The sequence below is a fragment of the Listeria cossartiae subsp. cayugensis genome (genome assembly GCF_014229095.1).
Lineage (GTDB): Bacteria > Bacillota > Bacilli > Lactobacillales > Listeriaceae > Listeria > Listeria cayugensis.
On the sequence record NZ_JAARZC010000001.1, the window covers coordinates 922,747 to 980,417 of the forward strand.

At 37.4% G+C, this 57,671-nt stretch carries 55 protein-coding genes (2 of these 55 only partly in view); 39 read left to right on the top strand and 16 right to left on the bottom strand.

Features of this window, described 5'->3' with window-relative positions; genetic code table 11:
• The 3 genes from HCB49_RS04730 to HCB49_RS04740 form a co-directional block, all read left to right on the top strand.
• On the top strand, positions 1-2,088 hold the 3' portion of the coding sequence (locus HCB49_RS04730; protein WP_185604249.1) for a MucBP domain-containing protein. The gene continues 1,602 nt to the left of window position 1, outside the view; the window shows 2,088 of its 3,690 coding nt (coding positions 1,603-3,690); its start codon lies beyond the left edge, outside the window; the stop codon is at positions 2,086-2,088.
• Positions 2,089-2,385: 297 nt separating this feature from the next.
• Positions 2,386-5,088, top strand: coding sequence for a MucBP domain-containing protein (locus HCB49_RS04735; RefSeq protein WP_185604250.1), 2,703 nt, complete (start codon positions 2,386-2,388; stop codon positions 5,086-5,088).
• A 122-nt stretch (positions 5,089-5,210) separates the two neighbouring features.
• Entirely contained in the window at positions 5,211-6,569 is a 1,359-nt protein-coding gene (locus HCB49_RS04740; RefSeq protein WP_185604251.1) for a DUF1254 domain-containing protein, read from the top strand.
• Between the two features lie 46 nt (positions 6,570-6,615).
• Here HCB49_RS04740 and HCB49_RS04745 read toward each other — a convergent pair whose 3' ends face one another.
• Both HCB49_RS04745 and HCB49_RS04750 read right to left on the bottom strand, forming a co-directional pair.
• Positions 6,616-7,209 (bottom strand): YdeI/OmpD-associated family protein, encoded by a 594-nt coding sequence (locus HCB49_RS04745; RefSeq protein ID WP_185604252.1) that lies wholly within the window; start codon positions 7,207-7,209, stop codon positions 6,616-6,618.
• A 154-nt stretch (positions 7,210-7,363) separates the two neighbouring features.
• Entirely contained in the window at positions 7,364-7,771 is a 408-nt protein-coding gene (locus HCB49_RS04750) for a VOC family protein (RefSeq protein ID WP_185532655.1), read from the bottom strand.
• A 167-nt stretch (positions 7,772-7,938) separates the two neighbouring features.
• On the opposite strand from HCB49_RS04750, the gene HCB49_RS04755 reads away from it, so the two are divergent.
• Positions 7,939-8,538: a histidine phosphatase family protein gene (locus HCB49_RS04755; protein ID WP_185604253.1), complete on the top strand. Its 600-nt coding sequence runs from the start codon at positions 7,939-7,941 to the stop codon at positions 8,536-8,538.
• Positions 8,539-8,571: 33 nt separating this feature from the next.
• Here the strand turns inward: HCB49_RS04755 and HCB49_RS04760 are convergent, their stop codons facing one another.
• Entirely contained in the window at positions 8,572-8,832 is a 261-nt protein-coding gene (locus tag HCB49_RS04760; RefSeq protein ID WP_003726046.1) for a hypothetical protein, read from the bottom strand.
• A gap of 123 nt (positions 8,833-8,955) precedes the next feature.
• Between HCB49_RS04760 and dbpA the strand changes: the two genes are divergently transcribed.
• The 3 genes from dbpA to HCB49_RS04775 all read left to right on the top strand — a co-directional run bounded on the left by dbpA (position 8,956) and on the right by HCB49_RS04775 (position 11,299).
• The gene (gene dbpA / locus HCB49_RS04765) at positions 8,956-10,368 is read left to right on the top strand and encodes an ATP-dependent RNA helicase DbpA (protein WP_185604254.1); all 1,413 of its coding nucleotides are present in this window, start codon (positions 8,956-8,958) and stop codon (positions 10,366-10,368) included.
• 24 nt (positions 10,369-10,392) lie between these two features.
• Positions 10,393-10,656, top strand: a complete 264-nt coding sequence (locus HCB49_RS04770) for a DUF3116 family protein (RefSeq protein ID WP_185502115.1) — start codon at positions 10,393-10,395, stop codon at positions 10,654-10,656.
• 166 nt (positions 10,657-10,822) lie between these two features.
• Positions 10,823-11,299, top strand: coding sequence for an NUDIX hydrolase (locus HCB49_RS04775; RefSeq protein ID WP_185604255.1), 477 nt, complete (start codon positions 10,823-10,825; stop codon positions 11,297-11,299).
• A 37-nt stretch (positions 11,300-11,336) separates the two neighbouring features.
• On the opposite strand, the gene HCB49_RS04780 is transcribed toward HCB49_RS04775, so the two are convergent.
• Entirely contained in the window at positions 11,337-11,582 is a 246-nt protein-coding gene (locus HCB49_RS04780) for a hypothetical protein (protein ID WP_185604256.1), read from the bottom strand.
• Positions 11,579-12,784: an MFS transporter gene (locus HCB49_RS04785; RefSeq protein ID WP_185604257.1), complete on the bottom strand. Its 1,206-nt coding sequence runs from the start codon at positions 12,782-12,784 to the stop codon at positions 11,579-11,581. Before HCB49_RS04785 ends, HCB49_RS04780 begins: the two co-directional genes overlap by 4 nt.
• A gap of 203 nt (positions 12,785-12,987) precedes the next feature.
• On the opposite strand from HCB49_RS04785, the gene HCB49_RS04790 reads away from it, so the two are divergent.
• Complete coding sequence (locus tag HCB49_RS04790) at positions 12,988-13,647, top strand: Crp/Fnr family transcriptional regulator (protein ID WP_185391221.1); 660 nt, start codon at positions 12,988-12,990, stop codon at positions 13,645-13,647.
• 39 nt (positions 13,648-13,686) lie between these two features.
• Here HCB49_RS04790 and HCB49_RS04795 read toward each other — a convergent pair whose 3' ends face one another.
• The 3 genes from HCB49_RS04795 to HCB49_RS04805 form a co-directional block, all read right to left on the bottom strand.
• Positions 13,687-13,881 (bottom strand): hypothetical protein, encoded by a 195-nt coding sequence (locus HCB49_RS04795; protein ID WP_185391222.1) that lies wholly within the window; start codon positions 13,879-13,881, stop codon positions 13,687-13,689.
• Positions 13,882-13,947: 66 nt separating this feature from the next.
• Entirely contained in the window at positions 13,948-14,793 is an 846-nt protein-coding gene (locus tag HCB49_RS04800) for a YitT family protein (protein ID WP_185391223.1), read from the bottom strand.
• A gap of 330 nt (positions 14,794-15,123) precedes the next feature.
• Positions 15,124-15,261, bottom strand: a complete 138-nt coding sequence (locus tag HCB49_RS04805; protein ID WP_003723553.1) for a hypothetical protein — start codon at positions 15,259-15,261, stop codon at positions 15,124-15,126.
• Between the two features lie 151 nt (positions 15,262-15,412).
• Here HCB49_RS04805 and treR point away from each other — a divergent pair, with 151 nt between their 5' ends.
• On the top strand, positions 15,413-16,126 hold the full coding sequence (gene treR, locus HCB49_RS04810) for a trehalose operon repressor (RefSeq protein WP_185480020.1): 714 nt from the start codon (positions 15,413-15,415) through the stop codon (positions 16,124-16,126).
• 30 nt (positions 16,127-16,156) lie between these two features.
• Here the strand turns inward: treR and treC are convergent, their stop codons facing one another.
• Together treC and treP are read right to left on the bottom strand one after the other, a co-directional pair.
• Positions 16,157-17,803, bottom strand: a complete 1,647-nt coding sequence (gene treC / locus HCB49_RS04815) for an alpha,alpha-phosphotrehalase (RefSeq protein ID WP_185604258.1) — start codon at positions 17,801-17,803, stop codon at positions 16,157-16,159.
• 17 nt (positions 17,804-17,820) lie between these two features.
• Entirely contained in the window at positions 17,821-19,305 is a 1,485-nt protein-coding gene (gene treP / locus HCB49_RS04820; RefSeq protein ID WP_185604259.1) for a PTS system trehalose-specific EIIBC component, read from the bottom strand.
• 116 nt (positions 19,306-19,421) lie between these two features.
• On the opposite strand from treP, the gene HCB49_RS04825 reads away from it, so the two are divergent.
• Positions 19,422-19,883: an NUDIX hydrolase gene (locus tag HCB49_RS04825; RefSeq protein WP_185604260.1), complete on the top strand. Its 462-nt coding sequence runs from the start codon at positions 19,422-19,424 to the stop codon at positions 19,881-19,883.
• 35 nt (positions 19,884-19,918) lie between these two features.
• Here HCB49_RS04825 and HCB49_RS04830 read toward each other — a convergent pair whose 3' ends face one another.
• The gene (locus HCB49_RS04830) at positions 19,919-20,383 is read right to left on the bottom strand and encodes a hypothetical protein (protein ID WP_185604261.1); all 465 of its coding nucleotides are present in this window, start codon (positions 20,381-20,383) and stop codon (positions 19,919-19,921) included.
• Positions 20,384-20,571: 188 nt separating this feature from the next.
• Between HCB49_RS04830 and HCB49_RS04835 the strand changes: the two genes are divergently transcribed.
• Positions 20,572-21,486 (top strand): alpha/beta hydrolase, encoded by a 915-nt coding sequence (locus tag HCB49_RS04835; protein WP_185604262.1) that lies wholly within the window; start codon positions 20,572-20,574, stop codon positions 21,484-21,486.
• A 23-nt stretch (positions 21,487-21,509) separates the two neighbouring features.
• Here the strand turns inward: HCB49_RS04835 and HCB49_RS04840 are convergent, their stop codons facing one another.
• The 4 genes from HCB49_RS04840 to HCB49_RS04855 form a co-directional block, all read right to left on the bottom strand.
• Positions 21,510-22,757 carry a glutamate-5-semialdehyde dehydrogenase gene (locus tag HCB49_RS04840; protein WP_185604263.1) on the bottom strand — a complete coding sequence of 416 codons (1,248 nt, stop codon included), beginning with the start codon at positions 22,755-22,757 and terminating at the stop codon, positions 21,510-21,512.
• Positions 22,750-23,571 carry a glutamate 5-kinase gene (gene proB / locus HCB49_RS04845; RefSeq protein WP_185604264.1) on the bottom strand — a complete coding sequence of 274 codons (822 nt, stop codon included), beginning with the start codon at positions 23,569-23,571 and terminating at the stop codon, positions 22,750-22,752. Before proB ends, HCB49_RS04840 begins: the two co-directional genes overlap by 8 nt.
• A 148-nt stretch (positions 23,572-23,719) precedes the next feature.
• Positions 23,720-24,859 carry a PrsW family glutamic-type intramembrane protease gene (locus HCB49_RS04850; RefSeq protein WP_185480014.1) on the bottom strand — a complete coding sequence of 380 codons (1,140 nt, stop codon included), beginning with the start codon at positions 24,857-24,859 and terminating at the stop codon, positions 23,720-23,722.
• A gap of 80 nt (positions 24,860-24,939) precedes the next feature.
• Positions 24,940-25,335, bottom strand: coding sequence for a helix-turn-helix domain-containing protein (locus HCB49_RS04855; RefSeq protein WP_185604265.1), 396 nt, complete (start codon positions 25,333-25,335; stop codon positions 24,940-24,942).
• A gap of 150 nt (positions 25,336-25,485) precedes the next feature.
• Between HCB49_RS04855 and HCB49_RS04860 the strand changes: the two genes are divergently transcribed.
• The 21 genes from HCB49_RS04860 (at position 25,486) to HCB49_RS04960 (ending at position 45,058) form a co-directional block, all read left to right on the top strand.
• Entirely contained in the window at positions 25,486-25,701 is a 216-nt protein-coding gene (locus HCB49_RS04860; protein WP_003736439.1) for a helix-turn-helix domain-containing protein, read from the top strand.
• Positions 25,702-25,806: 105 nt separating this feature from the next.
• Positions 25,807-26,340: a matrixin family metalloprotease gene (locus tag HCB49_RS04865; protein ID WP_003738804.1), complete on the top strand. Its 534-nt coding sequence runs from the start codon at positions 25,807-25,809 to the stop codon at positions 26,338-26,340.
• Between the two features lie 16 nt (positions 26,341-26,356).
• A complete protein-coding gene (locus tag HCB49_RS04870) occupies positions 26,357-27,010 on the top strand; it encodes a hypothetical protein (RefSeq protein WP_185480012.1) in 654 nt (217 codons plus the stop codon).
• 266 nt (positions 27,011-27,276) lie between these two features.
• Positions 27,277-28,215, top strand: a complete 939-nt coding sequence (locus HCB49_RS04875) for a hypothetical protein (protein ID WP_185604266.1) — start codon at positions 27,277-27,279, stop codon at positions 28,213-28,215.
• A gap of 114 nt (positions 28,216-28,329) precedes the next feature.
• Positions 28,330-29,613, top strand: a complete 1,284-nt coding sequence (tig, locus tag HCB49_RS04880) for a trigger factor (RefSeq protein WP_185604267.1) — start codon at positions 28,330-28,332, stop codon at positions 29,611-29,613.
• A gap of 184 nt (positions 29,614-29,797) precedes the next feature.
• Positions 29,798-31,057, top strand: coding sequence for an ATP-dependent protease ATP-binding subunit ClpX (gene clpX / locus HCB49_RS04885; RefSeq protein WP_185480009.1), 1,260 nt, complete (start codon positions 29,798-29,800; stop codon positions 31,055-31,057).
• Positions 31,058-31,175: 118 nt separating this feature from the next.
• Complete coding sequence (gene sipX / locus HCB49_RS04890) at positions 31,176-31,742, top strand: type I signal peptidase SipX (RefSeq protein ID WP_185480008.1); 567 nt, start codon at positions 31,176-31,178, stop codon at positions 31,740-31,742.
• A gap of 32 nt (positions 31,743-31,774) precedes the next feature.
• Positions 31,775-32,344 carry a type I signal peptidase SipY gene (sipY, locus tag HCB49_RS04895; RefSeq protein WP_185604268.1) on the top strand — a complete coding sequence of 190 codons (570 nt, stop codon included), beginning with the start codon at positions 31,775-31,777 and terminating at the stop codon, positions 32,342-32,344.
• Positions 32,345-32,446: 102 nt separating this feature from the next.
• Positions 32,447-32,989 (top strand): type I signal peptidase SipZ, encoded by a 543-nt coding sequence (gene sipZ / locus HCB49_RS04900; protein WP_185391237.1) that lies wholly within the window; start codon positions 32,447-32,449, stop codon positions 32,987-32,989.
• A 9-nt stretch (positions 32,990-32,998) separates the two neighbouring features.
• A complete protein-coding gene (gene ylqF, locus HCB49_RS04905; RefSeq protein WP_185604269.1) occupies positions 32,999-33,865 on the top strand; it encodes a ribosome biogenesis GTPase YlqF in 867 nt (288 codons plus the stop codon).
• A complete protein-coding gene (rnhB, locus tag HCB49_RS04910; RefSeq protein WP_185604270.1) occupies positions 33,858-34,643 on the top strand; it encodes a ribonuclease HII in 786 nt (261 codons plus the stop codon). Before ylqF ends, rnhB begins: the two co-directional genes overlap by 8 nt.
• Positions 34,644-34,778: 135 nt before the next feature.
• Positions 34,779-35,639 (top strand): DNA-processing protein DprA, encoded by an 861-nt coding sequence (dprA, locus tag HCB49_RS04915; RefSeq protein ID WP_185480004.1) that lies wholly within the window; start codon positions 34,779-34,781, stop codon positions 35,637-35,639.
• 271 nt (positions 35,640-35,910) lie between these two features.
• Positions 35,911-37,989: a type I DNA topoisomerase gene (gene topA / locus HCB49_RS04920; RefSeq protein ID WP_185391240.1), complete on the top strand. Its 2,079-nt coding sequence runs from the start codon at positions 35,911-35,913 to the stop codon at positions 37,987-37,989.
• A 62-nt stretch (positions 37,990-38,051) separates the two neighbouring features.
• Entirely contained in the window at positions 38,052-39,356 is a 1,305-nt protein-coding gene (trmFO, locus tag HCB49_RS04925; protein ID WP_185391241.1) for an FADH(2)-oxidizing methylenetetrahydrofolate--tRNA-(uracil(54)-C(5))-methyltransferase TrmFO, read from the top strand.
• A gap of 285 nt (positions 39,357-39,641) precedes the next feature.
• The gene (gene xerC / locus HCB49_RS04930; protein WP_185480002.1) at positions 39,642-40,544 is read left to right on the top strand and encodes a tyrosine recombinase XerC; all 903 of its coding nucleotides are present in this window, start codon (positions 39,642-39,644) and stop codon (positions 40,542-40,544) included.
• A gap of 20 nt (positions 40,545-40,564) precedes the next feature.
• Positions 40,565-41,104, top strand: a complete 540-nt coding sequence (hslV, locus tag HCB49_RS04935) for an ATP-dependent protease subunit HslV (protein WP_003724001.1) — start codon at positions 40,565-40,567, stop codon at positions 41,102-41,104.
• Positions 41,105-41,117: 13 nt separating this feature from the next.
• On the top strand, positions 41,118-42,527 hold the full coding sequence (hslU, locus tag HCB49_RS04940; protein ID WP_185480001.1) for an ATP-dependent protease ATPase subunit HslU: 1,410 nt from the start codon (positions 41,118-41,120) through the stop codon (positions 42,525-42,527).
• Positions 42,528-42,547: 20 nt separating this feature from the next.
• Entirely contained in the window at positions 42,548-43,327 is a 780-nt protein-coding gene (gene codY / locus HCB49_RS04945; protein ID WP_003726695.1) for a GTP-sensing pleiotropic transcriptional regulator CodY, read from the top strand.
• A gap of 102 nt (positions 43,328-43,429) precedes the next feature.
• The gene (locus tag HCB49_RS04950; RefSeq protein ID WP_070294121.1) at positions 43,430-43,849 is read left to right on the top strand and encodes an acyl-CoA thioesterase; all 420 of its coding nucleotides are present in this window, start codon (positions 43,430-43,432) and stop codon (positions 43,847-43,849) included.
• A 22-nt stretch (positions 43,850-43,871) separates the two neighbouring features.
• Positions 43,872-44,183 carry a hypothetical protein gene (locus HCB49_RS04955; RefSeq protein ID WP_008947661.1) on the top strand — a complete coding sequence of 104 codons (312 nt, stop codon included), beginning with the start codon at positions 43,872-43,874 and terminating at the stop codon, positions 44,181-44,183.
• A 2-nt stretch (positions 44,184-44,185) separates the two neighbouring features.
• Positions 44,186-45,058, top strand: a complete 873-nt coding sequence (locus HCB49_RS04960; protein WP_185604271.1) for an aldose 1-epimerase family protein — start codon at positions 44,186-44,188, stop codon at positions 45,056-45,058.
• Between the two features lie 41 nt (positions 45,059-45,099).
• Here HCB49_RS04960 and plsY read toward each other — a convergent pair whose 3' ends face one another.
• Entirely contained in the window at positions 45,100-45,696 is a 597-nt protein-coding gene (plsY, locus tag HCB49_RS04965; RefSeq protein ID WP_008947663.1) for a glycerol-3-phosphate 1-O-acyltransferase PlsY, read from the bottom strand.
• A gap of 157 nt (positions 45,697-45,853) precedes the next feature.
• Here plsY and HCB49_RS04970 point away from each other — a divergent pair, with 157 nt between their 5' ends.
• From HCB49_RS04970 to HCB49_RS05000, 7 genes are all read left to right on the top strand, one after another.
• On the top strand, positions 45,854-46,261 hold the full coding sequence (locus HCB49_RS04970; protein ID WP_185604272.1) for a CoA-binding protein: 408 nt from the start codon (positions 45,854-45,856) through the stop codon (positions 46,259-46,261).
• A gap of 181 nt (positions 46,262-46,442) precedes the next feature.
• Positions 46,443-48,410: a DNA topoisomerase IV subunit B gene (gene parE, locus HCB49_RS04975; protein ID WP_070294119.1), complete on the top strand. Its 1,968-nt coding sequence runs from the start codon at positions 46,443-46,445 to the stop codon at positions 48,408-48,410.
• Positions 48,407-50,866, top strand: coding sequence for a DNA topoisomerase IV subunit A (gene parC / locus HCB49_RS04980; protein ID WP_185604273.1), 2,460 nt, complete (start codon positions 48,407-48,409; stop codon positions 50,864-50,866). The genes parE and parC overlap by 4 nt, the downstream gene beginning before the upstream one ends.
• Positions 50,867-50,947: 81 nt before the next feature.
• Complete coding sequence (locus tag HCB49_RS04985) at positions 50,948-51,415, top strand: S-ribosylhomocysteine lyase (RefSeq protein WP_009913867.1); 468 nt, start codon at positions 50,948-50,950, stop codon at positions 51,413-51,415.
• Positions 51,416-51,744: 329 nt separating this feature from the next.
• Positions 51,745-53,523: a LapB repeat-containing protein gene (locus HCB49_RS04990; protein WP_185604274.1), complete on the top strand. Its 1,779-nt coding sequence runs from the start codon at positions 51,745-51,747 to the stop codon at positions 53,521-53,523.
• 304 nt (positions 53,524-53,827) lie between these two features.
• The gene (locus HCB49_RS04995) at positions 53,828-55,591 is read left to right on the top strand and encodes a LapB repeat-containing protein (RefSeq protein ID WP_185604275.1); all 1,764 of its coding nucleotides are present in this window, start codon (positions 53,828-53,830) and stop codon (positions 55,589-55,591) included.
• A gap of 374 nt (positions 55,592-55,965) precedes the next feature.
• Positions 55,966-57,671, top strand: partial view of a LapB repeat-containing protein gene (locus tag HCB49_RS05000; RefSeq protein WP_185604276.1) — the 5' portion only. It continues 25 nt past the right edge of the window; 1,706 of the gene's 1,731 nt are visible here — the first part of the coding sequence; the start codon lies at positions 55,966-55,968; its stop codon lies beyond the right edge, outside the window.

Consider the following 57,671-nt stretch of genomic DNA (forward strand, 5'->3'; position numbering starts at 1 on the left):
CTTCCCAAAGTAAGAGTAGTGCGATTAGATCGTAATAGTATCAATCAAATCGAGCTAAATAATTTAGAGGCTGTAACAGAAGTGAATCTAAACTATAATAAAATAACAAGCGATAGCATAGCGGAATTTGAAAATATGCCGATACTAGCGACGCTGAATTTAAACAATAATCAAATTACCGATATAAATGTGCTTAATGACTTCTCAGAAATAACTACTTTAAACATCGAATCGAATTCTATCGGTGTTTTACCAAGTAATCTAAAAACAAAAATGCCAAAATTAACGACACTGAGTGCAATAAATCAAGTGATTACGCTAAACAAAGTAATTACTTTAGATGAAGAAGATTTAATTATTAACAATGAAATTAGTAATTTTGATAAACTAAGCCAACCAATCCCGATATCAAATTCAGGAACATATGCAAATGAAAAACTAACTTGGTCCTATGAAAGAATCAAAAGTTTAACAGAGGTTAATTTCCAATTTTCTGAGCGAGTTAATGCAACTGGCATAGACGGAAACTTTTCAGGAAAAGTCACGCAACCATTTAAAAGATCTACCGTTCCAGTAATTAATGCAGATACAGAAATTCATTACCCGCTAGGAACAGAAAAAACAGAAGCTGCTTTTTTAAGTGAGATTCATGCACAAACAAGTGATGATTTAGCTATTACAAGTGATTTTGAAACAATGGTAAACTTAAAGAGAGTGGGGATATACACTGTAACGTTAAATGCCGAGAATATAGACGGAATTAAGGCTATTCCAAAAGAAGTGACCGTGTACATTGATTCTGTACAAGGTGCTAATATAACGGTGAAACACGAAGACAAATCCGGGAATAAACTGGCAGAAGATAGCGTATTAAGTGGAAATGTCGGAGAAGCATATAACTCAAGCGCAAAAGAAATTTTTGGTTACACATTAACGGAAATGCCTACAAATGCACAAGGAGAATTTAGCTTAGAAGAACAAACAGTGACTTATATCTACGCAAAAAATCCTACTCCAGCCAAAGATATTACAGTACAATACACGGATGAAGAGGGAATCGAAATTGCAACTAGTGATACATTGTCAGGTAATATGGATGAAGATTACGTTACAACAGCGAAGACCATTATAGGCTATACTTTAATGGAAACGCCGAGTAATGCGACGGGCAAGTTTACCGAAAACGATCAAATAGTAAGATATACGTATCGTGCGATTCAAGCAGATCCAATTTTAGCTAAAGATGTCACGGTGAACTACCAAGACGAACTTGGAGCTGAAATTAGTGAATCAGAAGTATTAACTGGTGAAATTGGTGAGACTTACACAACAGCAGCTAAAACAATAGAAGGCTATACCTTAATGGAGACACCTACTAACGCTGATGGCATTTTTACTGAAACACCTCAAACTGTAACGTATGTATATCGAGTAGAGAACAATCCGGTAGCAGCAAACATAACTGTGAAACACCTTGACGAAAGTAGTAACGAGCTAGCCCCAACGGAAGTACTAAGCGGAAAAATTGGGGAAGCTTATACAACAAAAGCAAAACAACTAGAAGGCTATTCACTAGTAAAAGAGCCAAGTAATGCTAGCGGGAATTTCACAACAGAAGCTCAAACGGTTATCTATATGTATAAAAAGGATGCTATTCAGGCATCCAAGATTATTGTGAAATATGAAGATATAACAGGGAAAGAACTTGCCACAAGTAGTGTGTTAACTGGCAATATTCATGATTCCTACACAACTACACCTAAGGAAATTAAAGGCTATACCCTCGTGCTAAAACCAGCCAACGCAAGTGGTAAATTTATGGTAGAGGCTCAAACAATTAAATATATTTATCGTGCGAATAAAGACGAGGTAAAGCTAAATGTAGAAATAATTGGGGATAATTCAAATGGAGACATTCAACCACCGAATAACCACCAACCACCGAATAGCAACCAACAAACCCTACCTCGAACAGGAAATCAGCCGCTAGATATGATTTTTGGACTGGGTATTGTACTAGTATTTCTAAGTATCCTATGGCTGCGCCGAAATAAAAGCGAAAAAGATAAATCAAATAACTGCAGATAATCTTTCTTACAAAAAACTCTCCTTAGTACATGGAGAGTTTTTTGTTTGTGATTGATATCATAATTGGGATAAGAGTGCAACTATAAAAAAGTTCAAAAATATACTTTTGCCTATAATTATGTGAACTTTATGTGAACAAAAGCAGTGGAGTTCAAAAAAAACCTAATACTATGTTTAAATGTTAGGCTTACTGTTGCTATAATTATTAAATATATAGATAAAATAATTTTACATATCAAATAGTAAAATCAGCGCATCCTTCATATAATCACTACTAACATCTGAGGAGAATTAATCATGAAACAAAGGATAAGTACTATCATCATAGTCGGAATACTACTTTTTCAATCGTTAAGCGCTTATCCTTTAATGATTGATGCAGTAGAGAATGAGAATACGAAGCTAACCCTAAAACAAAGTCCCAATAAAACAACACTTCAAGCAGGAGATACATATGCAAAGGTCTTTCCAGATGCGGCACTAGCCCAAGCCATTGTCAAAGCAGCAACCGGTTCTGAAGACACGAGCAAAATAGTAACACAAGCAGATTTGAATAAAATCATCATTTTAACAGCAAACGCCAAAGGTATTGCTGATTTAACGGGAATGGATTTATTGGTTAAAGCAACAACTATCAATTTAAATAATAACCAAATAACAGACATTTCTCCACTAACTCAATTACCCAATTTAGTGAAATTATATTTAAGTGATAATCAAATTAGCACAGTTACTTTAAATGCAGAAAATCTATTACCTAGGTTAACTACGCTTAATATCCAAAATAACCCGACACTGACAGTTATCGATGTACAGGACCAGCCGAAATTGGCTAATGTACAAACTTCTAAGTATTTAGATTTGACCAATTTAACAACTGTTATTGCTAAAAATAATCCAGAATTACTTAACCTAGGATATTTTAGTGAAGAAGGTGTGTACTTTGGTAATATACCGAGTTTAATGAAAGTAGAAATGGTGAATCTTCCAAAAGTAAAAGCATTAAAATTTCACCATAGTAAAATACAAAAGGCTGTAATGGATAATTTACCAGCTGTTACATCAGTGACTCTGCAAAATAATAGCTTACAAAGTGACAGTGTCATTCAAAATATGCCAAAGTTGACGACTTTAAATTTACTAAACAACAAACTGACAGATATTGATATGCTTAAAGGGTTACCAGCAGTAACTTCTATGGATATCGCATTTAATGCCATTAGTGTTTTACCAAGCGATCTGCCAACCATTATGCCTAACCTAAAGATATTAACTGCAGGGAGCCAGTCAATAGTTTTAGAAAAAGTCGTTGTTTTAGATGATTTAGTTATTGATAATAAAATTAGTAATGTAGGGGCAGTAGTCCAACCAAATTTTATATCAGATAGTGGTGTATACGCAAATAACCAAATAACCTGGACTTATAAAGCACTCGAAAATCTTGATTCAGTTAGTTATGAATTTAATGAACCAATTAATATAACTGGCGTAAAAGGTTCTTTCACAGGAACTGTAAGACAACAAGTTAAAGCATCTACCGTACCAATCATTAGTACAGATAATGAAATTCACTATTCGCAAAGAATCGAGAAAACCGAAACTGAATTTTTAAGTGATATTCAGGCGCAAACCAATGATGGAACGCCAGTGACAAGCAATTTTGAATCCATCGTTAATTTGAAAACGGTTGGAACATATGTAGTGACAATCAGCGCAGTGAATGTCGACGGGGTTAAAGCTATTTCAAAAGAGGTGACGGTTTACGTTGATCCGGTACCAGCAGCAAATGTGACGGTTAAGTATGAAGATACAACTAAGAAAAAAATTGCGGAAAGCGTCATTTTAACTGGATATATCGGCGAAGATTATCATTCAAGCGCGAAAGAAATTGCAGGCTATACATTAACGGAAACGCCGGCAAATGCAGAAGGCGGATTTAGCTCGGAAGAACAAACGGTGACGTATGTTTATTCGAAAGACATTATCCCGGCTGCAAATATTACGGTACAGCACGTGGACGAAGCAGGCAATGAACTAGCTCCAAGTGAAATATTACTAGGGAATATCGATGATGAGTATCGTTCAAGCGCGAAAGAAATTGCCGGCTATACACTAACGGAAACGCCAGCGAATGCACAAGGTATATTTAGCGCGGAAGAACAGACAGTGACATATGTCTATTCAAAAGACCCCGTCCCAGCCGCAAATATTACAGTGCAGTATGTGGATGAAAATGGTAATGAACTAGCTTCAAGCGAAATATTATTAGGGAATATTGGTGAGGCCTATCACTCAAGTGTCAAAGAAATTCCTAGTTATACATTAACTAAAACACCTGCAAATGCACAAGGCGAATTTAGCTCAGAAGAACAAACGGTGACATATGTTTATTCAAAAAATATTATTCCAGCCGCAAATATCACGGTGCAATATGTGGATGAAGATAGTAATGAACTAACAACGAGCGATATTTTATCAGGGAATGTTGGTGAAGACTACACGACAACAGCCAAAGAAATTGCAGGATATGCACTCATTGAAACCCCAAGCAATGAAGCGGGCAAATTCAGCGAAACCAGCCAAACAGTAACTTACGTGTATCGTACGAGTAAAAACGAAGTAATTTTGGTTAAAGATATTACGGTGAAATATATCGATGAACACCAAAACGAATTAGCAATGAGCGAGGTATTAAGTGGAGAAATCGGCGAAACATATTCCACGGAACCAAAAGAAATCCAAGGCTATACGCTTATAAAAAAACCAGCTAACGCAACTGGGCAATTTATGCTAGAAGAACAAACGATCAACTATATTTATCAAGCTAAATTAGACGTAACACCGGATACTTCATCTGGGGATACATTAAGAAATAACAATAAGCTCCCTCTACCGCTAACAGGAGATTTACAGTCAAATTTGATTTTGGGATTCGGCTTACTTTTGGCACTCTTTGGTAGTATATGTCTCTATAAAAACAAACGGAAAAATAAAAATTAATACTAATTATCACAAAAAAATCTTCTCGACCCGAGGAGTTTTTTTGTTTTACGCTTAAATATCAAAAACAGGGGTATTGTACAAGTGTTCTTAAAAAAAGCTAATTGAAGGAGGATTTTTACATGAAAAAAATGCTACCTGAGAGTAAAGTAGAGGCAATCAGAAAAGAGGGATTTTTAAATCGGGCTGTTGAGGCTTACCGGTTTTTCTATCCAACTGTATCTAACGTATCAAATTTTAAGGCTTTACGTGATTTAGGAATTACCGAGAATCACGATTTTATTATTCAACTTACGACTCCTGATTTAAATGTATTGACGCAAAATTCGGATACCCCATATTGCCTTGGAACGGGAAACACCGAGAATGGTCCAGTTGTCATCGAACTACCACCGGGCGCAATCGTTGGCGTGGCGGATGATATTAATTTTAAGTTTATTACGAATATGGGATTAACAGGTGACGAACAAGGTAAAGGTGCTAAATATTTATACTTACCGCCTAATTATGAAGGTGATATTCCGGAAGGCTACATAATTCGAAATCCTTCTAGCTATCGTTTCCTTATTTGTTTGCGGGCGATGGTTCATCAAGCAAGTGACTATGAAAAAGCATTTGCGCTTCTTAAAGAAGTTAAATTTTATCCATTAAAAGAAAAAGATAATAATCCAGTAAGTACGTTCCATGATTTTTCGCATCGTAAAGCAATTTCTACGCCGTATTTTGTGGAAGGGAAATTTGATTACTGGGAAGTGATTAAGTGGGCGCTGGATAATGATAAAACCGATCCAGAATATTATCAAATGTATGGTTTACTAAAAGCGATTGGTTTAGCGCCAAATAAAGAATTTAATCCTGATCCAGATAAAAAAGCGTTACTGATTGAAGCTGCCGAAAAAGCAGATGATATGATGTTTGTGAATTCCTTTAATACAGATGATCCGGCTGCAATTACTTGGCCAGGAAAAAAATGGGAATGGGCAGTATACGGCGAAAATAACGATTTCTATGAAAAAACGTATTTAAACCTTCCTGTAAGAGAGCGCTGGTTCTATCAAGCGACACTCGAAACACATATGATGTTTATGCATAAAGTCGGATTTGGCTCTGTGTATATGCTTGGTGTGAAAGACAAAGAGGGAAACTATCTGGATGGTGGCAAAAATTATACATTAAAAGTGCCAACACCAGTACCTACGAGCATTTTCTGGTCAGTAACAGTATATGACATGGATACTCGTTCAGAAATTGTTACCGAGCAATTTATGCCGGCCTTGAACTCTATTAAAGATACATTTGAAATAGATGCTGATGGAAATACGACACTTTATTTTGGACCAAATCCACCAGAAGATGAGTCGCTACCATGGATTCAAACGGTGCCTGATGCCAATTGGTTCACTTATTTCCGTATTTATGGACCAACCGAGCCAGCCTTCGATAACAGCTGGCAACTATACGATTTTGAAGAAGTGAAATAAATAGAAGAGGCGCAACCATTCACAGGTTGCGCCTCTTTTTGTTCAATTAATCATTCAATCCTAATCCATCTAAAATCGTTGCTTCGTATTTCTCGATACGAGAAACACGTGTTTTGGATTGTTTAGGAGCCGCAAAATAAAGTAAATAAGCTTTTTGGCGACCAGGAGTTAGCCCTTCAAAAGCTGTTTTTAACGCTGGTAGTTCTTCAAATTTCACAAGTAATTCTTCTGGGATAGGCGTTTCGGCTCTTGGTTTAAGTTCTACTTCTAATCCCGCTTTTTCGACATCAATTGCATTTTGAATATAAGCTTTTAAAAACTCTTTTTGATCAAGGATTTCTTGTAAATTAGTGAAACGAATTTGTCTAGCAGCTTGAACATTTTCCGTTTGCTGTACTAAAATGTTTTCCGGATCACGGAGCAGTGCGCCTTTCATAAAGAGTAATGCGCAATAATCTTTAAAACCATGAATTAAGAATACATTGCCGCCATTGAGAGCGTAACAAGGTTTTCCCCATTTGAATTCTTCTTCTAGTTCAAACGTGATAGCTATTTCTCTTAATGCTTTGAATTCAGCTTGCCAAGTGGATGGTTTAGCTAGAAACGCATCTACTTTAGGATTTAATTCGGTTTTTGCCATAAAGAATTCCTCTTTTCTACACTTTTTCATTTAAAAATAATTCTTTGATACGTGTTATTTTAACTTAATATGAAAGGCCTTGCAAATTTGATTTGTCTACTAAAAATGGACTTAAAGAAAGAACCTGGGAAATTTCTCCCAGATTCATTTGTTTTCATGATAAATTGAGCTGCCAATCTATACCAAACTTGTCTTTAACCTCTCCAAATTTTTCCGACCAGAATGTTTTGGCAAGTGGCATAACGACAGTACCACCTTCTGCAAGCTGATGAAATTGTTTCGTTAATTTTATTTCGTCGGATGTATCGATTACGAGCGTTATATTGTCGCCAAATGTAAGTGGCCTAGATTTAGGTACGTCGGAAAACATGACTTTTACGCCGTCTATTACTAAGCTAGCGTTCAGGACTAAATTTTTTAGCGAATCTTCTATAGGTTCCTCTGCTGTCTCGATTTCCCCATATGTCAGCAAATCTGTACACTTTGTTCCAAAAATTTCTTCATAAAACGCGATAGCATCTCTGGATTGTGTTCTAAAATTCAAGTAAACATTTAACGTCATTTGAATTCCTCCTCGATTTTTATTCGCTAAAGTTTTATTGATTTAAGTGTATTTATTATAGCAGATACGAGAAAAAAGAGGAAAAGTTAAGCCGATAATTACTTGACTTGGAGCTACTCTAAGGTGATAGACTAATAATAAGCTATTAGATACAGGGGGAGATTGACATGAAAAAAACGCTATATTTAATGCGTCACGGCCAAACATTATTTAACCAACGTAAAAAAATTCAAGGTTTTTGCGATGCACCACTAACAGAGCTTGGTATTAAACAAGCTAAAATCGCTGGAAGTTATTTTCAAGAAAACAATATTGAATTCGACCAAGCCTATAGTTCCACTTCAGAGCGCGCATGCGACACGTTGGAGCTTGTTACAGACAATAGCTATACTCGGCTAAAAGGGTTGAAAGAATGGAATTTCGGCACATTTGAAGGGGAGAGCGAAGATTTAAATCCTCCACTACCATATGGCGATTTCTTCGCGACATTTGGCGGGGAACGAGAAATGGATTTTAGAGATCGCTTACTGGAAACAATGGAGGGCATCATGAGCCAAGATAGGCATGATACGGTTCTCGCTGTATCTCACGGAGCCGCTTGCGCCCAGTTTGCCCGCTACTGGGAGAAAACGAGTAAGATTGGCATAGTAACTGGACTTAAAAATTGCTGCATCTTGAAGTTTGAATATGAGAATGGAGAGTTTACTTTGGTTAATTTTATTAATCATGATTTTGAAAGTGGGGCGCATATTGAAAGCACAAAATAAAAAAAGCACTCGCATATGAGTGCTTTTTTAGCTTCATTGAAACAAATTCTTTATTTTATCCAAAAACCCACCAGTTAATTCATTCGCGGTATCTTGCAAGTTTTCCGTAAGTCCGCTTGTTTTATCTTGCAGATTTTCTGTTAAGTTCGTCGCTTCATTCTGTAAATTTTCTGTGACATTGCTTGCTTGTTCACCAAGCTCAGATGCTTTGTTTGTTGCCTCTTCTGTCAGTGTTCCTAGGTTTTCCAGGGGCAGGGACTCGGTAACTTTATTCTTCAAATCATCTAAATTCATTGTTTCCTCCTTATTTTGGGGGCTTAGAGTTCATTCTAAAGGAAGGCGCGGAGAAGTACAAACAATTCGTACCGTTATTTGTGAAAATATATGGTATGATGATAGGAGGAAATGAGGACTGACATGAATAATTTAAAATTAAGTGAAGAAATTAAAAGAGCGATTAATGAACTAGGATATACAGAAGCGACCCCTGTTCAAAAAGCAGTAATTCCAGTTGCTTTAACTGGGGAAGACATTGTTGCAAAATCACAAACTGGTAGTGGGAAAACAGCGGCATTTGCTATTCCAATTGCTGAACAAGTTGTTTGGGAAGAGAACAAGCCACAAGCGCTAATTATCGTTCCAACGAGAGAGCTTGCAATGCAAGTTAAAACAGAATGCACGAACATTGGTCGATTTAAACGCGTGAAAGCAGCAGCCATATACGGACAATCACCATTTGCCAAACAAAAATTAGAACTAAGCCAAAAAAATCATATTGTCGTTGGGACACCTGGTCGTCTACTGGATCATATCGAAAAAGGTTCGCTGAATGTTGATAAAGTAGCCCACCTAGTTTTAGATGAAGTAGACGAAATGTTAAGTATGGGCTTTATTGATCAAGTAGAAGACATTCTTAGCCGTTTACCAAAAGAGCGCCAAAACCTGTTTTTCTCTGCGACTATGCCAGAAGAAATGCAAGATTTAATCAAACGTTACCAAGACAATCCAAAGGTAATTGAAATGGCGTCAGAAAAAACAAACCCAATTTTCCATGTGGAGATGCAAACGGACAATAAAGAAAAAACATTAAAAGACGTTTTGATAACAGAAAATCCAGATAGTGCGATTATTTTTTGCAACACGAAAAATCAAGTAGATGAGCTAACGGATTTACTCGATTTAAGAGTTAGCAAAATTCATGGCGGTTTAAGACAAGAAGACCGTTTTCGCGCAATGGATGATTTCAAAAGTGGCAAGTCGCGTTTCTTAATTGCGACAGATGTGGCGGGGCGCGGGATTGATGTGGATAATGTATCACTCGTAATCAACTACGATTTGCCGATTGAAAAAGAAAATTATGTCCACCGAATCGGTCGTACTGGTCGTGCTGGAAAAAGCGGGAAGGCGATTAGTTTCGTGAAGACGAACGAAAATCCACTTTTGCGCGACATAGAAGAATTGCTGCATATCACGATTGAAAAAAAACGCAAACCGACTATCATTGAAGTAAGAGCAAATGAAGAAGCTTTCCACAAAAAACAACAAAAGCGCCCGGTAATCAAAAAAGCGCGCGGTGAAAAATTAAATAAAAACATCATGAAACTTTACTTTAACGGCGGCAAAAAGAAAAAAATTCGCGCGGTAGATTTTGTTGGTACTATTTCTAAACTAGAAGGAATTACAGCAGAAGATATTGGTATTATTACGATTGAGGATCATGTTTCTTTTGTAGAAATTTTAAATGGAAAAGGCCCAGCTGTTCTGGACATGATGCGTTCACGTAAAGTGAAAGGCAGACGCTTGAAAGTAAACGAAGCTAGAAAGCGATAATATTAAGTAAAGAAGGTTTCAAGTATGGAAAGGCCCAGTAATGAGCTTGTTCTTATGGTATTGAATGTTGTTAAAAATCCAATATATAACATAAAATCATTGACCATTCACTTTTTGCATACTGATGTTGTTGGAGATTCTACAAGGAATGAGTTGCTGTATTGCACTTATTGGCTTGAGTTTCATGGGTTTATTCAGAGAGACGAAAATAATAGCAAACAAAAATATTACAGCATAACCAAACAAGGTGATTTTTTACTTCAAAAAATTAAACATGAACTTTCATGATTTAGTCACACTTTGTTCACATTTATTCGTTATATTAAGAGTAACCTTTTTTTCAATGAAATATCTCACCTGGCAGCATCCGTCTCCCTACAAAACGCGGATGCTGCTCTTTTTTGTGCGTAGAATTATGCTATACTAAGTAAAACTGAAAATGGAAGGTGACATCGTGTACAAATACACCATTTGTTTTATACAAAGAGGAGACCAAATTTTATTATTAAATCGACAAAAAGCGCCATGGATGGGAAGTTGGAATGGTGTTGGCGGGAAAATTGAACCGGGGGAAACACTAATCAATTCCATTCAGCGTGAGATTATTGAAGAAACTGGGATTGCTCCAGCTGATTACGAAATTCGGGATATTGGCGAGATGATTTGGTTTGTAAATGAAGAATATCTGGGCGGAATGCATTTGTTTTTTGCAAAACTGCCAGACGATTATCATTATCCAACCCCGCGAGCGATGGATGAAGGGATTTTAGATTTTAAACAACGCCAATGGATTTTCGATGAAGAAAACACGGGTGTAGTGAGTTATTTATCGTATATTTTCCAGCATGTACAAAATACAACAACACGAATTAAAATCACTACAAAATATCAAGGAAAAACCTTACTACATATTAGTCATCAATCCATATAAAAAAAGCATTGCGACCACTCGCAATGCTTCCACTCTATTAAGATGTCGTAAAATAACTAGCTTCCCAACGACTAATCAAATTTTTCGCATCTTCCGTAGATAACTGTTTATGACCGATAATCTGCTCTTTCGCAATTTCGATACTTTCAAAATGATCAATTAAACGTTGCGATGGATTGTTAATATACACATCGCGCAGCTGAATTGACTGCCGTTGTTCACTTTCGCTTCCTCTAGCACCTACGATATACCCCGCAGCAGTAATAAGTAATAATTGATTCATAGTTCTTCGCTCCCTTTTAGTTGTTCTTGCGCGCCACTGGACACTTTTTTTCTGGATAAAAACATGTAGATAAAGACACAGACAAATGCGATAGCACCGGCGATAATGTAAATACCTTGGAATGAAAGCACATGATGAATTTCTCCCATAATATAAGGCCCAATACCAAGCCCTAAATCAAGCCCGATAAAGTAAGTAGATAAGCCAATCCCAATACGGTGAGGCTCGCAAACTTTCAAACAAACAGCTTGTCCATTTGACATAAACGTCCCATAACCTAACCCAATCAAGCCACCTGAAATAAGTAAAACAAGACTTGATGTTGCGGTACTAAGGACAACTAAGCCAACCGCTAAAAAGAGATAACTCGGATACATCACATATTTTTCCCCTTTAGCATCAAATAATTTTCCAGACATCGGCCGGGTGAAGGTAATAACGAGCGCATAAACAACAAAGAAAAATGTCCCAGCACTCACTAAATTGATTTCTCTTGCATAAGAAGCAAGGAATGTAAGCACGCTTGAATAAGAAATCCCCATTAAAAAGGCAATAAAAGTAATCGGAATAACTTTAGTTTCAATAAAACTTTTGACTGTCCAAGTTTGTAACGCTTTGCGATGTTCTGTAGTTAAAACGATATTTTTTACAGGCAAGTAGAAGCAAAGTAGTGCAGTTAAAAAGACAATCACCGTGGAGAAAATAATAATCGTATAAAAGTTCGTTTTGCTTAGTAAAATCATCCCAATAAACGGTCCAATTGCAGCAGCAAGGCTTGTACTAAGACCATAATAATTAATCCCTTCCCCATTTCGAGAATTAGGAATGTACGCTGTAACAATCGCATTGGTGGCTGTCGAGGTTGTCCCGTAAGCAAACCCATTCAAAAAGCGAATAACGAACATAATCGCAATTGTCGGCATGTATAAGTAAGCTAGCGTCGTTACTAAGAAAAATAAAATCCCAAACCTTAACACACGCTTACGGCCAAACAGTTCGAGCTTTTTTCCCATGTAAAGCCGTGCGAGAAGCGTTCCGATAATATAAATCCCAGACGCAAATCCCGCTTCGCCAAGTGATGCATTCAGCTCTTCTTGTGCGATAACGGCGATAATCACCATAAGCAAATAATAAACGAGATAAACGACAAAGTTAATCAATGTTATTAAGACAAAACCCTTGTTAAACAATTTTTCTTTCATAAATAAAATCCCTTCCTACATATAATTTGTAATTTATCTCAGCGACAAACTGTATTATAGGGGAAATTGGAAGAGTCTACTTTTTAATTTGGTAATTATTTCTGATATATACAAATTTGTATAACATATGTTGAAAAAATAGGGAATAGTATTTTGTATGATTAATATGCTTTAACTGGAAGGACAAAAAGGAGGTTAAGAACATGAAGCAAAATATTCTTAATAATTATGTAAGCACAAATGATTTTCCAGTTATCACAAGAGGAAAACGTAAATATTTAACCTACGAGGGACTTGAAGATTCTTATGTCTACATACTAAAAAAGGGGATTATTAAAACAAGCATTATTTCAAGGGATGGCAGGGAGTTTAATTTGAACTACATTAATAAAATGGATATCATTTCGCTATTAAAAGATGAGTATTCCCAATTTGCCAATGCGCCGTTTAATATTCGAGTGGAGTCGGATACAGCAGAACTGTACCAAGTTGACCGGGTGAGATTTTGGAAAGATGTGAACCGCGATGTGGATTTGCAAATTTATGTGAAAGATTATTACCGGACGCGGCTTTTGCAATCGATTAAAAAGATGCAGCAAATGTTGATGAATGGCAAGCTAGGCGCGATTTGTACGCAACTCTATGAACTATATACACTTTTTGGAGTGGAAATAGCGGAAGAGCAGTATTTGATTGATTTTCTAGTAAGTAATGAAGAAATTGGTCATTTTTGCGGGATAAATTCAGCGAGCAGCGTGAACCGGATTTTCCAACAACTCAAAAAAGAAGGCGTCATTACGATGCAAAACCGCTATATTATTATTAAAAAATTAGATGTTATTCAAGAAAACGTGATTTTTTAACAGAAGAAAAGCACTGCAAATGATGATTGCAGTGCTTTTCTATCCTCTTTTTTTAAATGAATATCGAATTCTAAGTGTGATAAGTCCGATGATAATTAGCAAACCGCCAACCATCAAATTCTCTAAGTCGCTAAAATCCCAAAAAATAGAAATTCCAATATTAGATAGTCCTAGAAAAACAAAAACCAAGCCAACAACAAGTAAAACCAAATAAGCCGGTTTAGAACTTTTCATAAGGACGCCTCACTTACATTAAAAATAATTTCCACATTATTGTAACATAACTTTAGCTAAACGACATTATTCACTTGTAATTTGTTTTGTAAAACCTTCACCAACCACACTTTGTACATCATTAATAATAAAGAAAGCTTTTTCATCATATTTATTGACGATTTTTGTAAGCGGTAGTAGCTGATCACGGCTAATCACGATATAAAGAATTTTTTTGTCTTGGCGCATATAGAAACCTTGACCGTTAAAAAGGGTAATACCACGTTCCAAACTCGCATCAATTTCCGTAGCAATTTCTTCATAATAGTCCGAAATAATCGTAACAGATTTCTTAGGATTATAACCTTCCAAAATGAAATCAAGTACTTTAGTCGAAATATAAAGTGAAACGACCGTCAACAACATATTTTCAAAACCGATTACAAAGACAGAAGGGATAACGACAAGTAAGTCAAAGAACAGTAGGGCATAACTCGTATTCCAACCAAGGTATTTATTAGCAATTTTCGCTAAAATCGCACTACCAGCTGTGGTTCCGCCGCCGTTCATAATTAGCCCCATGCCAACGCCCATCATTAATCCGGCAAAAATCGCAGCAATAATAGTTTGGTTTGCTACAAAAGCAAGTGGCTCGGAAAAATGTAAAAAGATCGACGTAAAACTAATAGCGACAATCGTCCAAACAATTGTCATACGATCAAGAAATTTGTAACCAATTATTAGCAAAATACCATTAAAAATAAAGGTAGTGACAGCTGGAGTCCAGCCAAGCAAATAATAAAGCATCATCGTTAGCCCTGTAACGCCGCCTTCTCCTAGATTATTCGGGATGGCAAAAATATTGACAGCGAGCGAGAAAATAAGCGCCCCCGTAACGATTTTTGCGATGTTCCAACCTGTTTTATTCTTCATATCCATTTCTCCTTTCCACACAAAAAAAGACCCAAGAACACCTCTAAAAAGGCACTCTGGAGTCTTTTTATTAAAAAAGCATTAACTGACATCGTTGTCATTAATTGTCTCACCATAAAAAATTGCTATTCATTTCAACACAATTTACAATATACCATAAAAAATAAGCAGCTTCAAGCCTTTTTTAAGTAAAAGTAATTAGCCGAAAATCGCTAAAAATGGCATTAAATTAAGTAAAAATAAACCTACAAGAACGCTAATAACAATTTTGATGACAAGTGGTTTTTCGCTTTCTGTTTTTTTCAACTTGTTTCCCTCCCTAATTCGCGCTTACTTTGCCCAGTGAACAAATTCATTTTTTAGTGGCATATAAGTGGCAGTTTTTTTCTTATAGATTTGATAAGCAAGTATAAATCCGAGAAACGCTGGAACAATAATTGCAAAAATAGTTAAAATAACTTTAGTCATAAAAAAATACCTCCTCTTAAATCAAAACACAAGTGCAAACCTTACTACTACTAGTGTACCAAATTTCAGCTAATTTTGGTAATAAAGCGGGTTAGCAAATTTCGGTTACAATTTAGGGCAAATGTGCTACAATAGCGGTGGGTGAGTAAATTTGAATAAGAAAAATAAGTTTTTCGACATATATTTAGAATTAGAGCAAGATATTACATCTGGCGTTTATCCAGCAGGCACACTACTTCCAAGTGAAAATGTTCTGGCTAAGCGTTTTTCGGTATCTCGTGAAACAATCAGAAAAGCACTGGTTTTATTGCTTGAAAACGGCTGTATTCAAAAGCTCCAAGGTAAAGGGTCCGTTGTTATTGACCGGGAACGTTATTCATTTCCAGTTTCTGGATTAACTAGTTTTAAAGAACTACAAAAATCAGAACATATGAATGCAACTACGAAAGTCATTCGCAATGAACGTACAATTTTGCCAGATCGAATTGCCGATTTTGCTGGACTTCCACATGGGTCAACGTGCTTGGCAATTTTGAGAGTGCGTTATTTAGAAGATGAGGCAACGATTTTGGACTATGATTACTTGCTAGATAAGACGGAGCCAATCGCGAATGAGGTTTTAGAAGATTCGCTTTACCAATACTTAGAAAATGAAAAAGGCTATGAAATCAGTTACGCTCAAAAAGAAATTACAGTTGAGCCTCTCAATGCCGAAGATAAAAAATACTTAGCGCTACACGGTGATACGCATGTTGTTGTCGTGAAAAGCACCGTGTTTTTAAAAGATACTACACTGTTCCAATATACAGAATCGCGCCACCGACTAGATAAATTTCGTTTTATCGATTTTGCTAGAAGACGCTAAAAAGCCCGAGAAACGAGTCTCGGGCTTTTTTTATTGAATTAAAGTCAACGTTTCATAAGGAGCTAACTCTATTTCAGAACTGATTGCTTGGCGTTCATAATTGGATAATAAGACGCTAGCATTTAAAAATTCGGTTGGTAGTTGTATTTTTTTCGGAGTGGCTCCAAAATGGTGAATAGCGAGCAGGGAAGAAGTCTCATTAGAACGTTTATAAGCAATAATAGCATCTTCTTCTGTTAGAAAGGGCGTGTAATCTCCAGTTTGAATAACGGGATGTTCTTTACGTAAAGCAATTAATTTTTGATAGAAGTAGAAAATGCTTGTTTTATCAGATAAGGCTGTTTGCACATTGATTTTGTTTGCATTGTCAGCTACTTTTATCCAAGGTGTGCCTGTTGTAAAGCCGGCATTTTCAGAGTTATCCCATTGCATTGGTGTCCGACTATTATCACGCGAACGCTCTTTAATAATCTCCATTACTTCTTGTTCGCTAAGCCCATTTTTTTGTAAAATATCAAAATGGTTGAGCGTTTCTACATCGACATAATCATCAATTGTCTCAAACTTAGGATTCATCATGCCAATTTCTTCGCCCATATAAACAAATGGCGTCCCGCGCATGAAATGAATTGTCGCTCCAAGTAGAGTGGCAGAGTGATAATAATGTTCAGGCTGATCAGTTGCAAAACGACCAAGTGCTCTCGGCTGATCGTGGTTATTCCAGAAAAGCGCATCCCAGCCATTTTCCTCCGACATCGCTACTTGCCACGTATGGAAAATGGCTTTTAAGTTAGCAAAATTCACATCATCTAAACGCCATTTTTCGCCATTAGGGTAATCTACTTTTAAGTGATGGAAATGGAACACCATTGATAATTCTTTTTCATCTGGCTTACTATAACGGATACAATTGTCAATATCAGTAGAGGACATTTCACCAACCGTAATTATCGGCTTATCACCAAAAGTTCGTTCATGCAACTCTTTCAAATAAGTGTGAATCCCTGGCCCATCCGTATAGAAACGACGGCCATCACCTTCAAAATCATCTTCCAAAAATTTAGGCTTCGCAATGACATTTAAAACATCTAAACGAAAACCTTCGACTCCTTTATCAATCCAAAAATTAACGACATCAAAAAGAGCTTCGCGTACATGTGGGTTAGCCCAGTCTAAATCTGCTTGAGTAATGTCGTATAAATGCATGTAATACTCCGAGGAATCTGGTAATTTTTCCCAGGCACTACCACCAAACTTGGATTCCCAGTTCGTTGGGGGAGAGCCATCTGCTTTTGCTTGACGGAAATAGTAAAAGTTACGGTAAAATGGATCGCCTGCTAGCGCCTTTTTAAACCAAGGGTGTTCAGTAGAAGTATGATTCAACACTAAGTCAATCATGATACCAATATCTCTTTTTTTAGCTTCATTGATAAGTGTAGTAACATCGTCCATTGTTCCAAATAGGGGATCAACAGCCGTATAGTCAGAAATATCATAACCATTATCATTTTGCGGAGAAGGATAAAATGGATTCAGCCAAATCATCTCAATTCCAAGTTCTTGTAAATAATCAAGCTTGGCAGTGATACCAGGAATATCCCCAGTACCATCGCCAGTCGTATCATAAAAAGATCTTGGATACACTTGATAAATTGTTTTTTGAGCAAAATTTGTCATAAGAGAAGCCTCACTTTTTAGTTGGTAGTTTTCGCAGATTCACGGTACTCTTTTTTGCCAAAAGTACGAATCGGTGCAGTATCTACTTTGTTTAAAATATTATATTTGCGGAATAATACAGTTAGAATGAATGGGACGACGATAGTAATTAACATACATACAGCAAAAACTGCATAGTACTTAGGGTTGATCGAAAGAATACCTGGTAAACCGCCGACACCAATTGAATTCGCCATAACACCACTTGATACAGAAACAACAGCAGCAATCGCCGAACCAATCATGGCAGCCACGAAAGGATATAAGTATTTCAAATTAATACCAAACATCGCAGGTTCTGTTACACCTAAATAACAAGAAATTGTTGCAGGAATCGAAACTTGTTCTTCTTTTTCATTACCACGGTGTAAGAAAATGATTGCTAGAACTGCGGAACCTTGAGCAATGTTAGATAAAGCAATCATTGGCCAAAGGTTGGTTCCATCGAATTGGCTCATTAACTGTAAATCGATGGCGTTTGTCATGTGATGCAGTCCCGTGACAACGAGTGGGGCATATAAGAAACCAAATAAAGCAGCGAATAACCAGCTAAGTCCGCCCGTTAAACCAGCATAAACAACATTGGAAATCGCGTCGCCAATTTTCCAACCAATAGGTCCGAGGATAACGTGAGCCGCAAGAACAGTCGGAACAAGTGCGAAGAATGGAACAAAAATCATCGAAATTGCATTTGGAATAAATTTACGCAGCCAGATTTCAAGATAGGCTAATAAGAAACCGGCCATAATGGCTGGGATAACTTGCGCTTGGTAACCAATCATTTGTACTTGAGCAAACCCAAAGTCCCAAACCGGAATGTCGCCAGCTTTTGTTTCCACCACACTATAAGCATTTAGCAGTTGCGGGGAAACTAGTGTTAAACCAAGGACAATCCCAAGAATTTGTGTGGTCCCCATTTTTTTCGCGATGGACCATGTAATCCCAACAGGTAGGAAGTGGAATACAGCCTCACCAATAAGCCACAAGAAACTATAAACACCGGCCCAAAATGGATAAACATCTACAATCGTTTTTGTCCCGTCTTCTAAAAATTTGATATCCCCAATAACATTACGGAAACCTAGAATAAGACCACCAACAACAATGGCTGGAATTAACGGCGTGAAAATTTCAGCTAGTCCAGCAAGCAAACGTTGGAGCAAACTCATATTTTTCTTAGCGTCTGCTTTGGCATCATCTTTATTTACGCCTTCCACACCACTAATTTTGGAAAATTCATTATAAAAAATAGCTACATCATTACCTATAATTACTTGAAATTGCCCAGCTTGTGTAAATGTCCCTTTTACTGCTGGAATGTCTTCAATTGCCGGAATATCGGCATTATCTGGGTCTTGCAAAACAAAACGCATTCTCGTAGCACAGTGTGTGACAGATGAAATATTTTCTTTGCCGCCAATTAATTCTAAAAGAGCGCTTGCATCTTTTTTATAGTCAACCATAAAACTTCCTCCTTTTTAACTTGTATATACAAGTTGTTCGCCATTACTATACTATAAATAACTTGAAAGCGCAACCACTTTATTTATGCTAAAATAAAAAAGTAGGAGGGATAGTATTGAAACATGTTAGAACCGCGGCAATTATCACGCATCAAAACAAAATATTACTTCACTCTAATCAAGGAGAAAACTACTGGACGCTCCCAGGTGGTGCCGTTGAAAATGAATTCACGAAAGATGGAATAAAGCGAGAAATGAAAGAAGAGTTGGGAGAGGAAGTGGTTGTCGGCGATTTAAAAATAGTTGCTGAAAATCGCTTTTTATATCGCGGGAAAGAAATAGATAGTATCGAGTTTTATTATTATGTGAACCTTTGTCCAGATAGCGAACTGTTTGAATTAGCAACATTTACAAAAACAGAAGCATTTGGTCAAAATGAGGAAAAACCGTATGAACTAAATTTTAAATGGTTTGATTTAAACAAGTTAGAGGAGATAACTATTTTGCCGTCATTTCTTGGTGTGGAATTAACACAACTTTCGAGGAAAAGCATTAAACATATCGAACAAACAACATAAAAAACCCGCGAAATGGAAGTTTCGCGGATTTTCGTTTAATTAGTTAAAGATACTAATGTAATTTCTTTTTTGCTAATGTCTAAGAAGGGTAATTTAACCCGTGTATCTAAGCAGTAAGCATTGTACAGCAATGGTTTTAAAGTCGTTGCAGAGCTTTCAACTTGGCGAACAAAGTTACCAATTTCTTGATATAAAATTTCAATATTTTTTAGGCTGCCAATTTTTGAATCAATGCGATTTTCACTTACATTCACATTGGAATTTGTTACTTTTTCATTAAATTCATCATTGATAGCGTCTTTTGTGCGTTCGATTCTTGTAAAACGAGTGTCTTCCCAATCAATCTCAATAATATGACAATCATCTAGTTGCAAGAAGTCACCAGTCCAAAGTTTTCCGTCGATTTCAACAATCATTCTCGTCTCAGGAAAAACCTCTTTGTTACGATATTTTTTTAGTAAATAATCATACATTTGTAATTGCGCTAAACAGTTATCCATGTGTGTCATCTCCTTATGGGACTATTATAACATATTGTGATTATTTGAACAATCTAAACAAGATAAATGAATAGTTGGAACTGTAACTTTTTAACTAGTTATACAAAAGTCCTAATTAAAGCTTAGAAAAGAGTGAAATAGAGGCTCTGGTGGTATACTAATAATAAGATGAAATGGGAGGGAGACACATGTATAAACAAATGAAATTAAAAGCTCTCGATGGGCTAGATTTGCATTTACATATTTGGGATGAGGTAGAAAATCCAGTTGGCATAGTTCAAATTGTTCATGGGATGGCGGAGCACGGAGCTAGATATGATTTATTTGCTAAACGTTTGAACCAAGCGGGATATATTGTTGTAGCTGATGACCATCGTGGTTTCGGAAAATCAGCTGTGGATGAAGCTACTTTAGGTCATTTAGACGGTGAAACGGGTTTTAAAAACATGATTGAAGATGAAGCCGTAGTTCGAACGTATTTAAAAGAAAATTATCCAGATTTGCCTTATTTTATTTTTGCGCACAGTATGGGAAGTTTTATTATTCGAACCTTTATGGCGAAACATCAAGTAGATGGCGTGATTCTCAGCGGCAGTGGCTTACAACCAACCGCTTTACTAAAAATGGGACAAATTGTAACGAAACAACGCGTGAAAAAAGATGATAGGAAAAGAAGTGGCTTCCTAAATAAATTAGCTTTTTGGGGTTATAATCGTCCTTTTAATGAAAATCATAATTTTAGTTGGCTAACGCGCGATGTGGCTATTTATGAAGCATATGAACAAGATCCGTTTTGTGGCCCAGTAGTTGGAACGAGCGGATTTTTCCACAATCTATTTGAGTCAATAAAAGTGAGTCAGCAAAAAGAAACCGTGGAAAATGTCCCGAAAGGCTTGCCAATTTTGCTACTCTCTGGAAGCGCTGATCCAGTGGGGCACTTCGGAAAAGATACGCCTAAAATCGCCTTAGCTTTAGAAAAAGCCGGGGTAGAGGATGTTACGTACAAAATTTATGAAAATGCGCGTCATGAACTTGTGAATGAATTATGTAAAGAAACAGTTTTTCAAGATGTAATTGATTGGTTGAATGCCAAAAGAAGGTAGCCAAATGAGGGCTACCTTCTTTTTTAATTACGGATTTGACCATCTCCGAAAATAATATATTTGGTTGATGTAAGTTCGGTTAAGCCCATTGGACCGCGGGCATGGAGTTTTTGCGTACTAATACCTATTTCAGCACCAAATCCCATTGCAAAGCCATCTGTGAAACGAGTGGAAGCGTTAATGTAAACCGCGGCAGCATCCACTTTTTGATGGAAAGCTTGGCCAGTTGCATAGTCATTAGAAATGATTGCCTCGGAATGCTTTGTCCCATATTTATTAATATGATTAATTGCTTCATCTACGGAATCAACCACTTTTACTGCTAAAATGAAGTCTAAAAATTCATCTTCCCAGTCAGATTCGGTTGCTGCTTTAGAATCATTTAAAATTTCGCGTGCGCGTTCATCCGCGCGAAGCTCCACATTATATTCTTTTAAAGCAGTTTCCATCGCTGGGAGAAAATCTTGGGCAACATCTTTATGAATCAGCAACGTTTCTGCCGCATTGCATACAGAAGGGCGCGAACATTTGGCGTTGACTAAAATATCGATTGCCATTTGTTTTTCTGCTGCTTTATCGACGTAAATATGACAATTACCAGTACCAGTTTCAATCACAGGTACAGTTGCATTTTCAAGAACAGTTTGAATTAATCTTGCACCACCACGAGGGATAAGGACATCTAAAAAGCGATTCAAACGCATCATATCGCGCGCCGTTTCTCGAGAAGTATCTTCAAGAAGTTGAACGCTAGAACGAGGAAAGCCAGATGCTTCAATCGAATCTTGAATAACGGACATAAGCGCTTTATTAGAGTCAATGGCATCACTACCACCACGTAAAATAACCGCATTCCCAGTTTTAAAGCAAAGAACAGAAGCATCAACAGTAACATTTGGTCTGGATTCATAGATAATGCCGATAACGCCAAGTGGAACTCTCGTTTTTCCGATAGTTAATTCGGCTTCATTTTTCCACATATTCGTTACTTCGCCAATCGGATCTTTCAACGCGACGACTTGTTTCACTGCTTCTGAAATCTCTTTAATGCGTTCTTCTGTCAGGCGAAGACGATCAATCATCGTTTCTGGTGTGCCTTTTTCTTGAGCACGAAGGATATCTTTTTCATTTTCTAGTAAAAGTGTCGTAGTATGTGCAAGTAAATCATTGCTTAGATTCAGTAAGGCTTGATTTTTTTGTTTCGTTGTTGCCTGTGCTAAAAATTGGGCAGCTTCTTTGGCAGCACTACCTTTTTTTATTAGTTCAGTCATGTGAAAATTCCTCCTCTTTACTAGCGAATAACGTTCCAACTTGTTCACCTTGCATAATATTAAAAATAACGGTTGGATTTTTACCGTTTGTTAAAATCATTTTTTGGTTCGAAGCCATGCAATAGGAAGCGGCAGAAAGCTTGGTTAACATACCTCCAGTTCCAAATTCAGAACCTCGGCCCCCAGCAAGTGCTTCGATTTCTGGGGTAATTTGATTGATTTCAGAGAACATAACTGCATTTGGATCAGTTGTTGGATTACTTTCATAAAAGCCGTCGATATCAGAAAGCATAATCAGCAAATCTGCTTGAACGAGTTTAGCTACAATTGCTGAAAGAAGGTCATTATCGCCGTATTTAGTCACATGTTCCAATTCTTCTACAGCCACAGTATCATTTTCATTTACAATCGGAATAATACCGCGACCAAGAAGACTATCTAAAGTATTCATAACATTTTCGCGGCTAATAGGGAAGTCTGTCACATCACGAGTAAGTAGCACCTGCCCAACGACTTGTCCATATTCGCCAAAAAACTTACTATAAATATGCATTAATTCACTTTGACCAACAGAAGCTACTGCTTGAAGGTCGGGAATGCTTGTAGGGCGTACAAGAAGTTGTAATTTATGACAGCCAACCCCAATCGCTCCAGAAGAAACAAGGATAACTTCTTTTCCTTCGTTGCGTAAATCGGATAAAACCATCGCTAATTTTTCAATGGTACGTAAATTAATATGGCCATTTCCATACATCAATGTACTTGTACCAACCTTAATAACTAATCTCTTGCTATTTTTCAAAGATTCGCGCATTTCTATGACCCCTCTGCTAATTAGATAATACTTCTATTTTACATGAAAATGCGGATATGTCCATATTAGAATCAAGTTTTCAAGCTTTATTTAGCTTGTTTTTAGCAAAAAAAATAAGCCCTAAGAAATTTCCTTAGGGCTCGTTTAATTATTTAGCTGCTTTACTCGCGGCTGAAATGACGGAAACTTGTTTTAATCCTTTGCCAATTAGACGCAAGATAACGAACCAAACAACAACGATCAAGACAATTTGTTTAAACGCGATTGCTGGAAGTGGATTGAACGGGCAATCCCATGCGAAATGTAGCGCAATCGGAATAATAAACCATTTCCAGAACGTTCCTGTGAAAATGTGGTGCATTCCAAGCTTTTGATCTCCTTTAGCGATAACAAGAGCAGCACCGGTAATTGCAGCCCATACAACATGGCCACCAATTGACTGCCAACCACGGCTAAAGATAACATTCATCATTGTTTCGCCGGCAATATGAATATCTTTGAATAAGAATGCTGCATCGACACTATAGTTAAACGCATAACCAAGTGATTCAAAAGCAGCGAATCCAGCACCAACAGCGGCACCAATAAGTAAACCGTTTAAAATGTACTTCGAGTTTAACGAACGAATGAACAGGGCAACAATAATCATTTTTCCAGTTTCTTCAATAAAGCCAACCAAAAGGGCATTAAAATAATTTAATTTCCCAACTGGAATAATGGAGTAAATAACGAGTGTTGCAACGAGCGCCGCGACACCACCGATGAAAAACATCTTTACAACATCGAAAACGCTGATGTTCCGAGGAGCATTCGTTTCGAAAAAGAATAATAAGACAGAGAACGGAACTGCAAATGAACCAATAACCATAAGTCCAGGTATGGTATTACTATTTTCAAACAAATATGTACAAGCTAGAAGTAAAAAATACGTGACGATTAATACTAAGAAAACTCTGGAGAATACCCAAGGATGTGGCCAAGTGTGCGGAATATCGCTCGTTGCTGGCGTTGTATACTTAGTTCCAGCAATAAAGACTTTTTCGCCTTCTTCTTTAGAATGCTTTTTAAAAACAGCAGAGAAGAGGTTGCCTATCTTGAGTTCTGAGTTCCCGTGATTCCCAGTATGCTGATGCAATTCTGTTTGCTTAAATGCGACCCACTCTGGATGAGGGGATTTTTGAACCAATGTATGATCGTTAATTTCCTGCTTTCTATAAAAAGCAATCATCTCAACATTCGTAAAAGGCCCAACTTTTTGTTCGTTCTTTTTGAAGTACCATTCTGACAAATGAAACTCCCCCTTTAGCTTTTTAGTTTGACTCCATTAATTATTCCCAAAAATGCTAAAAGTTAAACGAGCGAGCTGGATTAATCATTTATTTTCTTGGCTTGTTCGTAAAGGAAATCAATCGAATCTGCTAAGAAATTTGCCGCGGACTCATTTAGCGGCTGTCCATCTAAATTTAAATCATCTTCATGTTTTAAGTCTTCACTAATTTTTGTCATTCTTTTCCCGATATCTTTTTCATTTTGGAGTTCACTAGGGACATACATCGGCATGCTTTGTTGTCCAAGTAAATAATCAACACTAACATCGTAAAGAGTAGCTATTTGTGTCACCATTTCCAAATCTGGCTCACGAATACCATATTCCCAGTTGCCGTATGTAGATGGAGCAGATAAACCGAGTCTTCTAGCAGTTTCTGCTTTTGACCATCCTTGCTTTTCTCGAAGTAGTGTAAGTCTATTACTTAATTTTGGCATGATTTCACTCCTTTTTGTTTGATTATACAATATCTTACACAATTTAGCTATATTTTAACACAGAACGCATTATTTTGCGATTGACATACTCTTTTTGAGTTGTTAATATTGTATTAACAACTCAAAATGTGTAGATAAGGAGAAGATGACATGAAAACAGTAGACAGCAGAAAAATCAATACGGCCAAAATTCGGGACTTACGATTGGAACGGGGAATCACGCAAGCTTTCATTGCAAGGCGGATGGGTTATAAGTACACATCAGGTTACAGCAACATAGAAAAAGGCACTGTTAGACTTTCTCACAAAAATGCGGTTATCTTGAGTGAAATCTTAATGTGCGAACTAAATTTCTTTTACGAATAAACGGACACGGGATAAAGTTGCTAACTAAATAAAATGAATTCAAGGCAAACGTTTAGGGTTAATGCACACATAACGTGTGAAAAATATAAAAAAGGAGATAACAACATGAGTAAAAAAACATTAGTAGGGTTTCTAATTTGTATGGTGTTAGTTGCGTTATTCATACCAACTAATGCGGATGCGTATACGAAGAAGGGCTATGTCATGACAAAAGCGAGCGCGAAAAACTTTAAGATTTATATCAATGGATCCGCGAAAGGTTTTAAGAGCGTTATTATTAACGGAGCCAAAGCGTGGAATCCTTCGCCGTATTTAAACACAGTTAGTATGGGAAATGATGTGAAACCTCATTTTACCGTTAGTAGTTCAGCAACGAACAAAGGGGATGTGCTTGCTATTTGCAATACAACCTACTATAAATCCAATAAATTAGTTGCAAAGAATGAGATTACTCTTTATAAGGGTTTTCGCTCACTATCGAACAATCACAAAATCGAAACAGTTATCCATGAATTTGGTCACGGATTTGGCTTAGGACACGTCAAAACAAGAAACGCAATTATGCTAGATAAAGGTTTCATTAATAAAACAAAACCACAAACAGATGATTATAACGGCATTAAAGCCATGTACAAGTAAAAAGGAGGATTAAAAAATGAAAACAAAACTTATCATTATTATTGGCCTAGCAAGTCTAAGCGTCTTAACAGCCTGTTCCAATAACGAAAGTGTGAAAGAAGAACCAACAACAGAACAAACTGAATCCGAACAAGTTAAACCAAATAATGGTGTCGTTTCCTATCACGGAAAATACCTCGAACTCGCTGAAAACATCAATGATTTAGAAAAAGACGCACCGATTATCGTCAAAGTCACGAAAAAATCCGAAAAAGCAACGGTAACGAAAGAAACAAAAGAAAATATTTTCCCAACAGATTTCTATACGATGAGTGAAGTGCAAATCAATAGTATCGAAAAAGATAAAACTGGAAAATTGAAAGAGAATATGACCATTAAAGTGATGGAGTATAGCGTAGAAAATGTTGCTGTCGATGGCAAAGAATATGATTTAACAATCGACGGATATAAAAATATGGAAAAAGGCGAAGAATATACGCTATTTTTAGAGAAAAATCCAGATGGAGACAATTATGTTCTTTCAAATGCAATCATAAGTAAATTCCCAGTAGAGGAATTAGCTGAAAATGAATTATTCCTAGATGACGGAGAAAAAGCGGAAGAAACGGGTGACATCGAAGAAATATATCAAGATATTTATCAAGACGTATTAACGGAATACAGTGAATAATTAAAGCTACTCGAAAAGTGAAGGACTTCGGTATAAAATCGAGGTCTTTCTTTTTGCGTACAAATAAAAATGTTGTAGCGAAACCAAGCTTATTCCAGCCAATTTCTCGCAAAAAAGTACCACAAAATCCACTTGACAGAACTAGACGATAACAAGTAGAATGAACCAAATCATCATTTTTACACTAAAAATGGTTAGAATTTTAACAATATGGGTAAATCCAGTTAGTATAAATAAAGCTTTTTCAAATAAAAGGAGATAAAACGATGAGTGATAGTGGTGCTTTTTTTCCAATGAGCGTTAAAAAATTTCTGGAAAAAGGGATTACCTCGTTGTCTGAAGAAGAAAAAATGAGTACGCTACATTATTTGGAAAATGCGTATCATCAAGAACCTTGCAACGAGGAAATTGTACATAAGTTAATTCAATTTTATAATCAGACGGATAAGACGAAGAAAGCGCAAGAAATGGGTCAAAACTTTTTGACGATGAATGGCTATAATAAGGATATACTTGGCGAACTATCTGTAACTTTTATGAAAGAAGATAATATGGATACGTACTTCACCTTAGTTCGGCATTATATGGAAGAAGAAAAAAAGGAAGCGACAGAAGAAGTTGCTGACAACGTTATTCCATTTCCAAAACAATTTATCCCGAGAAAAGATATTCGTGAGTTCGCATCTTGGCAAACAGCGGAGCAATTGGAGTTTTTACAAGAAGCGCGATTTTTAGAAATTGATACCTTTTTACCAGCGTTTAGAGATTTTCTAGCGGATGATCATTTTTCGCCGTTTGTGCAGTCGATGATTTTTGAGTTAATGCAAGAAAAAGAAATAAATGAAGAATTTAAAATTCGCAAAGTAGAGAAGGAAGGTACGTTTAATCCGAGCCTTGTGCCGATGCTTGCGGAGAATAAATTTGCAGAAGCCTTATTTGCTGGCCTTGCGGAGATGCTTGAACATAGTAATCCGAGCCTTTTAGAGCAAGTGCTAGGAATTATTCAACAACATTTATTTATGCTCTATCCTTTTGAATTAGAACCAAAAGAAGTGGATGTTTGGGTGAATGCTTATTACAAATGGGCGAATGCGATGTATGGTGATAATAGTGTTATTTCGGATGATGTGAATCACTTAGCGGTGGTAGAAGCTATTTCTATTATTGAAGAGTTAGAAATCAGGCAGCAAAATTATTTTATATAATGATATTTGTTGTTTTCAAGTCAGGGATATCTGTGTTATTATTAGTGAGTATGGCTGAAACTTGTCATGAGAGTAATTAAATTGAACTAAATAGATGATGGAGGGAATTATACCATGTCAGTAAAATGGGAAAAACAAGAAGGTAATGTTGGAAAACTTACTTTTGAAATTGAACAAGAAAAAGTAAAAGAAGGTCTAGATAGAGCTTTCGTGAAAGTACGCAAAACTCTTAACGTACCAGGCTTCCGTAAAGGGAAAGTTCCACGTCAAATTTTCAACCAACGTTTTGGTGAAGAAGCACTTTTCCAAGATGCACTTGATATCTTGCTTCCAGAAGTATATTCTGCAGCAATTGACGAAGCTGGAATTGATCCAGTGGACACTCCTCAAGTAAACATCGAGTCTATGGAAAAAGGCGAAACTTGGGTTCTAACTGCAGAAGTTACTGTAAAACCTGAAGTGAAACTTGGAGACTACAAAGGTCTTGAAGTTGAAAAACGCGAAACTGCACTTACAACAGAAGAATTAGAAGCTGAACTAAAACAATTACAAGAGCGTCAAGCTGAGTTAGTTGTTAAAGAAGATGCTCCAGCTGAAAACGGCGACACTGTAATCCTTGATTTTGAAGGATTCAAAGACGGCGTAGCTTTCGAAGGCGGACAAGCTGAAAACCATTCTCTAGAACTTGGAAGTGGACAATTCATTCCTGGTTTTGAAGAAAAATTAGTTGGCTTAAAAGCTGGCGACGAAGCAGACATCGAGTTAACTTTCCCTGAAGAATATCATGCGGAAGATTTAGCTGGACAACCTGTCGTTTTCAAAGTGAAATTACACGAAATCAAAACAAAAGAAGTTCCAGCTCTTGACGATGAACTTGCAAAAGACATTGACGAAGAAGTAGAAACTTTAGATGAACTAAAAGAAAAAATCTCTAAACGTTTACAAGAAGCGAAAGAAGAATCTGTTGCTCAAGCGAAACAAGAAGAAGTTATTGCGAAAGCTGTTGAAAATGCAGAAGTGGACATTCCACACGCAATGATTCACCATGAAGCGGATCATTTAATGAATCACTTCGCACAAGATTTACAAGCACAAGGTCTAACTCCTGAATTATATTACCAATTCACTGGCCAAACAGAAGAAGCTATGCACGCACAAATGGAAAAAGACGCTGAAAAACGCGTGAAAATGAACCTAGTGCTTGAAGCAATTGCTGAAGCTGAAAACATTGAGCCAACTGAAGAAGCTATTGATGAAGAAATTTCTACATTAGCTGAAAAATATGGCATGGAAAAAGACGCTGTTCGTGCTGCACTTGGCGATATGAGCGAACTTAAATCTGACCTTAAAATCCGTAAAGCTATCGACGTATTACTAGATAGCGCTGTGGAAAAATAAGCTTCGATTGATTCAATAATTTCATTAAAAAATGGGGGACATGAGTTATACTCGTGTCCTTCTGAATGTAGAAATATGAATACAGATGATTGGCATTTCTAATAAACAAATGATATTATTAACACACATAGGGGATGAAAAAGTCGCCTATATGCAACATACCTATGCGAAGGGGTGAAATATTGTGTTTAAATTTAACGACGAAAAAGGCCAACTTAAATGCTCCTTTTGCGGAAAGACTCAAGATCAAGTACGTAAATTAGTGGCCGGTCCAGGTGTTTATATTTGTGATGAATGTATCGAGCTTTGTAATGAAATTATTGAAGAAGAGCTAGGTATTTCTGAATTTGTGGATTTTGGTGAAGTGCCAAAACCTCAAGAAATCCGTCATATATTAAGTGACTATGTTATTGGTCAAGAACGTGCCAAAAGAGCACTTGCTGTAGCAGTTTACAATCACTACAAACGCATTAATTCCAATGAAACGAAAGAAGATGAAGTAGAACTTTCGAAAAGTAATATTTGTTTAATTGGTCCTACTGGTAGTGGTAAAACACTTCTTGCTCAAACATTAGCGCGAATTCTTAATGTTCCATTTGCTATTGCGGATGCGACTTCACTTACAGAAGCTGGTTACGTTGGGGAAGATGTAGAAAATATTCTTCTTAAACTAATCCAATCAGCGGACTATGATGTAGAAAAAGCCGAAAAAGGTATTATTTACATTGATGAAATTGACAAAGTTGCCCGCAAATCTGAAAACCCATCTATTACTAGAGATGTTTCCGGTGAAGGCGTTCAACAAGCATTACTGAAAATTTTGGAAGGCACTGTCGCAAGCGTTCCTCCACAAGGCGGTAGAAAACATCCTCATCAAGAGCTTATCCAAATTGACACAGGAAACATTCTATTTATCGTTGGTGGAGCATTTGACGGAATCGAACAAATCGTTAAAAATCGAATGGGTGAGAAAGTCATTGGATTCGGTACAGATAATGCGAAACTAAAAGAAGATGAAACATATCTATCTCGTGTTGTTCCAGAAGATTTGCTGAAATTCGGGTTAATTCCTGAATTTATCGGTCGTTTACCGGTTATTGCAACACTGGAACAATTAGATGAAGCAGCTCTCGTTTCCATTTTAACGGAACCTAAAAATGCTTTAGTAAAACAATATAAACGGATGTTGGAGCTTGATGACGTTGAACTTGAATTCGAGCCAACAGCTTTAATTGAAATTGCGAAAGAAGCAATTGAACGCAAAACTGGAGCACGTGGTCTTCGTTCGATTATTGAACAGATTATGTTAGAAGTTATGTTCGAAATTCCTTCCCGTGATGATATTACGAAATGTATTATTACTGAAAAAGCAGCTCGCGGAGAAGAAGAGCCGCAACTGCAACTAGAAGACGGTTCGATTATTCCAATTAAAACATCTGCATGATTAAAATGCGCGTCGTAATTGGCGCGCATTTTTTCTATCAACTCAGCTTGTTTTACTGTATCAACAGACTTGTTTCGTGCTATACTTTATTAATATTAATTGGAGAGGATAAAAAGACATGAAAAGTGAAAATAAATTTTTTTCTGGGACATTTGGTTGGATAAAAATAATTCTCATCGCGCTTATACTTGCTTTTGGTATTCGCTATTTTTTAATTTCTCCAGTTACTGTTAATGGGAAATCAATGGACCCAACCCTTCATGACGGGGAACATTTATTTATTAACAAAGTATCAAGTCCGAAACGTTTTGATATCATTGTATTTCCGGCACCTGATGAAGAAAATGCAGAATATATTAAACGCGTCATTGGCCTTCCAGGAGATAAAGTAGAATATAAAGAAGATCAGCTTTATATTAATGGCAAAAAATACGACGAACCATATTTAGATTCCGAGAAAGCGGCTTTAGGGAATGGCTATTTAACAACGGATGCGGAAGGTGATCCTAATTTTACAATGGCTGACATTCCTTACTCTGATGGCTCTCTAACAGTCCCTAAAGGAAAACTTTTTGTGTTAGGGGATAATCGTCAAGTTAGTAAAGATAGTCGCTACATTGGCTTTATATCGCAAAATAGTGTGCTTGGAAAAGTGATTTCGTTTGGGAAATCCTTAGAACGCTAGTGTGAACCTGCGGGAATTCTAGGAGGAGACATATGACAGATCAGTATGAAAAAAGACCCAAGAAAAAAAGTGGGGTTCACCAATTATTAAGCTGGGTACTCGTTATCGTTGCGGCACTTGCCATTGCACTTGTTGTTCGTAACTTTGTTATTGCACCAGTAAAGGTAGAAGGGACGTCCATGGTTCCAACATATCAAGATGGAGATAGAATCTTTATAGAAAAAATTACCGATCCAGATCGCTTTGATATAATCGTATTTGATGAGCCGCCGATGATTGGCTCAGGAGAACATTTCATTAAACGCGTCATTGGTGTGCCGGGCGATCAAATCGCTTTTAAAAACGGTGAATTATATTTAAATGGTGAACGAAAAGTAGAAAGTTACTTACCAGAAGGAACTTTAACACTTTGGAATCCGGATCCAACACAAAAACCATACATAGCAGATTATACACTGGAGGATATGACAGGAGAAAGTACTGTCCCAAAAGGAAAACTGTTCGTGCTTGGGGATAATCGTGGCGGAAGTTCAGATAGTCGCGTTTTTGGTTTCATTGATGATTCTATGGTGAATGGTACAGTAATACAATTTGGGAAATAGTGAGAAGTCCGTGAAAGATACTTTTTCGCGGATTTCTCTATTAAATGAAAGTTTTTTCGTTTATAATAAGACTGTTAGTATAAAATAGGGCGGTGCAGTTTTTTGAAAGAGAAGAATTTAAAACGGTTATGGTCTTGGATTTGGGCGGCTGTTTTAGCAGTATTACTTGCTGTTATAATCCGTTTTTATTTGTTTGTCCCTATTCTCGTAGATGGGATATCGATGATGCCAACTCTTCACAACGATGACCGTGTCATTATAAATCGCTTCGGAAAGGTCGATCGTTTTGATGTGATTGTATTTCGTGAAGCAGACGGAAAAGAATATATCAAACGAGTGATTGGTTTACCCGGTGACACCGTGGAGTATAAAGAAGACCAACTTTACATCAATGGGAAAAAATATGATGAACCGTATTTAGATACTTACAAACAAAAGTTGCAAGATGGCTATTTAACAGATGATTACAGTTCTAAAGATCAACTAGATGGTGGTACTATCCCGAAAGATACCTATTTTGTATTAGGGGATAATCGTCGAGCAAGTAAAGACAGCCGCATAATCGGACCGATTCCACTAAGTAAAGTGTTAGGAACAACACCAATTTGTTACTGGCCGATTGAAGACGCCAAACTTATAGATTAGGAGTATACGATGACAATTCAATGGTTTCCAGGTCATATGGCCAAAGCTCGCCGTGAGGTAACGGAAAAATTAAAACTAGTAGACGTGATTTTTGAGTTAGTGGACGCACGTATCCCACTTTCTTCCTCTAATCCAATGCTAGAAGAAATTATCCATCAAAAAAGACGAGTGATTATTTTAAATAAAGCAGATACAGCAGATGAAAAAACGACCAAAGAATGGATTGACTATTTTGCTGAAAAAGGCTTGCCCGCAGTAGCGGTAAATGCCCAGGAAGGTAAAGGTCTATTCAAAATAGAACAAGCAGCCGAAAAATTAATGGCTGAAAAATTCGATCGTTTAAGAAGTAAAGGTATGAAACCAAGAGCGATTCGCGCAATGATTTTAGGTATCCCAAATGTAGGGAAATCAACATTAATTAACCGTTTAGCGAAAAAAAATATTGCGCGCACAGGTAACAAACCCGGAGTAACGAAAGCACAACAATGGATAAAAGTTGGGAAAACGTTAGAACTTCTAGACACACCAGGGATTCTTTGGCCTAAATTTGAAGATCAAGAAATTGGTTACAAATTAGCACTGACAGGCGCAATCAAAGATGATATTTTACAAATGGAAGAAATTGCTGGTTATGGCCTACGTTTCTTAGAAAATCATTACCCTGATCGCCTTCAAAATTGGTTGAAAGTCGAAACAGTTTCAGAAGATCCTATCGAAACGCTCGCTTTTATAGCCGAAAAAAGAGGCCTTTTAGATCGATATAATGATCCGGATTATTCCCGTGCGGCGGAAACGGTTGTCCGAGAAATTCGCCAGCAAAAATTAGGGCGAATGTCATTTGATTTCCCGAACTGGGAAGAGGATAGCGATGAGTGATTCGATTGCAACCATTCGAGAGCGACTGAACGAAATTACCTCAGAAAATGATCCTTTTTTTCAACTATGTCTTCAAGATGAGCGTAAAGGTGTAGAAAAGCTGCTACAATCGGCACGAAGAAAATGGGAAAAAGAAGCAAAACTACTTGCCAAATTAGAAGAAATGAAACAATATGAAGCGGACTTATTCCGACAAGGCTATCAACATATTGCTGGAGTAGATGAGGTAGGTCGAGGTCCGCTCGCGGGTCCAGTTGTAGCGGCCGCAGTTATTTTACCAGCAGATTTTTCTATTGTAGGTATTAATGATTCAAAACAATTAAGTGAAGCAAAACGCGATGCTTTATTCGAAACTATAAAAGCAGAAGCGATTGCGATTGGTGTAGGGATAATTGAACACGATGTGATTGATCATGTGAACATTTATGAAGCGACAAAATTAGCGATGAGCGAAGCATTAAATCAACTAGCACCGAAGCCGGACTTTGTCTTAATTGATGCGATGCCGCTCAAATACATGGAAGCAGAATTATCACTCATAAAAGGGGATACGAAAAGCATTTCCATTGCCGCTGCGTCTATCATTGCGAAAGTGACTAGAGATAGATTAATGCAGATGTACGATAAGAAGTATCCTGGTTACGATTTTGCAAATAATATGGGCTACGGAACAAAGAACCATTTGACTGGATTAGATACAATTGGCATTTGTCCGATTCATCGTTTGAGTTTTTCTCCAGTAAAAGAAGCAAAGTTGAATTTTGATAGTTTAAATTAACAATATCTTCTAGTAAAAAGCGTATTTTCGATAGTGAAAATACGTTTTTTTTGTGCCGTTTGCTAAATTTTAGTGATTTTACAAAAAAGGGCAATGTTTGTACACTAGGAATAACTATCACGGGAGGTGCAACAAATGGATTTAAAACAACGAAATACATGGCTAAAAATCGCTTCCTGCAAATCCATCTCTGCCAAAAAAAGAGCAGAGATTTGGCGGAAATTAACAGAACTAGACCGATGGGAGATGTCGCTTGAAACATTTGTTAATACTTTCTTTAGTGCGGACAAGAAAGGACGGGTTTTGAGCGAAATCGAAACTGCCCCAATGTTTTTTTATGATGATATTACACCAGTTTGGATTCTGGATGATCACTACCCCGAACTCCTTAGAGAGATTTACGAAGCGCCACCAATTTTATTTTGCAAAGGAGATATAGATTTATTACAAAAACAAGCCATTGCGATTGTTGGTACTAGGCAGATGAGTGAATACGGAAGGAAAGCATGTAGGAAAATTGCTAGCGAACTTTCAGAGCACCAGCTAGTAATCGTTAGTGGAATGGCGGTAGGGATTGATACAACTGCACATAAAGCTGCTTTACAAAAGAGTGGCGCGACAATTGCCGTGCTAGGTTCGGGTGTCAATAATATCTATCCACTAAAAAATCAATTGCTTGCTAATGATATTGCCCAAGATGGTTTGCTTTTAAGTGAATATTTACCTGATGAAGAAGCGAGGAGATGGCACTTTCCAGAGCGAAATCGAATCATTAGTGGATTATCGATAGGAACGGTAATAATAGAAGCCGCAGAACGAAGTGGTTCCTTGATTACAGCTGATATGGCACTAGAGCAAAATAGACAAGTATTCGCTGTTCCAGGAAACATTTTTATTGATACCTGGAAAGGGACGAATTATTTAATTCAAGAAGGTGCCAAGTTAGTTATGAATGCAAACAATATAATAGAAGAATTTTTTCAAATTAAGCCATAATTATACTGAAATTATCGTTTTTAAGTGATTTGACTTGCAATTCCTGATTTTTTGAGATAAGTTTGCTAAAGAAAGCTGTTATAAAACATCAAAAAATGGACTTTTTCATAAAAGCCATTGACAAACCCAGTAGGAAGGGCTAATATTTACTACTGAATTATGTGAAAAATCAGCATTGAAAACTTATTGAACGCGAGGCTAAGACTGTAGTAGGATTCGGACAACGAGTAAAGCCCGTGTATTGACCCAAATCAGGGAGGAATATATAGATATGGCAGATTATTTAGTGATTGTAGAGTCACCTGCAAAAGCAAAAACGATTGAGAAGTATTTAGGGAAGAAATTTAAAGTGAAAGCTTCCATGGGACATGTTCGTGATTTACCTAAGAGTCAAATGGGTGTAGACACAGAACATGACTATGAACCTCGTTATATTACGATTCGCGGAAAAGGTCCTGTTTTAAAAGAATTAAAACAAGCGGCTAAAAAAGCGAAAAAAGTCTATCTTGCAGCCGATCCCGATCGCGAAGGGGAAGCTATTGCATGGCATCTTGCCAACAGTCTAGAGTTAGATCAATCAGATAAATTACGGGTTGTATTTAACGAAATAACGAAAGAAGCAGTAAAAGAATCTTTTAAAACACCACGTAAAATTGATATGGATTTAGTTAATGCACAACAAGCTCGTAGAATTTTGGACCGTTTAGTGGGATATAATATCAGCCCAATTCTATGGAAAAAGGTGAAAAAAGGCCTGAGTGCTGGGCGTGTTCAATCCATTGCCTTGCGAATCATTATTGATAGAGAAAAAGAAATCAATAATTTCAAACCAGAAGAATATTGGACGATTGATGGCAACTTCCTTAAAGGTAAGAAAAAATTCCAAGCCAATTTTTATGGTGTCAATGGCAAGAAGAAAAAGCTATCTACAGCAGATGATGTTAAAGAAGTGATGTCTGCAATTAAAGGGAAATCATTCGATGTAACAGATGTAACGAAGAAAGAAAGACTTAGAAATCCTGCTGCACCGTTTACTACTTCCAGTTTACAACAAGAAGCAGCGCGGAAATTAAATTATCGAACAAGAAAAACAATGATGCTCGCACAACAATTATATGAAGGAATCACGCTTGGTAAACAAGGAACGGTTGGGTTAATTACGTATATGCGTACCGACTCCACTCGTATCGCTGATTCTGCTATTTTGGAAGCAAGCAATTATATTAAAGCAACATACGGATCTGAATTTTCTCGTAATCATAAACGTTCAGATAAAAATGCTAAAGGTGCTCAAGATGCCCATGAAGCAATCAGACCGACAAGCGCAATGAGAAGCCCACAAGAAGTCAAAGAATATTTAACGCGAGATCAACTTCGCTTATATCGTTTGATTTGGGAAAGATTTATCGCGAGTCAAATGACACCGGCAGTTCTTGATACAATGCGTGTTGATTTAGATAATAACGGCGTCAACTTTAGAGCAAATGGGTCTAAAATTAAATTCCATGGTTTCATGAAAGTATACGTAGAAAGTAACGATGATAATACGGAAGAAAAAGAAAATATTCTACCGGATTTGAAAAAAGGAGATAAGGTGCAGTCCGAATCACTCGAACAGCGTCAACATTTCACGCAGCCACCTCCACGTTACACAGAAGCTAGATTAGTAAAAACTTTGGAAGAAATTGGTATCGGTCGTCCGTCGACTTATTCACCAACGCTAGATACAATTCAGCGCAGAAATTATGTTTCTTTAACTAATAAACGCTTTATCCCAACCGAGTTAGGCGAAATTGTAAATGAAATGATTGAAGATTACTTCCCAGAAATTTTAGATGTGAAGTTCACTGCCAACATGGAAAGTGAGCTAGATGAAGTAGAGCACGGTGAAGTCGAATGGGTCAAAGTAATCGATGAGTTTTATAAACGTTTTGAGCCGAATGTTATTAAAGCAGACGCGGAAATGGAAAAAATCGAGATTAAAGACGAACCAGCTGGAATTGATTGCGATCTTTGCGGAGCGCCGATGGTATATAAAATGGGCAAATACGGTAAGTTTCTTGCTTGTAGTAGATTCCCGGATTGTCGTAACACGAAAGCAATTGTCAAAGAAATCGGTGTTACTTGTCCGAAATGTGAGAAAGGGCATGTAATAGAAAGAAAGAGCAAGAAAAAACGAATTTTCTATGGCTGTGATCGTTATCCAGATTGTGATTACGTTTCATGGGATAAACCAGTAGAACGACCTTGCCCGAAATGTAGTAAACGAGCATTAGTCGAGAAGAAATTGAAAAAAGGCGTACAAGTACAATGTACAAATTGTGATTACAAAGAATCAACCCAACAATAAGTGGAAAATGGCAGCACTTGGAAAGTTCCTGTGTTGCCATTGTTGCGCGAGGAGGCGGAAAAATGGAAAAGAGTGTTAATGTAATTGGAGCAGGTTTAGCTGGAAGTGAAGCAACATGGCAATTAGTAAAGCGTGGCGTGAAAGTTGATTTATATGAAATGAGACCGGTCAAACAAACCCCGGCGCATCATACTGACAAATTTGCAGAACTAGTATGTACAAATTCCTTGCGTGCTAACGGCTTAACGAATGCTGTAGGCGTTATTAAAGAAGAAATGCGGATACTTGATTCTATTATTATTGAAGCAGCTGATAAAGCATCTGTACCAGCTGGAGGGGCACTTGCTGTTGACCGTCATGAATTTTCTGGCTATATAACAGACAAAGTGAAAAACCACCCACTTGTTACCGTGCATACAGAGGAAGTTACGACTATCCCTGAAGGCCCAACAGTTATTGCTACAGGTCCACTTACAAGTCCTGCGCTTGCAGAAGAAATCAAACAATTGACTGGTGAAGAGTATCTTTACTTTTATGATGCAGCGGCACCAATCATTGAAAAAGATAGCATTGATATGGACAAAGTATATTTGAAATCTCGTTATGATAAAGGGGAAGCAGCTTACTTAAATTGCCCGATGTCAGAAGAAGAATTCAACGCATTCTATGAAGCCTTGGTTACAGCAGAAACAGCGGCTCTAAAAGAATTTGAAAAAGAAGTATTTTTCGAAGGTTGTATGCCGATTGAAGTTATGGCGAAACGCGGAATTAAAACGATGCTATTTGGACCATTGAAACCAGTTGGATTAGAAGATCCAAAAACAGGAAAAAGACCATATGCAGTATTGCAACTTCGTCAAGACGATGCTGCTGGAACACTTTATAACATGGTAGGATTTCAAACGCATCTTAAATGGGGCGAGCAAAAACGTGTTTTCGGTATGATTCCAGGTTTAGAAAATGCTGAAATCGTTCGTTATGGCGTAATGCACCGCAATACATTCATCAACTCACCAACCGTACTTGAGCCAACCTACCAATTAAAAACACGTAATGATTTGTTTTTCGCAGGTCAAATGACTGGTGTAGAAGGCTATGTCGAGTCGGCTGCTAGCGGTTTGGCAGCGGGGATTAATGCGGCTAATTTTGTGGAAGAGAAAGAATTAGTGGTTTTCCCAGCAGAAACAGCGATTGGTAGTTTAGCGCATTATATTACAAGTGCTAGTAAAAAATCGTTCCAACCAATGAATGTTAACTTTGGTCTTTTCCCAGAGCTAGAAACTAAAATTCGTGCCAAACAAGAACGTAACGAAAAATTGGCGGAAAGAGCATTAAATGCAATAAAAAAGGTTGCAGAACAACTGTAAAAACACTATAATAATTGAGGACTAATCTTTGCTGTTCTTTTCATCACGATCACTGCTTTTGTTATTTTTTAGGGGAGTTGAAAGTGAAGGAAAGGCAGTTTTTCTTTCAAAGGAATGGTCTAGACAACTCATGGCGATAAATGTGGTTTTTTTCACAAAAATAACCAAATTTATTCAAATTGATTGTAAATCCAGATTAATTCAAAAAGTTGCGAAAAATGGATAAAATCATTGCAACAAGGGTACTGTTATGTTAACATGATAGTGTTTGAGAGGTGTATACGCATGACACAAGAGGGAAAGTTAGAGCAACAATTTCTTGACTATCTTCACTCAGAACGAAATTATTCAGTAAACACAAGTACAGCTTATGAAAATGATTTAATTGATTTTCGTCGCTTCTTAAATGAGCAAGCTATTACAACGTATCAGCAAGTTACTTTTCTAGATGTGCGGATTTATTTGACAGAATTAAAGCAAAAGTCTTTTTCTCGAACAACCGTAGCTAGGAAAATTTCAAGTTTACGGAGTTTTTACACTTTTCTTTTAAGAGAGAATGTTATTACTGAAAATCCATTTACTTATGTATCACATGCGAAAAATCAGTTAAGGCTTCCCAAATTTTTCTATTCAGAAGAAATGGAAGCTTTGTTTCAAGTGGTGTATGAAGATAATGAAACGCTTACACTGCGGGACCGAGTGCTGTTAGAAGTATTGTACGGTACTGGAATTCGGGTGAGTGAGTGTGCCGGGATACTGATGCCTGACTTAGATACATCTTATCAAGCAATTCTGATCCGCGGAAAAGGGAATAAAGAGCGCTATGTGCCATTTGGTGTGTACGCGGAAGATGCGATAACGGATTATTTGCCGAGTCGCACCGAGTTAATGACACGTTACAAAAAGTCGCATGATGCGCTTCTTGTGAACCATTACGGTGATCCGCTGACGACTAGAGGCATTAGATATTGTTTGACGAAAATAATTAGCAAAGCTTCATTAACTCGAAAAATCCATCCACATATGTTACGCCATACGTTTGCAACTGATTTACTCAATAATGGCGCGGACATGCGGACGGTACAGGAGTTGCTTGGACATGCTAGCTTATCATCCACCCAGATATATACGCACGTGACAAAAGAGCATTTAAAGTCTACTTATATGAAACATCATCCGAGGGCTTAAATTTGGAGGAGGTTAAGGAAATGGAATTACATGCTACAACGATATTTGCCGTTCAACATGACGGAAAAGCCGCCATGGCTGGTGACGGTCAGGTGACGCTTGGGGAATCGGTTGTAATGAAACACACTGCCAAAAAGGTTCGTCGTCTTTTTCACGATAAAGTAATTGCTGGATTTGCAGGTTCCGTTGCAGACGCATTTACATTATTTGAAAAATTTGAAGCAAAATTGAATGAATATAATGGTAACTTAGAACGAGCATCTGTAGAACTCGCACAACAATGGCGTAGTGACAGTGTTTTACGCAAGTTAGAAGCGATGTTAATCGTTATGGATAAAGACACACTACTTTTAGTTTCGGGAACAGGCGAAGTAATTGAACCAGATGATGGCATTTTAGCAATCGGGTCTGGTGGGAATTATGCGCTAGCAGCTGGACGAGCACTGAAAAGACATAACGGTGGCCAAATGGAAGCCAAAGATATTGCTCGCCATGCATTAGAAATCGCTTCTGAAATTTGTGTATTTACGAATGATCATATTACAGTAGAAGAGCTTTGAAGGAGTGGTTAATTTGACAAATCTAACGTTAATGAACCAGTTGACACCAAAGCAAATTGTTGAAAAACTGGATCAATATATTATTGGACAAACCGGCGCGAAAAAATCTGTTGCAGTAGCACTAAGAAATCGCTATCGCAGACAACTGATGGATGAATCGATTCGGGATGAAATTATTCCGAAAAATATTCTAATGATTGGACCAACTGGTGTCGGTAAAACGGAAATAGCACGCCGAATTGCCAAAATTGTTCGCGCACCTTTTTCCAAAGTAGAAGCTACTAAATTTACGGAAGTTGGTTACGTAGGTCGCGACGTGGAATCGATGGTTCGCGATTTAGTAGAAGTATCCGTGCGCTTAGTTAAAGAAGAAAAAATGCAATTAGTTCGCGTAAAAGCAGAAAAAAATGCCGAAAAACGCTTAATTAAACTTTTAGCACCAAGCCAAAAGAAAAAGCAAACAACATCGCAAAATCCATTAGAAGCCCTTTTTGGCGGTATGAATCAACCGGATGAATCTGCTGAGGAAGAAGTAGATCAAGAATTAAAAAATAAACGAAGCCAAATCGAATGGCGACTTCAAAATGGTGAGCTTGATGATGAAATAGTAACAGTTGAAGTGAAAGAACAGCAAAATCCAATGTTCGATATGATGCGTGGCACTGGGATGGACCAAATGAATGGCATGCAAGATGCGCTTTCTGGCATGTTCCCAGCGAAAAAGAAAAAACGCAAAGTAACCGTTCGTGAAGCGAAAAAAATTCTATTTGAAGATGAAGCATCTAAATTAATTGATGCCGATGAACTTGCCGCGGAAGGTATTCACCGTGCGGAACAAATGGGCATGATTTTCATTGATGAAATTGACAAAATCGCTAGCAAAGAAGGCGGCGGAAATGCGCAAGTTTCGCGTGAAGGTGTCCAAAGAGATATTCTTCCTATCGTGGAGGGGTCGCAAATTTCCACTAAATATGGTACAGTCAACACGGAGTACATTTTATTCATCGCGGCTGGAGCTTTCCATATGTCTAAACCAAGCGATTTGATTCCAGAGCTTCAGGGGCGTTTTCCAATTAGAATTGAGCTGGATAAATTAACGCAAGAAGACTTCTATAAAATCTTAACAGAACCAGACAATGCGCTAATTAAACAATACAAAGCTTTGCTGAAAACAGAAGGAATTGACTTGATTTTCACCAAAGAAGCTGTCGAAAGAATTGCTGAGATTGCATTCCAAGTTAATCAAGATTCAGATAATATCGGAGCAAGAAGACTTCATACCATTTTAGAAAAATTACTAGAAGATTTACTATTTGAAGCACCAGAAATCAATATGGAATCTATTAAAGTAACTGAAAACTATGTTAATGAAAAACTTGCACCAATTATGAAGAATAAAGATTTAACACAATTTATTTTATAAAATACTAGGAGGATCTAATAATGACTTTATTAGAAAAAACAAGAAAAATTAATGCTATGTTACAAAACGCTGCAGGAAAAACGGTAAACTTCAAAGAAATGGCAGATACACTTACTGATGTAATTGAAGCAAATACGTATATTGTAAGCCGTAAAGGTAAATTACTTGGTTATTCTGAAGCTCTTCCAATCGAAAACGATCGTATGAAACAAATGCTGACAGAACGCCAATTTCCAGAAGAATATACACAAAGCCTTTTCAATGTAGGCGAAACTTCTTCTAACTTAGAAGTATCAAGCCAATATACTGCTTTCCCAATCGAAAACAGCGAATTATTCACGAAAGGTTTAACAACTATCGTGCCAATAGTTGGTGGTGGTGAACGTCTTGGAACACTTATCCTATCTCGTTTAGAAAGCAATTTCACTGATGACGATTTGCTATTAGCTGAATACGGTGGAACAGTTGTTGGAATGGAAATCTTACATGAAAAAGCAGAAGAAATTGAAGAAGAAGCTCGTAGCCGTGCCGTTGTACAAATGGCAATTAGCTCGCTTTCATACAGTGAATTAGAAGCAATTGAGCATATTTTTGACGAATTAAATGGTAAAGAAGGCCTTCTTGTTGCCTCTAAAATCGCGGATCGTGTCGGCATTACACGTTCTGTCATCGTTAATGCGCTTCGTAAATTAGAAAGTGCTGGCGTTATTGATTCTCGCTCATTAGGAATGAAAGGTACATTTATCCGTGTATTAAATGATAAATTCCTTGTAGAACTAGAAAAATTGAAAAATAACTAAAAAAATCAAAAAGCTCTCTCTGAAAATATTCGGGGAGAGCTTTTTTTGGCTTGCTTTGGTAAAATAAAAAAGAAGAACTAGTTGTGACTGGAGGAATTTGGAATGGAAATTGCTGAAACAACCATTGAAGTGCGCTATGCTGAAACAGACCAAATGGGCGTTGTTTATCATAACAATTACCTTGTATGGATGGAAATCGGCCGAACAAGATTAATTGAAAAATTAGGTTTTCGTTATTTTGATATGGAAGAAGCAGGTTATCTTTCTCCGGTTTTAGATGTGCATATTCATTACGGAAAACCACTGCGTTACGGACAAAAGGCAGTTGTAAAAACATGGATAAAAGGGTATGATGGACTTCGTGTTACTTATGGTTATGAAATTTGCTATGAAGATACGAATGAAGTTGCAATTACAGGGGAGACGGAGCACGTATGTGTAACCAAAGAAGATTTTCGCCCTGTATCGTTAAGAAGAACATTTCCGAATTGGCATGAAGCCTATCTAAAAGCTTTAGAATAAAAAAGACTGGTAGTGATAAAAAATGGCTTTTGGTGTAAAACGCGATGAAATGGAATTATGGAAAGAAAAAGCAGCTCGTGGGGAGATTGCGATTATCACGCATTATTGGTTAGATGATCGTTTCCCAGATTCAAAAACTGTAACCAAAGTTGCTTGTGTAGATTTGAAAAAACTGCAACAATGGGGAAAACAATATGGTTTAGCGCCAGATTGGATTGATAACCGTCGAAAAAACTTTCCGCATTATGATTTGTTTGGCGAGATGCAATTAGTCGTACTGAAAAAAGAAAAAGCCTTTGAACAAATCGAGCGGTTTCATTTGGAGGAGAAATAACAATGATTAAACTAGAAAATGAATTATTACTTGTGGAAATGAAAACAGCAGGCGCTGAATTAACACGTATTTCGCGTAAAGATACTGGAATTGAGTATTTATGGAATGCGGATAGTAAATTTTGGGGGCGTCATTCGCCAGTGTTATTTCCAACGGTTGGAAGACTAGTTGAGGACACTTACTTAGTAGATGGCAAGCCGTTTCACTTAGGACAACATGGTTTCGCTCGTGATCGTGATTTTCAAGTAATGGAGCAAACCGAAAATTCGGTGCGCTTTGAACTGGATTTTGACGAAGATTCATTAGCCATCTATCCTTACAAATTTAAATTATCTATTATTTATACGCTTGAAAAAGACACTGTCGCTGTTTCTTATGAAGTAGAAAACAGAGATGATAAACGCATTTACTTCTCTATCGGTGCGCATCCAGCATTTAATTTGCCACTAACAGAAGGTACTGCGTTTGAAGACTATTATTTAGACTTTGGAACAAAAGAGAATTTAGAAACACTATGTTTAGAAGGACCTTATCGCAGCGGTGCAATTGAAAAAGTCGTGGATGAACCAGCGAGATATTTGCCGCTAAATTATGACTTATTTAAAAACGATGCACTGATTTTTGAAGCGTTGAAACAAAAAGAAGTGACAATCAAGTCGGATAAAACGCCGCATTTTGTGAAAGTAAGCTTCCAAGAATTCCCGTTTGTGGGGATTTGGACGGCAAAAGCTGGAACACCTTTCTTATGTATTGAACCGTGGTATGGCATTGCGGACGGGGCCGGAGAATCGGTTGAACTGCGAGATAAAGCAGGGATAGAGCACCTAGAACCAGAAGCCGTTTTCGCATCAGAATATACGATTACAGTAGGATAAAGTAAAAACCCAGAAGAGCGACATGCATCTTCTGGGTTTTCTTACATCCATTTTATTTTTGGTTCTTCGCCGTTACGAATACGAGTAATGTTTGCTCGGTGGCGCCAAATAACAAATGTCGCGATACAAGCAACGAGAATAATCAAAATCCAATCTCCCATGAAAAAAGAAATAATTAAGGCTGCAAGTGCTCCAATCATTGAGCTAAGCGATACATATTTGCTAAGTTTTAGGGTAACTAAGAAGACTACAAGTGCAGCTACAAACAGTAATGGCGCATACGCAAGGATAACACCCGCCGAAGTAGCAACCGCTTTTCCGCCTCGGAATCCAGCAAAAAGTGGGAAACTATGGCCGATAATTGCAAATGCTCCAGTAAGTAGCCAGAAATGATGGTCTACGTTTAATTGGAAGAAATATGGAAGTAATGTTGCGACAGTCCCCTTTAAAATGTCCATCACAGTAACGATGCTACCAGCTTTGATTCCAAGCACTCGGAAGGAATTCGTCGCCCCTAAGTTACCACTACCGAACTCGCGAATATCTTTTTTGTAGAAAATTTTGCCAATCCATAAACCAGATGGTATCGAACCAATCACATAGGCTAATAAAGAAAGCAGAATTAAGTTAATTGTCATTTTTAAACCCCTCAAGAAGAAATGTTGTTTTCCATAAAGAATTATAGCACAAAATGAAGCAAATTGGCTAAATAGTTAGGACAAATCACGATGAAAAGTTGAAAAAACTGCAAAAATAGCTTATGATTAGAAAGTATAGTAGGGGGCGATTAGACGAATGCAAAATCCAACAAAAGAAGAAATCCGACATATTTTAAAGCAGGCAAAAGTAATCGCAGTCGTTGGTTTGAGTGATAACCCAGACCGCACAAGCTACCGAGTGAGTCAGATAATGCAGCAAGCTGGATACAAAATTATTCCAGTAAACCCTAATGCAGACGAAATTCTTGGCGAAAAAGCTGTTAAGAGCTTAACGGATATTGAGGAACATGTTGATATTGTTAATGTCTTTCGTCGTTCAGAGTTTTTACCTGATATAGCTAAGGCGTTTGACCAAATTGATGCAGATGTATTTTGGGCACAACTTGGCATTGTTAATCAGGAAGCATTTGATTTTTTGACAGAAAAAGGATATCCTACTGTCATGGATTATTGCATTAAGGTTGCTTATCAAGAAATGGATTAATAAATGACCATTTTTGAAGGAAGCAGGTTCTTATAGCAGAGCCTGTTTTTTTATGAAAACGAATTTGTCACCAAACTATCACTTTATTAATTAGTTGGTTAATGCTATTCTGATAAGGTGGTTTTTAAGCGAATAGCAACATAATAGTTGTAGATTGACGGAATGAAGGGAGTTTTGAAATATGAATCGGAATGATTATAATGATGATTCTATTCAGGTGCTTGAAGGACTGGAAGCGGTCCGGAAACGCCCAGCGATGTATATTGGTTCTACCGATGTCCGCGGGCTGCACCATTTAGTATATGAAATAGTGGACAACTCGGTCGATGAGACCCTTGCTGGTTTTGGTAAGAAAATTGTTGTGACACTTCATGAAGACAATAGTGTTAGCGTGAGCGATGAAGGTCGCGGGATGCCTGTTGGGATGCACAAAACTGGCAAACCCACAGTAGAAGTTATTTTAACCGTTCTTCATGCCGGCGGTAAATTCGGCCAAGAAGGCGGCTACAAAACTAGTGGTGGACTCCACGGTGTTGGTTCATCCGTTGTAAATGCACTTTCTGAATGGTTAGTAGTTACAATTAACCGTGACGGCGCAACCTACCAACAAAAATTTAAAGACGGCGGAAAGCCTGATGGAACACTGAAAAAAATCGGAAAATCAAAAGCCACTGGGACAACAATTCGCTTTAAACCAGATCCAGCGATTTTTCCAACCACTTCATTTAACTATGAAACATTATCGGAACGTCTAAGAGAATCAGCGTTTCTTTTAAAAGGGATGTTAATCGAATTAATTGATGAACGTGTAGGTATGGCAGAGGCTTTCCACTTTGAAGAAGGTGTGAAAAACTTTGTTGAATATATTAATGAAGGCAAAGATGTGCTTCATCCAGTAGCTAGCTTTGAAGGAGAAAATGCGACCATTGAAGTAGAAATGGCGTTCCAATTCAATGATGGTTACTCTGAAAACATCTTGAGTTTCGTTAATAACGTTCGAACTCGCGGAGCAGGTTCCCATGAATCAGGTATGAAAGCTGCGATGACACGGATTTTCAATGATTATGCTCGTCGGGTGAATCTTTTAAAAGAAAAAGATAAAAACCTCGAAGGTAGCGATATTCGCGAAGGCCTATCTGCGGTGCTTTCTATCCGTGTTCCAGAAAAAATCCTTCAATTCGAAGGACAAACGAAAGAAAAATTAGGGACGCAGGAAGCTCGCCAGGCGGTTGATGCTGTAGTGGCGGAACATTTAGCTTACTTCCTTGCTGAAAACCCAGAAACAAGCTCACTTCTCGTTAAAAAGGCTGTTAAAGCCCGTGAAGCAAGAGAAGCTGCAAGAAAAGCCCGTGAAGAAACGCGTAACGGCAAGAAAAAGAAACGTTCAGAAACACTTCTTTCTGGAAAGTTAACGCCAGCACAATCACGAAACCCTAACAAAAATGAACTTTACCTAGTCGAAGGAGACTCGGCGGGAGGTTCAGCAAAACAAGGTCGTGACCGCCGTTTCCAAGCTATTTTGCCACTTCGAGGAAAAGTAATTAATACCGAGAAAGCAAAACTACAAGATATCTTAAAAAATGAAGAAATTAGCACGATTATCCATACAGTTGGTGCGGGTGTTGGTACCGAGTTTGATGTCGAGGATTGTAACTATGACAAAGTAGTTATCATGACCGATGCCGATACCGATGGCGCCCACATTCAAGTATTGCTACTAACATTCTTCTATCGTTACATGCGTCCGCTTGTTGAAGCTGGTAAAGTATTCATTGCCTTGCCACCACTTTACAAAGTCAGCCGCGGTTCCGGTAAAAAAGAAGTAATCGAATATGCCTGGACAGATGAAGAATTAGATTCTGCCATCCAAAAAATCGGTAAAGGCTACATGATCCAACGTTACAAAGGTCTTGGTGAGATGAACGCCGATCAACTTTGGGAAACAACGATGAATCCAGATACACGTACATTAATTCGTGTGCGAGTGGACGATTCTGCGCGTGCTGAACGCCGTGTGGCAACACTGATGGGTGATAAAGTTGAACCTAGACGTCAGTGGATTGAAAAGCATGTTGAGTTTTCTATGGAAGATAGCCAAAACATTTTAGAAAATGAAAACATGATGGTTGAGGAGGCGAAAGACATTTGAGTAATCCAGAACAACATATCCAAGACTTAGCGCTAGAAGAAGTTATGGGCGACCGTTTTGGTAGATATAGTAAATATATTATTCAAGAACGTGCGCTTCCAGATGTTCGTGACGGACTGAAACCAGTACAACGCCGGATTTTATTCGCAATGAATGTCGAAGGAAATACAGCCGAAAAAGGTTTCCGTAAATCTGCCAAAACAGTCGGAAACGTTATCGGTAATTACCATCCACATGGTGACTCTTCCGTTTATGAAGCAATGGTACGGATGAGTCAAGACTGGAAAGTACGTAATATGTTAATTGAAATGCACGGAAATAACGGTAGTGTCGATGGTGATCCACCAGCTGCAATGCGTTATACCGAAGCTCGACTTTCACCGATTTCAGCAGAATTACTACGCGATATCGAAAAAGAAACAGTCGATTTTATTCCTAACTTTGACGATACTTCCAGTGAGCCAACTGTTTTACCAGCGCGTTTCCCGAACCTTTTAGTAAACGGGTCTACTGGTATTTCCGCGGGTTATGCGACAGATATTCCGCCGCATAATTTAACCGAAATCATTGAAGCTGTCATCAAACGATTAGATAACCCGCTTTGCACAACCGATGATATTATGAAAATTGTCAAAGGTCCAGATTTCCCAACAGGTGGGATTATTCAAGGGATTGACGGTATTCGTAAAGCATATCAAACGGGTAAAGGACGCGTTGTCGTTCGTTCCAAAACAGAAATTGAAGATATCCGTGGCGGCAGAAAACAAATTACCATTCACGAAATTCCTTATGAAGTGAATAAAGCTAATTTAGTTAAACGCATGGACGAACTTCGTATTGAGAAAAAAATTGAAGGTATTTCAGAAGTGCGCGATGAAACAGACCGTACTGGACTTCGTATCGCAGTGGAACTTAAAAAAGATGCCAATGCAGAAGGCGTACTGAATTACTTATTTAAAAATACAGATTTACAAGTGAGCTATAATTTCAATATGGTCGCTATCAATAGAAAACGTCCTGAGCTAATGGGAATTATCCCGATGCTTGACGCGTATATTGACCATCAAAAAGAAATCATTACTAAGCGCTCTGAATATGATATCCGTAAAGCACGCGCGCGCCAACATATTTTAGAAGGATTAATTAAAGCACTTTCTATTTTAGATGAAGTCATCAAATTAATCCGTGGCTCGAAAGATAAACGTGATGCGAAATTAAACTTACAAACAAACTATGATTTCAGCGAAAAACAAGCAGAAGCGATTGTATCTTTACAACTGTATCGTTTAACAAATACAGATATTCATGAACTTCAAAGTGAAGCTGCATCTCTAGCAGAGCAAATTAGTGTTCTTGAAAAAATCCTAGGTGATGAAGCAGAACTTGTTGCTGTTCTAAAAGAAGAGCTAGTGGAAATCAAGAAAAAATACAAAACTGCCCGCCGTACAGAAGTGCAAGCAGAAATCACTGAAATCAAAATCGACACGGAAGTACTTGTTGCTAACGAAGACGTGATTGTTTCTGTGACGAAAGAAGGCTATGTGAAACGTACAAGCCAACGTTCTTACGCCGCTTCAAATGGTGCAGAACTAGCGATGAAAGAAGCCGACCATGCCATCTTCATTCAAAAAATGAATTCACTCGATTCGCTCTTGTTATTCACGAGCAAAGGGAATTTCATTTATCGACCAGTGCATGAGTTGCCAGATATTCGTTGGAAAAATCTCGGTGATCACGTTAGCCACTTGGCCAGCGATTTATCAGCAGGTGAAGAAATTCGTTCCGCCATTGCAATTCAAGCCTTTACGGAAGAAAAACGATTTTTATTCGTTACCAAAAACGGCATGACCAAGCAATCGGCTATCACGAATTACAAACCACAGCGCTATTCTAAGTCAATGATGGCAATTAAACTAAAAGATGATGATGAGCTGTTAAGTGTTCATTTGATTGATGGCACAGAAGATATTTTCTTAGCAACAAAAAATGGTTACGGTCTTCGCTATTCCATTACTGAAATCCCAGAGTCCGGCGCAAGAACGGCCGGCGTGAAAGCTATTAATTTAAAACAAGATGATATCGTTGTTGGCGGTGTTGTAATTACGCCTAACGAACAAAAACATATCCTTCTCGCAACACAACGAGGTTCACTTAAACAAATGAAAGCAAGTGAATTCGAACCAATTTCTAGAGCAAAACGTGGCTTACTAATGTTACGCGAACTGAAAAGTAACCCGCATCGCTTCATAGGGTTAACGCTTGCTGATAATAACGACCATTTATTTATCGAAACAAATACAGATCAAGTAGTCGAAATAGACATCAATAATCTACGGATAACAGATCGCTATTCTAACGGCTCATTTGTATTAGATGAAACAATGGAAGGAGAACCAACATCTATTTGGTTGGCAATTCCTGAAATCAAAGATACAACAGACGCAAAAGACGAATAATCATAAAAAGAGTTCTTGTATAGAAATATGCAAGGATTCTTTTTTTTGATATAATGACAAAGAATAAGAGGAGGGAAACGCATGGCAGAAAAAATGAATGTAGAAAGTTTTAATTTAGACCATACGAAAGTAAAAGCACCTTTTGTGAGACTAGCGGGAACGAAAGTGGGTGTCCACGGAGACGAAATTTACAAATATGATGTTCGCTTTAAACAACCTAATAAAGAACATATGGAAATGCCGGCGCTACACTCTTTAGAACATTTAATGGCAGAACTTGCTAGAAATCATACCGATAAATTAGTAGACATTAGTCCAATGGGATGCCAAACAGGTTTCTACGTATCATTGATAAATCATAGTGACTACGATGATGTGCTAGAAATCATCGCGACAACATTAAACGATGTTATCCAGGCAACTGAAGTTCCAGCATGCAATGAAGTTCAATGCGGCTGGGCAGCGAGCCATAGTTTAGAAGGCGCCCAAGCTTTGGCGGCGGAATTTCTAGCTAAAAGAAGCGAATGGAAAAATGTATTTGGCGAATAAAAGTAAAGTATCTAGTCTTTAAATAGGCTAGATGCTTTTTTGTATACTCAATAATGAAAGCGCATTCTCAATAAATGACACATTTTCGACATATTTATTGATTTTTTAGTAGTGTATGAAATACTGGGGAAACAGCACTTCTACAGCGGTTTGTCTTATTTATAATCATTATTAATTGAGTGTGCGAGTAATTTGCCTTAAAATGTTCACAATTTGTCCATTGGTATATACCGAAATCGGGTATATAATTTAAATCATTAAGGCAAGCGATTAGCTGTCTTAAAGGTTTTCAATGACAAGCATTCTAATTAAGAGAGGAACAACACAAGATGTCAATCAAATCCAAAATTATGAAAATCGGAGTTTGTAGTGTAATGGTACTTGTACCTCTATCCCAAACTTCTTTTCCAGGTTTTGCTGCTGAGGAAATAGGAACAGACACAGGTCAGGGAGCTATTAATATTCCTGATTCAGTATTAAAAGCTACTTTGAATAGTAACTTAGGTCAAGCAAGCACGGCAGATATTACAGAAGCTCAGATGTCGAGTCTTACGGGTCTTAATTTAAGTGGTAATATTACTGACTTAACAGGACTTGAATATGCGAAAAACCTTAACATGTTAACTATCTCGGATATAAGTGCAGGTAGCTATGCACCGATAGCGCAATTAACTAATTTAGAATACTTGACTATTACAGGTTCTAATGTAACTTCAATTGCGATACCAGATTTAACGAGTTTAACAGCTTTAAAAAGTTTGAGCATAACTAATACTAGCATAGATAATTCCGTATACTCTAAAATTAATAATATTTCGAGTTTAGCTAGCCTTAATTTGAAGGGTAATAAAAATATCACTAATGTTACAAATCTTAAAAGTTTGCCTAATCTATCTACTTTAGTAGTAGAAGATTGTCAGATAGCTGATTATAAAGGTGTAGAAGATTTCCCGCGACTAACAAATTTTCAAGGCGGAAAACAAGCATTTGCATCTCAAGCAGTGACAGAAATTAAGAGCAATATCCTTAATTATGATGCAAAAGCGCAAACCATGTTTATTCCTTTTAGCTTATTGACGCCTAATTCTTTAACCAATTTTGATGGTTCCAAGATTAGTCCTTCCTTTAAACTATATGAATATGAAGTGGAGTTGAGCACTGGAGCTGTTGCTGATAGTAAAATGACTGCTACGGCTGAGGGGATAACTATTAACGGCGTGACTCCAGCTGATTTTGACCAAATTGAAAATTTTACAGTCTCCACATTATTTGATGTTAGAAAAGCAACAAAACCTGCTAATTTAGCAACTGGCTATGGTATCAGTAACTCTTCTGTTAAAGGGAAATTCACAGTTGACCACTCTGTAAGTATTACAGCCGAAGATAACATCTCTTATATAGCTGGCGAAACAGTAACACCAGAAAAATTCTTAACAGATATTAACGCAAATGCTAATGGTCCGACAGTAACAAGTGACGTTGCAGAAAAAGTCGATTTTACAAAAGCTGGAACATACACTGTTACACTTAACGCAGAAAATTCAACAGGTGTTAAAAGTGAACCAATGCAAGTAACAGTTACAATCATTGAAAAAACAGCCATTACAGCTGATCTAGAAGTGACATATGAGCTTGATGAAGCAAAAACAGAAGAAGAATTTTTGGCTGACATCAAAGCTGCAACAAATGATGAAACACCAATTACAAGTGATTTCGCCACTGCAGTAGACTTCACGAAAGCCGGCGAATACACAGTAACATTAAATGCAGAATCAGATGTCCAAAAAGCAGACCCACTTACTGTAAAAGTAAAAATTAATGAAAAACCAGTAGATCCAGTGACACCAACACCAGATCCAGATCCGACGCCAGATCCAGACGATCCAACGACGGACCCAGATAATCCAGCGCCAACACCTACAAAAGGTAAAGCTAGTCAATCTGGTAGTTTAACAAGAAAATCTACAAAGTCTAGAGCTTCTTATTCAGCTCAATCAACTATCAACACAATAAAATTACCAAAAACAGGGGATTCGTTACCAGCAACAGGTGTAGTCGTGGGATTCTTAGTCTTAGGATTAGGCGTTATGATTGCTCGTAAAAAATAGATAAATAATATAAAGAGATAAAGATTTCATATTCAAAATTTGTTTTAGCGAAGAATTTTGTTCTTATAGGGAAAAGGGGAGCTAGTAATCCAAGCATTTTTTCCTGTAGTGCAAAGTTCTTCGTATTTTTAAACAGTTTTTTTAGATTTATAAGGCTTTATTGATTCGGGAAATCCATTAAATTGACACAATATAGTTGTTGTATTTAAGGCTTCCGACGATATAATCTGCTTATTTGATTGGGACTAGCCATTCCAAAGACTTTCAATAATAAGTAACTTGAAAATAGAAAGGAACAACCAAGATGTCAATCAAATCTAAAATTATAAAAATCGGTGTTTGTAGTGTGATGTTACTCGTACCACTTTCTCAAACTTCCTTACCAAGTTTTGCCGCAGAAGAAGTAGCCGTAGAAGATCAACAAGATATCGTGAATATTCCTGACGCCGAATTAAAAGCACAAATTAATCAATACATCGGCCAGCCAGCCACAGCGGATATTACCAAAACGCAATTAGCAGGTTTTGGGACACTAAGCTTAAGCGCTGGTATTACAGACTTCACAGGACTTGAATATGCAACTAACCTGGAAACCTTAACATTGAATAGCGTTAATGCAACTAACTATACAGCTATAGGTCAGTTAAAAGCATTAAAAACTTTATGGATTCAAAATTCTAATGTCACTTCAAGTTTAATACCAGATTTAAATGGTTTAACTAAATTAGAAAGCTTAAACCTAAGTAATACAAAGATAGATGATTCAGTTTATGTTAAATTTAATCAACTATCCAGTTTAATTGATCTTAATTTATCCGGCAATAAAGGACTTACACGTGTAAGTGAGCTTCAAAGTTTGTCTAATCTAACAAGGTTAAATCTAAATAATTGTCAAGTGTCTGATTTTAGAGGTATAGAAAATCTAGCGCATCTGACGAGTTTAACCTCAACAGGGGCACAGTTTATACCATCGGAAGTGCTGCAAATTAAGAGTAGCACCCTTAAGTATGACGCAAAACAACAAACCATGTTTGTTCCATTTGATATCATGACACCGAGCCATATAACCAATTATGACGGTTCGGCAGTTAATCCTGCATACAAAAATATGGCCTATAGACTTATTTTAAATGATGAGGACGTTGATTACGATAGAATAACAGGTATGCCGGATGGTTTATCAATCACAGGTGTGAATCCAGCAGAGTTTGACCAAATTGAAACATTAACTTTATGGACTATATTCGATTCGAAAGACGTGAAAACACCACCTAATTTAGCCGGAGGAACATTTAATGTTGGTGGAGCAGGTATGCAAGACTTTACTGTCGACCATTCAGCTACTATTGCAGCGGAAGAGAATATCTCCTACGTAGCTGGCGAAACAGTTACACCAGAAAAATTCTTAGCAGATATTAAAGCCGATGCGAACGGCGCAACAATTACGAGTGACGTGGCAGAAAAAGTTGATTTTACAAAAGCTGGAACCTACACAGTTACGTTAAACGCAGCCAATTCACTAGGCGTGCAAGCTGAACCAGTTCAAGTGACAGTGACAATCATTGAAAAAACTGTTATCACTGCTGATCCAGAAATCACTTACAACCTAAATGAAGCAAAAACAGAAGCTGAATTCTTAGAAGAAATCAAAGCCGCGACAAATGATGAAACACCGATCACAAGTGATTTCGCGACTGCAGTAGATTTCACCAAAGCAGGTGAATATACTGTAACACTCCATGCAGAATCAGATGTACAAAAAGCAGATCCGCTTACGGTGAAAGTAAAAGTAAGTGAAAAAACACCAGATCCAGAACCAACGCCAGACCCAGAAACACCATCTGATGAACCGGTTCAGTCTTCTGATTCCGTAGATGACCCAAGCAATAATGAAGCAGAACAAGCAGCGGGCTCAGTGAACCCAGCAGACCCTGTAGTATCTATATCCGCTCAAGCAACTACAAACAAAGTGAGTTTACCAAAAACAGGTGATTCGCTACCAGCAACAGGCGTAGTCGTAGGATTCTTAGTCTTAGGATTAGGTGTTATGATTGCACGTAAAAAATAAGTAAATAAAAAACTATTCGCTCTACATGGAGCGAATAGTTTTTCTTTGAATCTAGATATGGTTTTAGACGGATAATGAGTATCTATGTATACCTTGAAGAAGGAAAAACAAAAGCACCTTACTTGGAAAAGTCACAATTTAGTCACAGTTTATGAATCCTTTAATAGTGCGTGGAATACTAGATAAATAGCTGGTTTCTCATGATATATGATTCTTTAAACCGGTTTTGTGATTTAATTATGGATGAAATCATCAATAATTGTTCACAAAATGACTATTGGTATTTATAATCAATGGGTATATAATTTACTAGGTTAGATTAGTATTTAGCTGTTTTAAGACAATTAATTTGATAAGAGAGAGGAACAACAAAGATGTCAATAAAATCTAAAATTATGAAAATCGGAATTTGTAGCGTAATAGTATTAATGCCACTATCACAAATTTCTTTACCAAGTTTTGCTGCAGAAGAAGTAGCGGATGATGCAAGTCAGGATATTGTGAACGTACCAGATGCTGAATTAAAATCACAACTAAACTATGCAATGGGTGGAGCAGCTACGGCAGATATTACAAAAGCTCAAATATTAGGTTTGGAGAGTATCAGTTTATCTGGTTCTATTACGGACTTAACAGGTCTTGAAGCTGCAACTAATCTTAAGACGTTAACGATAAATAGTAAAACTATAACTAATTATGAACCGATAGCGGAACTACCTAATTTAGATACCCTATGGATTGAAAATTCTGATTTGACCCCAAGTTTGCTACCTGATTTAAATGGTTTAACCAATTTAACTACTTTGTCACTACTTGGGAATAAGCTAGATAATTCGGCTTATTCTAAAATTAAAAATCTACCCAATTTAGCTAATCTTAATTTATCTAAAAATCCAGGACTCACTAATATTAGTGAGTTACAAAGTTTGGTCAATCTTACTACTTTAAATGTTTCCAACTGTCAGATAGCTGATTTAACTGGTTTGGATGCTTTTCCAAAATTAACTAATTTTAATGCAGGGAGCCAACAGTTTGCTCCTCTGGAAGCGACAGCAATTAAAAGTAAGTCGCTTAATTACAACGTGACAGCACAAACCATGTTTGTCCCATTTGACATAATGACACCAGATTCTATCACCAACTTTAATGGAGCAAAGATTACACCGTCATACAAACCTGACATGTATATGATAGCAACGAACGACGGAGTTATTGATGGTAGTAGAATGACTGGATCAGTTGAGGGGATTACCATAAGTGATGTGACGCCAACTGAGTTTGATCAGATTGCAAATCTCACTTTTTATACCATGTTTGATTTTTCAAAAGCAGGCACACCAGCCAATTTAGTAGGAAAAACATATACTATAAGTGCTGCGGGTATGCAAGAATTCACGGTTGATCACTCTGTAGATATTACTGCTGAAGAGAACATAACTTATGTAGCTGGCGGTACTGTGACACCAGCAAAATTCTTAACCGATATTAAAGCAGATGCTAATGGTTCGACAATTACTAGTGATTTTGCAGATAAAGTAGATTTTGCGACACCAGGCACTTATACTGTAACACTAAATGCAGAAAATACTCTTGGCGTGAAAAGTGAACCATTCCAAGTGACAGTAACAGTTGAAGCGAAAACAGTTATCACAGCTGATCCAGAAGTAACTTATAGTCTAAACGAAGCAAAAACAGAAGAAGAATTTTTAACAGAAATTAAAGCTATGACCAATAACGAAACACCAATTACAAGTGATTTTGCGACGGTTGTAGACTTTACAAAACCAGGTAAATATACAGTAACACTTAATGCGGAATCAGCTCTCCAAAAAGCTGCGCCACTTACTGTGACAGTAACAATAAGTGAAACAATACCAGATCCAGAACCAACACCAGACCCGGATCCAGATCCAACAGACCCAACAGATCCCGAAGATCCAGCTGAACCGGCTAATTCGGTTGATCCTGTAGTTGAAATTTCTGCTAACACACCTGTAACAACAGTGAAATTATTACCAAAAACAGGTGATTCACTTCCAGTAACAGGCGTTGTCGTAGGATTCTTAGTCTTAGGATTAGG

What these genes read in the sequence shown, in the direction of transcription:
- dprA (WP_185480004.1), top strand. Translation starts at nt 34,779, where the DNA reads ATGGATTTAAAACAACGAAATACATGGCTAAAAATCGCTTCCTGCAAA.
- HCB49_RS04970 (WP_185604272.1), top strand. Translation starts at nt 45,854, where the DNA reads ATGCAAAATCCAACAAAAGAAGAAATCCGACATATTTTAAAGCAGGCA.
- HCB49_RS04955 (WP_008947661.1), top strand. Translation starts at nt 43,872, where the DNA reads ATGGCTTTTGGTGTAAAACGCGATGAAATGGAATTATGGAAAGAAAAA.
- HCB49_RS04740 (WP_185604251.1), top strand. Translation starts at nt 5,211, where the DNA reads ATGAAAAAAATGCTACCTGAGAGTAAAGTAGAGGCAATCAGAAAAGAG.
- plsY (WP_008947663.1), bottom strand. Translation starts at nt 45,696, where the DNA reads ATGACAATTAACTTAATTCTGCTTTCTTTATTAGCCTATGTGATTGGT.
- topA (WP_185391240.1), top strand. Translation starts at nt 35,911, where the DNA reads ATGGCAGATTATTTAGTGATTGTAGAGTCACCTGCAAAAGCAAAAACG.
- HCB49_RS04950 (WP_070294121.1), top strand. Translation starts at nt 43,430, where the DNA reads ATGGAAATTGCTGAAACAACCATTGAAGTGCGCTATGCTGAAACAGAC.
- HCB49_RS04770 (WP_185502115.1), top strand. Translation starts at nt 10,393, where the DNA reads ATGGAAAGGCCCAGTAATGAGCTTGTTCTTATGGTATTGAATGTTGTT.
- HCB49_RS04800 (WP_185391223.1), bottom strand. Translation starts at nt 14,793, where the DNA reads ATGAAGAATAAAACAGGTTGGAACATCGCAAAAATCGTTACGGGGGCG.
- HCB49_RS04760 (WP_003726046.1), bottom strand. Translation starts at nt 8,832, where the DNA reads ATGAATTTAGATGATTTGAAGAATAAAGTTACCGAGTCCCTGCCCCTG.
- HCB49_RS04870 (WP_185480012.1), top strand. Translation starts at nt 26,357, where the DNA reads ATGAAAACAAAACTTATCATTATTATTGGCCTAGCAAGTCTAAGCGTC.
- HCB49_RS04750 (WP_185532655.1), bottom strand. Translation starts at nt 7,771, where the DNA reads ATGACGTTAAATGTTTACTTGAATTTTAGAACACAATCCAGAGATGCT.
- HCB49_RS04985 (WP_009913867.1), top strand. Translation starts at nt 50,948, where the DNA reads ATGGCAGAAAAAATGAATGTAGAAAGTTTTAATTTAGACCATACGAAA.
- HCB49_RS04835 (WP_185604262.1), top strand. Translation starts at nt 20,572, where the DNA reads ATGTATAAACAAATGAAATTAAAAGCTCTCGATGGGCTAGATTTGCAT.
- HCB49_RS04860 (WP_003736439.1), top strand. Translation starts at nt 25,486, where the DNA reads ATGAAAACAGTAGACAGCAGAAAAATCAATACGGCCAAAATTCGGGAC.
- proB (WP_185604264.1), bottom strand. Translation starts at nt 23,571, where the DNA reads ATGCGCGAATCTTTGAAAAATAGCAAGAGATTAGTTATTAAGGTTGGT.
- trmFO (WP_185391241.1), top strand. Translation starts at nt 38,052, where the DNA reads ATGGAAAAGAGTGTTAATGTAATTGGAGCAGGTTTAGCTGGAAGTGAA.
- HCB49_RS04960 (WP_185604271.1), top strand. Translation starts at nt 44,186, where the DNA reads ATGATTAAACTAGAAAATGAATTATTACTTGTGGAAATGAAAACAGCA.
- dbpA (WP_185604254.1), top strand. Translation starts at nt 8,956, where the DNA reads ATGAATAATTTAAAATTAAGTGAAGAAATTAAAAGAGCGATTAATGAA.
- hslV (WP_003724001.1), top strand. Translation starts at nt 40,565, where the DNA reads ATGGAATTACATGCTACAACGATATTTGCCGTTCAACATGACGGAAAA.
- HCB49_RS04755 (WP_185604253.1), top strand. Translation starts at nt 7,939, where the DNA reads ATGAAAAAAACGCTATATTTAATGCGTCACGGCCAAACATTATTTAAC.
- codY (WP_003726695.1), top strand. Translation starts at nt 42,548, where the DNA reads ATGACTTTATTAGAAAAAACAAGAAAAATTAATGCTATGTTACAAAAC.
- treC (WP_185604258.1), bottom strand. Translation starts at nt 17,803, where the DNA reads ATGACAAATTTTGCTCAAAAAACAATTTATCAAGTGTATCCAAGATCT.
- HCB49_RS04840 (WP_185604263.1), bottom strand. Translation starts at nt 22,757, where the DNA reads ATGACTGAACTAATAAAAAAAGGTAGTGCTGCCAAAGAAGCTGCCCAA.
- sipX (WP_185480008.1), top strand. Translation starts at nt 31,176, where the DNA reads ATGAAAAGTGAAAATAAATTTTTTTCTGGGACATTTGGTTGGATAAAA.
- HCB49_RS04785 (WP_185604257.1), bottom strand. Translation starts at nt 12,784, where the DNA reads ATGAAAGAAAAATTGTTTAACAAGGGTTTTGTCTTAATAACATTGATT.
- HCB49_RS04855 (WP_185604265.1), bottom strand. Translation starts at nt 25,335, where the DNA reads ATGCCAAAATTAAGTAATAGACTTACACTACTTCGAGAAAAGCAAGGA.
- ylqF (WP_185604269.1), top strand. Translation starts at nt 32,999, where the DNA reads ATGACAATTCAATGGTTTCCAGGTCATATGGCCAAAGCTCGCCGTGAG.
- HCB49_RS04990 (WP_185604274.1), top strand. Translation starts at nt 51,745, where the DNA reads ATGTCAATCAAATCCAAAATTATGAAAATCGGAGTTTGTAGTGTAATG.
- HCB49_RS04790 (WP_185391221.1), top strand. Translation starts at nt 12,988, where the DNA reads ATGAAGCAAAATATTCTTAATAATTATGTAAGCACAAATGATTTTCCA.
- sipY (WP_185604268.1), top strand. Translation starts at nt 31,775, where the DNA reads ATGACAGATCAGTATGAAAAAAGACCCAAGAAAAAAAGTGGGGTTCAC.
- HCB49_RS04805 (WP_003723553.1), bottom strand. Translation starts at nt 15,261, where the DNA reads ATGACTAAAGTTATTTTAACTATTTTTGCAATTATTGTTCCAGCGTTT.
- HCB49_RS04795 (WP_185391222.1), bottom strand. Translation starts at nt 13,881, where the DNA reads ATGAAAAGTTCTAAACCGGCTTATTTGGTTTTACTTGTTGTTGGCTTG.
- HCB49_RS04865 (WP_003738804.1), top strand. Translation starts at nt 25,807, where the DNA reads ATGAGTAAAAAAACATTAGTAGGGTTTCTAATTTGTATGGTGTTAGTT.
- HCB49_RS04745 (WP_185604252.1), bottom strand. Translation starts at nt 7,209, where the DNA reads ATGGCAAAAACCGAATTAAATCCTAAAGTAGATGCGTTTCTAGCTAAA.
- treP (WP_185604259.1), bottom strand. Translation starts at nt 19,305, where the DNA reads ATGGTTGACTATAAAAAAGATGCAAGCGCTCTTTTAGAATTAATTGGC.
- HCB49_RS04735 (WP_185604250.1), top strand. Translation starts at nt 2,386, where the DNA reads ATGAAACAAAGGATAAGTACTATCATCATAGTCGGAATACTACTTTTT.
- HCB49_RS04780 (WP_185604256.1), bottom strand. Translation starts at nt 11,582, where the DNA reads ATGAATCAATTATTACTTATTACTGCTGCGGGGTATATCGTAGGTGCT.
- xerC (WP_185480002.1), top strand. Translation starts at nt 39,642, where the DNA reads ATGACACAAGAGGGAAAGTTAGAGCAACAATTTCTTGACTATCTTCAC.
- rnhB (WP_185604270.1), top strand. Translation starts at nt 33,858, where the DNA reads ATGAGTGATTCGATTGCAACCATTCGAGAGCGACTGAACGAAATTACC.
- HCB49_RS04995 (WP_185604275.1), top strand. Translation starts at nt 53,828, where the DNA reads ATGTCAATCAAATCTAAAATTATAAAAATCGGTGTTTGTAGTGTGATG.
- tig (WP_185604267.1), top strand. Translation starts at nt 28,330, where the DNA reads ATGTCAGTAAAATGGGAAAAACAAGAAGGTAATGTTGGAAAACTTACT.
- HCB49_RS04875 (WP_185604266.1), top strand. Translation starts at nt 27,277, where the DNA reads ATGAGTGATAGTGGTGCTTTTTTTCCAATGAGCGTTAAAAAATTTCTG.
- parE (WP_070294119.1), top strand. Translation starts at nt 46,443, where the DNA reads ATGAATCGGAATGATTATAATGATGATTCTATTCAGGTGCTTGAAGGA.
- HCB49_RS04830 (WP_185604261.1), bottom strand. Translation starts at nt 20,383, where the DNA reads ATGGATAACTGTTTAGCGCAATTACAAATGTATGATTATTTACTAAAA.